The organism is Actinomycetes bacterium (assembly GCA_024222295.1).
Lineage (GTDB): Bacteria > Actinomycetota > Acidimicrobiia > Acidimicrobiales > Microtrichaceae > JAAEPF01.
The window spans coordinates 1-57,671 of sequence record JAAEPF010000095.1 but is presented as its reverse complement, the minus strand read 5'-3'; the positions used below and the strand labels follow the sequence as shown (position 1 = coordinate 57,671).

The following is a 57,671-nucleotide window of genomic DNA, read 5'->3' as shown; positions in this document are numbered from 1 at the left end:
ACCGCTTCCCAGCATCATGGAGCCCGTCAGCCGGCGCGACGCGCGCACGATCTCGGATGGCTCGACGGCCGACGCGGGCACCGGACCCGCAAGCTCGAGCGACAGCTCGCGCTGGTGGCCGTGCTTGGCGGCCACCAGCAGTGCAGACGGGGGAGTCCACCGTGCGAGCGCAGCGATGGCTGCGAGACCCATCGTGCCGGCGCCGATCACCGCCGCCGACTCACCAGGCGAAACGCCTGCTGCGAGAGCGCCGTGAAGCGCGCAGGCCGCAGGTTCGACCATCACAGCGGACTCGTCGTCGAGTTCTGCCGGCACCTCGTGGAGCTGGCTCGGGTGGGCGATCATCTCGGTTGACCAGCCGCCGCCGGTCGACTCACAGAACCCGGTCTGGAGCCCGGGTTCGATGCATCCGTTGGCCAGCCGCTCACAGTTGCCGAGATCGCCTGCTGCGCACGGGTCACAGCGCGGCTCGATCGCGCGTGCGGCACAGCCGAGCACCGGCTCGATCAGGACTCGGGTCCCGTCGTGGTCGGCCACGACTTCATGGCCGGGTACGAACGGTAGCGAGATGATCGGCTCGAACCAGCGCGAGGACTGCCCGTTGACGGCAGCCAGGTCCGAACCACAGATGCCGGACAAGCGCGGCTGGATGCGCACCCATTCGGGGCCGGGCAGCTCGGGCGGATCGAAGTCGTCATCGCGGCGCAGCGGGCCGACCGAGGCTCCTCCTCCCGTGCGCAGCTTCGATGCTGCGAGGGCGGCACCGAAGCGCGCCGGCTCGTCTTCGTAGACGAGGGCGGTGTGCCCGCGGCTCATGACGCCCCTCTCCAGGCCGGTGCAAGCGGTAGCAGTGGTGCCTTGTGCCCCTTCGCCTTGGCGAAGTCCTCGATCAGCCAGCCGCGGGTACGGGCGATGGTCGCGAGCCGCGGCTCCGGATTGACCGCCACCGGGAATCCGACCGCTTCCAGCATCGAGAGGTCCGATGACGAGTCGGCATAGGCCACCGACTCGGCGGGGTCGAGTCCGTGGTCGCCGCAGAGGTCGAGAAGCACCCGTGCCCGCGCCTCTGCGGTCGGAGGTGCATGGCGGAGGTGGCCGGTGAGCACTTCGGTGCCGTCGCGGACCTCGGTCGTGGCCTCGGCACAGACGATGTCGTCGAACAACGGCGCCAGCGGTTCGACCACCACATCGAGCGCGCCGGTTATCAACACCGTGCGGTGTCCGAGCGCACGATGCTCGCGGACCCTGCGGATCGCATCGGGATACGAGCGCGTCAGCAGCAGGCTGCTCATAGCCTCCGCAGCATCCTCACGGAGCTGGCCGGCGGGGGCGCCTTCGTAGCGCCGGTAGAAGGACCGCAGGAAGTCGGAGCGGTCCTGGCGGTCCGCAACCAGCAGCGACGGGGCCTCGGCAAGCAGGCGGGCCACCAGCCGCACGCGGTCGGCGGTGCCGAGTCGCCGCCCGGCCAGCCAGGCGTAGGACGCGACCACGTTGGATGCGATCAGCGTGTTCTCGAGGTCGAAGGCGGCGAGGTGCCGGTCCGCAGACAGCACCTGTGCGCGTAGGCGCTTGGGCCTGCGGTCGGGGTCGCGCTTGGTGGCAGAGGTGGCTGCCCGGCCGTGCTTCACGACAGAAGGCAGGTGCACCTCGATGATGTAGCGGTCCCAGTCGATGCTGTGGGGGTCGATCGGCATGCCGTCACCGAGTCCGTCGCTGCCTCCTACTTCGGCGGCGAGGTCGAGCAGGCGCTCGATGCCGTAGATCGCCTCGCACTCCGTGTAGGCGCCATAGAGCTGTACGTACTCGAGGGCCCGGTCCGCCGCCGCACGCTTTTGCTCGAGGTGCGCACCCCAGCGGGCCGCCTTGCCCCGTACCGGTAGCGCCGACACCACCTTCTCCACCTGACGCAGGGCCGAGGTGGCGGTGCTCAGCTGCCGTTCCACGCGGCCGCGACCGGGAAACGACCAGTCGGGCACGACGATCGGCTGGCCGTGCTCGTCGTGCAGCGGATGCTCCGTGAACCAGTCGCGGATGTTGTCGACCAGCACCTGGTACTGAAGCGGGTTGGCGGAGCCGGAAGCGACCTGAACGATGTCGGGCCTCTCGCCCGCATCGGGCGGGCTGGCCGCAGCAGCGAGGATGGCGGTGACCACGAGGTCGACCGGGATCACGTCGATCACGCCCTCCGGCACCCCGGGGAACTCCTTCAGCAGGCCGCGGGCATAGGAGAGGATGATCGGCTCAGCCATGCGAAAGCCGCGGATCCAGCCGGGCGTTGGTTCGCTCATCGCCGACTCGATGATCGACGGGCGCACGATGCTCACCGGCAGCTCGCCGTGTGTCTCCTCGAGGGCCACCTCGCCGAGGGCCTTGGTGAGGGCATAGGCGTCGGGCCAGCCAAGAGACGCCGCACGGGCCCGGCCCGCCTCGACCATCGAGTCGGCCACCCAGTCCCGGCGGAGTTGCTCGGTGCGTTCCGACAGGGCCGGGCCGCCTGCGGGCCCGAGCACCGAACGCGCCTGTTCGGCGAACTCCGCGAGTCGCTCGGGCTTGCGGCTCTCGGCATCGGCGTCGGCGCGGGTGCGGCGTGCCGCCGATACCTCCTGTCGCCAGTCGATGTCGACGAAGAACGGATTGTCGCGAACCGGCTCCTCGGGCGCTGTGCCCCTGCGGTTGCCGGCCACGTAGCAGGTGCTGACCGTGACGAGGCGGGGGAGCGCGGAACCGGACTCACCGCATACCTCGCGAATCGTCTCGGCCAACCGGTGCGGGCCGAGCAGGTTCACCTCGACCGCGCGGTCGAGTGGCGCATCGAACGCAACTGTGGCCGCGGAGTGGATTACCACATCGGATGCGGCCAGCACCGCGCGGCCGTCGTCGTCGAGGCCGAGTCCGTCGGTACCCACATCGCCGCGCACCACGGTGACGCGGCGCTCGACCATCTCGTCGAATGACATGGTGCCGGCCTGCTCGAGCTCGTGGCGCAGTCGGTCAAAGGCGTTGTTGCGCAGGATCTCCCGGTTCACCCGCCGTTGGGCGCCGGAGCGTCGGCCGTCTCGCACGAGCAGGGCCACCTCGGCGTCGGGCACACACCGCAGGATTCGTTCAACCAGCGCCGTGCCCACGAAGCCTGTGGCCCCGGTGACGAACATGCGGCGCCCCGCGAGGGCGTCGGAGATCACCGCTGCGTTCTATCAGCTCGGGCTCACGTCGCGCGAAGAGCGGCGAGCATGGCGTTCGATGGCAAGCCTGACGAGTTCGTCGATGAGCTGGTCATAGGGCAGGCCGGTGGCCTCCCAGAGCTTCGGGTACATGGAGATGGGCGTGAAACCGGGGATCGTGTTGACCTCGTTGACGAGAAGCTCCTCGCGGTCGGTGCAGAACAGGTCCACGCGGGCCATTCCGTGGCAACGCAGTGCCTCGAACGTATCCACAGCGAGGCGTCTCGCGCGCTCCGCCACCTCCACAGGGAGATCCGCGGGTATCACCGTGCGGGCATTGCCGTCGAAGTACTTGTCGCCGTAGTCATAGAAGTCGGCGCCGGCGAGTACCTCCCCCACCACCGAAGCCGCCGGCTCGTCGTTGCCGAGCACCGCGATCTCGAGCTCGCGGCCGACCGCCTGCTGCTCGAACACCACCACGTCGTCGTACCGGAACGCCTCCTCGGTGGCCTCCACGAGTGAAGCGGGCCCGTCTGTGGTGCTCACCTTTGACACCCCGATGGAGGACCCCATGTTGGCGGGCTTCACGAACACGGTGTCGCCCAGCTCTGCGAATACACCCTCCGCGGCGCCTACATCGAACTTCTCGTGGCGGTGGAGCACCCGCCACGGCACCTGGGCAATGCCGTTGGCCCGCAGCACGACCTTGGCCATTGCCTTGTCCATCGCTAGCGACGAGGCGAGAACCCCGGCGCCCACGTAGGGGATTCCGGCGATCTCGAGCAGACCCTGCACCGTGCCGTCCTCACCGTTGGGGCCATGGAGTATCGGCAGGACCACGGTCGTGGGCCCGGCTCCGGGCAGCGGATCTGGTTGCGTCGCCGCCTCGGGCGCGCCAGTGGTGCTGGGCAGGGAGGGGTCGTTGCCACCTGCAGCCAGCAGGGCGAGCGGGTCGACTTCGCTGCCGACCGCGGCGAGTTCCCGCGCTGCCTCGGTGAGGACGAAGCCGCCCTCGCGCGTGATCCCCACTGGAACGACTTCGTAGCGGTGCGGGTTCACCGCGGCCAGCACATGACTGGCAGAGATGCAGCTGATGTCGTGCTCCGCCGAGCGGCCACCGAAGAGGATCACGAGACGGATCCGGGGGTCGGGGGCTGTCATGGGCCGAGAGTCTACGGTGCGCCGCGCATCTCCCGGGTCTGATGGGCGCGTGCGGCGGACCAGTGGCGTCTGTCACCAGTCCCACCGGAGACCTGCCGAGTGGAGTAGAGTTGCGACCGCAACGACCATGGGACGCGATCGACCGGCGATCGCGGTCGACGAGCGATCGAAGCCCGAGGTGCCAGCGACGACAGGATCCAGTTCCGCAGGTTCGAAGGTGTCGGGTCCGAGGACGCGACACGCAAGCCGGGTGCGGTTCGCCGCGGCCGGTTCCCTGCTCGCCTCGCTGGCACTCGTGGCGGCGGCGTGCAGTGACTCCGGCGATGGGGAACAGGCAGAGGACCAGGGATACCGGGCTACCCCGGCCGGGTTCGTGGTCGAGCCTGCCGCTGAGCCCGGCCCGGACGCATTCACCGCCCCCGTCGACACGGCGGCCGACGGTCGATGCGACAAGGAAGCCCTCAAGGCCGAGCTCGCCAGCCGTCCTGACGCCTACCGGGAGTGGGCTGCCGTGCTCGGCATCGCGGAGAACGAAGTCGACGCCTACATCGACACGCTCCAGCCGGTCGTCTTGTCGAGCGACACGAGCGTCACCAACCGCGGCCTGCGTGACGGACGCGCCTATGCGAGGCAATCGGTGCTCGAGACGGGCACAGCGGTGCTGATGGACACCGACTTCGACCCGGCTTCGCGGTCCCTGCCCGCGTGGAACCCCCCTGAGGACTCGTCCACGACGACAACCACCACGACGACGACCACCACGACGACGACCACCACGACGACGACCACCACGACGACGACCACCACGACGACGACCACCACCACGACTCCCGGCGAGGAGAGCACGACCTCCGCCACGGCCACCACCAGCTCGGTGCCCGGTTCCACGCAGGGCCAGCCGGTCACCCGCTGCAAGTGCGGCAACCCGCTGCTGCCGGCGTACGCGCCCGTGACACCGGCGCCCGCGGACGAGACCACCACGACGACCGAGTCCGGGCCGGGCACGACTGACCGACCGGGAACCACGGCGTCGACCTCGTCGAGTTTGAGCTCGACGTCGTCCTCGTCCAGCTCCAGCTCCTCGTCGAGCAGCAGCTCGAGCAGCTCCTCGTCGAGTTCCTCCATCAAGGACGACGACAACAACGTGGTCACGCCTGATCCATGACGTGAGCGAGGCGGTCCGACCGGCCTGCCGACCCACGGGTACCGCCGGCTCCGCCCCTGGCGTGTGAGAATCCGCTCGATGGACTTCGAGACCGAAGCGCTCGCCGCACGACTCGGCGCACAACTCATCGCCCCCTCCGGTGGCGATGGCCGGCCACCCTCGTTGACGGGGCTCGCCATCGACTCCCGGGCCCTGGTTCCCGGCCAGCTGTTCGCCGCGCTCACCGACGAGCGCGACGGCCACGACTTCGTGGCCGATGCCCGCGTTGCGGGTGCCCCCGTGGTGCTGGTCGACCACCAGGTCGACGACGGGTGGAGCATCGTGGTGGATGACGTGCCACGGGCTTTGGCGGACCTGGCAAGGATCGCCAGGCGGGAACTGGGCGACCTCGTCGTGGGCGTGACCGGCTCGGTCGGCAAGACCACCACCAAGGACCTGCTCGGCTCCGTGCTCTCGAAGCGGTTCTCCACCTCGGTCTCGGTGCGCTCGTTCAACAACGAGCTGGGCGTGCCTCTGACTCTTGCGAATGCCCCGACCGGCACCGAGGCCGTGGTGGTGGAGATGGGAGCCCGTGGTCATGGCCACATCGCACTGTTGTGCGCAATGGCGAGTCCCACGGTCGGAATCGTCACCGCAGTTCACGCCGTGCACACCGAGGTGATGGGAGGCGAGGACTCGATCGCGGTGGCCAAGCGCGAGCTCGTCGAGGCACTGCCGAAGGAGGGGCTGGCAGTGCTCAACGCCGACGATCCGCGTGTCATCGCCATGGCAGGCCACACGGCGGCCGAGGTGCTGAGCTTCGCAGTCGCGGCGCCCGGCGAGGGAGCCGCTGCAGGCGACGTGCGGGCGGTGGATGTGTCGGTGGACGAGGAACTGCGGCCGCGGTTCATGCTCGAGTCGCCATGGGGTCGCGCCGAGGTGCAGATGGGGGCGCGGGGCGTGCACAACGTCGCCAACGCCCTCGCTGCAGCCGCCGCGGGGCTCTGGTCAGGTGTGGCGCCGGCGGATGTGGCGGAGGCGCTGGGTGAGCCGATCGACTCGCCGTGGCGCATGGAGCTCGGGAGGTCGCGCGGTGGCCTCGTAGTGCTCAACGACGCGTACAACGCTGGGCCCGCGTCGATGGCCGCGGCACTGCGTTCGCTCGCCTCGTTGCCGGCGACCCGGCGCATCGCTGTGCTGGGCGTGATGGCCGAGCTCGGTGACCGCGAGGCAGCCGAGCACGGCCGCATCGCAGACCTGGCCGGCCAACTCGGCATCGAAGTGCTCGCGGTCGGCACGGACATGTACCGCACCGAACCGGTCGCGGATGCAGGTGCCGCGCTGGTACGTCTGGCCGAGAGCGCAGACCTCACAGAAGGCACGGCCGTGCTGGTGAAGGGGTCGCGGGTGGCGGGCCTCGAATCCGTCGCCGCGGGACTGCTGCGATAGCGGCGCAGTGGGGCCGGCACCGCAGACCTACACTCGTCGGCCATGAGCAGCATCAGGGTCGGTGTCATCGGAGCAGGCGGACGCATGGGTGCAACCGTCTGCCAGGCGGTCATCGATGACCCCGACCTCGAGTTGGCCGGAGCGGTCGACCCAGCCTTCGGAGGATCCGACCTGGCCGCGGTCGCGGGGGTCGAGTCCGATGTCGTGGTCAGCGGTGACGTGGCCGCCCTCGCGGACGCAGGAGTTCAGGTGGCGGTCGACTTCACCCATCGCGAGGCGAGCTGCGAAGCCCTGCGGGTGCTCGCTTCGTCCGGCATCCACGCCGTGGTGGGCACGACCGGGTTCGGCGACGACGACATCGCCCGGTTCCGCTCGGAGTTCACGTCCTCCAACGCCGTGATCGCGCCCAACTTCGCGATCGGAGCGGTGCTGATGATGCGCTTCGCCGAGCTCGCCGCCCCCTATTTCGACTCGGCGGAGATCATCGAGCTGCACCACGACAACAAGGTGGACGCCCCGTCGGGCACGGCGATGCTCACCCTCGAACGGATGTCGAGCGCATCGGGGGACTGGACCGAGGACCCCACCCGCAGCGAGCTGCTCGAAGGTGCCCGTGGTGGCGACGGCCCTGCGGGCATCAGGGTGCATTCGGTGCGGCTGCGAGGTCTCGTGGCACATCAGGAGGTGCTACTCGGCACCACCGGCCAGACGCTGTCGATCCGCCACGATTCGATCGACCGTACGAGCTTCATGCCCGGCGTGCTGCTCGCCGTGAAGAAGGTCGCCGAGTTCCCCGGGATCACCCTGGGTCTCGACCCCCTTCTCGACCTCTGAGAGGTCAGTCGCCGAGCTCGTCTTCGAGGTCCTCGACGCCGCCGATGAGGCCCTTGTGGCTGCGGACCTGCCACAGCACGTAGCCCACGACCAGCACGACCGAGCCGATCAGCAGCCAGCGCTGGTAGTCGGCCACCCAATCGAGGATGTCCTCGATCTGCTCGGAGAACACCGTGCCGATCGCCCGCATCAAGATGATGCGCCCGATGGTGCCCGTGATCGCGAGGATTGCGAACCGGCGCACGTTCATGCCCACCACCCCTGCGATCAGGCAGACCGGGTTGTTGGGCATGATGAACACCAGCGCATCGAGGATCCGGGCGAACTGGCCCTGGTCGGCCTCCAGGGAGTCGAACAGCGGTCCCGAAGCGGGGAACACCCGGCGCGCCCAGTGCACTGCCCGGTCACGGAACAGGTAGCCGACCATGTAGAAGAGCGGGTCCGGTGCCATCAGGCGCAGGGTCGAGACCACCAGTACCGGAATCCACTCCGTGTTGGGCGTGGTGCCGATCAGGTACTTGTTGGACGAGTTGAGTGCCAACAGGAACAGCGGCCGCTCGTTGATCCAGCTGGCCCATACCGCATTGCCGACGTTGTTGGCGATGACCAGGGCGATGATCGATGCACCGATGAGTGGCAGCAACCACTTCGGATGTGGCGCCGCAGCGGGGAGCTCTTCGCGGGGCGGCTCTCCTCCGTCGTCCTCACCTGTGGCTGTCCGCGCGTGGTCTTCGACGTTGTCGTCGGGGGTGCGCAGCTCGGCAGCTTCGCCCGGTTTGCCCGCGTCGGCCATCGGAGCAGTCTGGCCCATGTGGAGGGGCCGCGGAACTCTGGACCGGTCGCATAGGGTGAGTTCCCGCCCGCCGAGCTTCGGCCCCTCCGCGAATCAGATCCGCCGAGGGTCGGCGCGCCGGGCGCGACGACCAGGATCCACGCACCCCGCGGGTGCAGCCACAAGGGGGACACCGATGTTGGGCACGATGCAGGACAGGCCGCTGGTGCTGCCGCACTTCTTCGAGCGGGCCGAGAAGCTGTTCGCGCACAAGGAGATCGTCACCGCCACCGCCGCAGGTGACAGCCGTCGCCGCAGCTACGGCGAGTGGGCCGACCGCACGCGCAGGCTGGCCGGGGCGCTCGACAAGTTGGGTATATCCGCTGACGGCCGCGTTGCCACGTTCTGCTGGAACACCGACAACCACCTGGAGCTGTACTTCGCGGCGCCTTGCAGCGGCCGCGTGCTGCACACGCTCAACATCCGGCTGTTCCCCGACCAGCTCACCTACATCGTCAACCATGCCGAGGACGAGGTGATCTTCATCGACCGATCGCTGCTCGGGCTGATCGCGCCACTGCTCGGCGAGTTCAGCACGGTCAAGCATCTCGTGCTCATCGACGATGGAGCTCCGACCGAGCTGCCGGACGGGTTCGAGTTCCTCGACTACGAGGAGTTGCTCGCCGCTGCCGAACCCGCCGAGTTCTCCGTCGACGACGAGAACCGGGCCGCTTCGATGTGTTACACGTCGGGCACCACAGGCAACCCGAAGGGCGTTGTGTACACGCACCGGTCCACGTGGCTGCACACGATGGGCGTGATGACCGCCGACAGCCTCGGTGCTTGCGAGCGCGACGTGATCCTGCCGGTCGTGCCGATGTTCCACGCCAACGCCTGGGGTCTCGCCCACGCGGCGGTGGCATCCGGTGCGTCGCTGGTGTTCCCTGGGCCACAGATGGCCCCGGAGCCGATCGCCGACATGATCGTCGAGGAGAAGGTCACCGTCGCAGCCGGGGTGCCCACCATCTGGATGGGTGTGCTCCCGGCGCTGCAGGGCAAGGACACATCGTCGCTTCGGGCCATCCCGTGCGGAGGTTCGGCGGTGCCCACGGTCCTGTCGGAGGGCTACCGCGAGCAGGTCGGCCTGCCGATCCTGCAGGCCTGGGGCATGACCGAGACGTCGCCGGTCGCCTCTGTCGCCAAGCTGACCTCTGAGATGGAGGAATTCGACGAGGAGGCGAAGGTGAAGCTGCGAGCCGCGCAGGGCATGCCGGTGCTCGGAGTTGAACTGCGGATAGCGGACCAGGTGACCGGCGAGGCCCAGCCCTGGGACGGTGAGTCGCAGGGCGAGATCCAGGTGGCCGGGCCGTGGATAACCGCTGACTACTACAACGACGACCGTGCTCCGCAGTCCTTCACCGCAGATGGTTGGCTGCGTACCGGCGACGTGGCGGTGGTGACCCCGGAGGGTTTCGTGCGAATCGTCGACCGCACCAAGGACGTGGTGAAGTCGGGCGGCGAATGGGTGTCGTCGGTGGAACTGGAGAACGAGATCATGGCCCACCCGAAGGTGGCCGAGGCTGCGGTGATCGGCGTGGCGCACCCGAAGTGGTCCGAGCGGCCGCTGGCCTGCGTCGTGGTCGCTGAAGGTGAGGAACTCACCAAGGACGATGTGATCGACTTCCTCGACGGCCGGGTGGCGAAGTGGTGGCTGCCCGACGACGTGGTCTTCATCGACGAGGTGCCCAAGACGTCGGTCGGCAAGTTCTCCAAGAAGGACCTGCGCGAGCGCTTCGCCGACTACGAGCTCCCCACCGCCAACGACTGACGCGTCCAGCACCGGGCCGGTCAACGCCGCCGCGCCCCGCGCAGCGTGACCCCCGCAAGCCTGTGCTCAGCCACTCATCCTGATTTCTTGAGGCCTGTCGCGTTGCAGCGACGCGGAGCCACTCCTGAAACAAGGCTGAGTGGTCCTGCACAGCCTGCAGGGATTGGCGGCAGGGGGGATTGGCGGCAGGGGTCGGCTTGCAGAACTGCGGACGGCCGGTGGGGTGGCGGTACCGTCTGGCCATGTACGAGTTCGCCAAGCGGCCGCTCTGGATCCTCAGCCACGTGCTGGTGATCATCGCCGTGCTGGTGATGGTCCGCCTCGGTTTCTGGCAGTTCAGCCGGTGGCAGGACGAAACCGACGCCCGCGACCGCATAGAGGCGGGCCTCGAGGCGGCGCCGCAGCCTCTGGGTGATGTTGTGGACCCGCAGACGCCGCCCGAGGAAGTCGACGAGTCCGCTCGCTTCGCCCGGGTGAACGTGACGGGGGAGTGGGACACCGACGCAGAGGTCGTGATCCGCAACCGGGCGGTGCAGGGGCGGCCGGGTGGCTGGCTGCTCACCCCGCTGGTACAGCAGGACGGCACGGCGGTGGCTGTTGTGCGCGGATGGATACCCCTCGCTGACGTCAATGCCGGACCCCCATGGAGAGTTGCGAAGCCGCAAGGGGGCGAAGCCACCGTGCAGGGCGTGGTGGAACTCAGCCAGCCCGGTGGCGGACTCGGCCCACAGGACACCGCTGAGGGCACCCTGGACACCCTCGCGAGGGCCGACCTCGAGCGCTATGGGCAGCAGCTCGACTACCCGCTCGAACCCGTGTGGCTGGTACTCCAGTCCTCCGATCCCGCCCAGCCCGCAGCCCGGGGGTCCGAGCAGCTGGGACTCGTGGCGGTCGAGGTGGAGCTCCCGTCGCCGTCGCAGAACTTCTCCTACATGGTCCAGTGGTGGCTGTTCGCGACCATCGCCGCAGTCGGCTACCTGCTGATCCTGCGCAAGGTGGCCCGCAGCAAGGCAGGCCTCGACCCCGACACCGTGGCGCCCGAGGACCCGCCATTCGTGGGTGGCGAGGACGGAGGGTCTTCGTCTCCGAGGGAGCCACAGGATGCCTGACGGCACCGCCACTGTGGGCACCCGCGAGCGGATCATGCGCGGCGCCGTGCGTTGCGTCGAACGGGTGGGCGTCAGCGGGTTCTCGCTGGAGGACGTGGCGGCAGAGGCGGGCGTTTCGCGCACCTCGATCTACCGCTACTTCCCCGGCGGGCGCTCACAGCTGGTGCAGGAGACCGCTACCTGGGAGGTCGGCCGATTCTGGGCCGGGCTGGCTGAAGCGGTCGCTGAGCTCGACTCGCTGGAGGACCGTCTCGTTCGCGGCCTCGCACTGGGCACCCGTCAGATCCGCCGCAGTCCGATCATGGCCAACCTGATGGACCCCGACCTGGACGAGTTGGTGGAGGCCCTCCAGCCGGCGGAGCCCCTGGTGCAGGGTGTGATGCGTGAGTACATGGTCGTGCTGCTGGAGCGCGAGCGCGAGGCCGGGCGACTCCGCGAAGGCGTCTCGGTGGCCGACGGTGCGGACTACCTGACCCGGATGATCCTCTCGGTCATGGGCAGCCCGGCCGGCGTCGACATGGCCGATGAGGCCCAGGCCCGCGCCGTCGTGCGCCGGGAGTTCCTCGCCGGGATCGTGGACCTCGACTGACGCCCCGTGACCCATGTCACCGGCCCAAAGGGCCCGATGGTGTAGCGATGAGACAACTCAGGTCTTATTGTACCAACCGATGACAGACATCGTCGGGGGTGCAGACGTCGAAGGCGCCGTTTACGGCGCAGCCGAAGGTGCTGTGCGCGCCCACGCCCCCGAGCAGTTGGCCGCTTCGGCCGAGATGGGTTTCGCACCCGGATCGTCGGGATCGAAGATTCTCGATGCCGTCGTTGCCTGCGCGGCACGCTGGGGCATCGAGAAGACCACGGTCGACGATGTGGCCCGGGAGGCCGGCGTTTCCAGGGCCACGGTCTACCGGCTCTTCCCGGGCGGCAAGCCCTCGATGGTCGAGATGGCCACCAACCGCGAGGCAGTTGTGCTGCTCGGTGAGGCAATGGAGCGGATCTCGGCCGGCGACACGCTCGAGGACGCCGTGGTGGAGATGATCCGTGGCGGCTACGAGGTCCTCAGCTCGCAGGCGGTGCTCACCTACATGCGCACCAATGAGCCCACGAAGCTGCGCACGTTCTTCTCCTTTGAGCGCATGGACGCCCTTTTGCGCATCGCAGGCGAGGTCGTTTCGCCAAGCCTCGAGGAGTTCCTCGACCCCGACCAGGCCCGCACCGTCGTGGTGTGGGTGACACGACTGGTCGTTTCCCACTTCGTCAATCCTGACCGGGTGGTGGACCTGCTCGAGCCGGCCACGGCCCGACACATGGCCACCACGTTCATCCTGCCGGGGATCGCACTGTCGTCGCCGGCCACTGAAATCGATCCACACCAACCTGAACCAACCCCAGGAGCACTCACATGAGCACCAATGAGGAGATGATCGGCCGAGCCGACGTCGACGACCTCGAGGCCATCCTCGCGGTAAGCAACAGCGACCGCGACGCGACGGTCAGCCACGTGGAGCAGAACTGCGACGTGGTATTCACCTGGGACTACGACAAGGGCTCCAAGCCCAGCCTCGAGAAGCTCTACGAGAAGGCCAAGGTCTCGATGTGGAACGGCGAGACCGACCTGCCATGGGACACCGAGGTGGACCAGGAGAAGGTCGTCATCATGAACGCCGAGCAGAACAACGCCAGCGGCTTCGGGCTCGTCGACTTCGATCCGACCGGCACACCCTTTGAGAAGTGGACCGAAAAGGAGTGGATGAAGCTCGGGATCGAGAGCCAGAACTGGACGCTCAGCCAGTTCATGCACGGCGAGCAGGGAGCGCTCGTGTGCACGGCCAAGGTCGTCGAGACCGTGCCGTGGATCGATGCCAAGTACTACGCCTCCACACAGGTGATGGACGAGGCCCGCCACGTCGAGGTGTTCGCCAAGTACCTCGACGACAAGCTCTCGGGCTACTACCCGGTGAACGCACACCTGAAGATGCTCCTCGACGACATCGTGAAGGACTCCCGCTGGGACATGACCTACCTGGGCATGCAGATCATGGTGGAAGGTCTGGCCCTGGCGGCCTTCGGGTTCATGCACCAGATGACAACCGAGCCGCTGCTCAAGAAGCTGCTGCGCTATGTGATGAGCGATGAGGCCCGCCACGTCGCATTCGGTGTGCTCTCCCTGCAGGACTACTACGCAGAGCTCTCCGACAAGGAGATCTTCGAACGCCAGCAGTTCGCGTTCGAGGCAGGGGTGCGCATGCGTGACCGATTCCTGCAGCAGGAGGTCTGGGAGCGCATGGGTGTGCCGGTCAAGGAGGCCATCGAACTGGTCATGCGCACGCCGACGCGCGAGATGTTCCAGATGATGCTGTTCTCCAAGATCGTGCCCAACTGCAAGAAGTTGGGCCTGCTCGACCGCAACGATGCCTGGCTGCGCCGTCGCTACGAGGAGATCGGCGTGATCCAGTTCGAGGACTGGGTCGACACCGGCGACGACTACGAGAACTTCGCCATCGGCGAGGAACTGGCCGATCCGGCGGGCCAGCCCGCCTGACCCCATTGCACCCCTGTAGTGAGCCGCCGGCTTCGGGGCCGGCGGCTCCGCGCCGCAGGACTGCCCGCGGGCGCATACGTACAATGGTGCTGTGAGTGAGTTGAGTGAGTCCGCTGTGCTGCACACGCTGCGGCTCAAGGGCGTTTGCTCGGTCACCTCGGTCGCGGAGCGCACCGGAGTTGGTGTGGATGCACTCGAGTCGACCCTCGGCCGCTACCGCGAGTCCGGGCTCGTGACTTTGCACCGGGGCGACCTGGCCGGTTGGGCGCTGACCGCCGCGGGCAGGGCCCGCAATGAAGAGCTGTTGACCAGGGAGATCGACTCACACGGCGTACGAAGCGCTGTCGAGTTGGCCTACCGGTCATTCCTGGAGCTCAACCAACCGGTGTTGGCGGTGTGCACCGACTGGCAGGTGGTGCTCGGAAGTGAGCCCCTGGTGCTCAACGACCACACCGACGAGGCCTATGACGCGTCCGTGCTCCAACGCCTCGATTCGCTGCACGCCGCGGCGCTGCGGATGCTGGCGGACCTGCAGCAGGCAGTTGGCCGATTCGCCGATTATGACGAACGCCTCGGCAATGCACTGGCACGTTCGCGCTCCGGTGAGGTGGACTGGGTGACCAGGCCGGTGATCGATTCGTACCACACTGTCTGGTTCGAGCTTCATGAGGACATGCTGGCCACGCTCGGCCTGCGAAGGTCCGACGAACGTCGCCGGACTGCCGGCGCCACAGAACGCACACCACAAGGGGAACTTCGATGACAGCACGTTTCGGAAGGGTGATCACCGCGATGGTGACGCCTTTCGACGAACACGGTGAGCTAGACCTCGATGCCGCCGTGGAGCTCGCTCAGTTCCTCGTGGAAACCGGCAGCGACGGACTCGTTCTCTCCGGCACCACCGGCGAGAGCCCGGCACTGACCCCGTCGGAGGCGAGCGCGCTGTTCCGGCGTGTGCGCGAGGCGGTCTCGGTGCCGATCCTCGCCGGCGCCGGCTCCAACTCGACTCACGAGGCGCTGGAGTTGACACGCCAGGCCGCAGACACCGGTGTCGATGGGATCCTGTCGGTCACGCCGTACTACAACCGACCGTCGCAGGCCGGGCTGATCGAGCACTTCACGACGATCGCACAGTCAACCGAGCTGCCGGTCGTGTTGTACGACATCCCCGTGCGGACCGGCCGCAAGATCGAAACGGAGACACTGCTGCACCTCGCCCGCGGTGTGGACAACATCGTTGCCGTGAAGGACGCTGCGGGTGACCCTGCGCAGAGCGCGGCGCTGCTGGCGGAGGTGCCCGAGGGTTTCGAGCTCTACAGCGGCGACGATTCGATGACGCTGCCGTTGCTTTCGGTCGGTGCCGTGGGCGTGATCTCGGTGGCGTCGCACTGGGCGGCGAATCGGTTCGGCGAGATGATCGACGCCTTCGTGAAGGGCGACGTGGACACGGCGCGGCGGGTCAATGCCTCACTCATCGAGTCATGTCGTTTCGAGAGCATGCCCGATGCGCCCAACCCGATTCCGACCAAGGCGATGCTGCGGGTGCTGGGACTGCGGGTCGGCCATTGCCGCTCACCGATGGGCGGTGAGCCCGACGGACTGGAGGACCGGGCGCGCGCAGTGCTCGAGGGCCTCGGCTGATGGCGGCTGCAAAGAAGAAGTCCACGAAGAAGAAGTCCCAGTCGAACCAGGCGAAGCAGGGCCAGAAAGGTCAGGCTGCCAAGAACCAGGGCCACAAGAAGTCGCGCAATCGATCCGGCCAGAAGCCGGAGAAGCAGTCAGGGCAGAAGGGCCGTCAGAAGTCGACCCAGAAGTCCGGCGGCAGGTCATCTGGTGGTCGCGGCAGCGGCTCCTCCGCGGTGTCGGTCACATTTCTCGGTGGTCTCGGCGAGATCGGGCGCAACTGCGCGGCGATCGAACAGGACAACCAGATCCTGTTGATCGACTGCGGGCTGATGTTCCCCGACAACGACATGCTGGGCATCGACCTCGTGCTGCCGGACTTCTCCTGGCTCATCGAGCGAGCCGACGACATCGTGGGCCTCGTCGCCACCCACGGCCACGAGGACCACGTCGGTGCGCTTTCGTACCTTCTGAGGGAGGCTTCGTTCCCGCTGTACGGAACCGGGCTCACGCTCGGACTGGCCCGGGGCCGCATCGAGGAAGCGGGCCTGGTCAACCGCACCGAATTCAACGTGGTTGCGGATGGCGACCGCGTGAAGGTCGGGCCGTTCGACCTCGAGTTCCTGCCGGTCACCCACTCGGTGCCCGAGGGCGTGGCGACCGTCATTCGAACCGCCCAGGGCGTGGTCATGCACAGCGGTGACCTGAAGATCGACCTGACGCCGGTCGACGGCAGGCTGACCGACCTGACCCGCATGGGTTCGATCGCCCACGAAGAGGGCATCCGCCTCCTGCTGGCGGACTCGACCAACGCGGAAGAGCGTGGCCACTCGCGTTCGGAGTCGTCGATCGGCACCGTGCTCTATGACCTGATGCACGAGCACGAAGGGCGTCGGGTGATCACGGCGTGCTTCGCGAGCCACATCCACCGGGTGCAGCAGATCGCGGACGCCGCGATCAGCTTCGGGCGCAAGGTGGCGCCCCTCGGCCGCTCGATGGTCCGCAACATCTCGATGGCCCGTGAGATGGGGTTGCTCAGCATTCCCGACGCGTCGATCATCGACATCGAAGACGTCGATGACTATGAGCCCAGCGAAGTCTGTGTGATCTGCACCGGCTCCCAGGGCGAGCCGATGTCTGCGCTGACCCGCCTGTCGCAGTCCGAGAACCGGTTCCTGAAGCTCACCCCGCGTGACACGATCATTCTCAGCTCGCATCCGATTCCCGGCAACGAGCACGACGTGAGCCGCGTGATCGGGAACCTCATCCGCCAGGGGGCCGAGGTGGTGCACTCCGGGTTGCACGACGTGCACGCAACGGGCCACGCGAAGTCAGAGGAGCTGAAGCTCCTGCAGTCGGTGCTGCAACCCGAGTGGTTCGTCCCCGTGCACGGCGAGTACCGCCACATGGTGGCCCACGCGAACCTCGCGGTGGCCATGGGCCGCCCACGCGAGCAGGTACTGGTGGCCGAGGACGGCGACCGGCTCGTGCTGGATTCCGACGGCCTGCGCTTCGACGGTCGGGTGCCCTCCGAGTACGTCTACGTTCATGGCACGGTGGGCGACATCGGCCACCGGGTGCTGGCCGACCGCAGGATCCTCGCCGATGAGGGCGTGGTCACCGTGATCGTCGTGGTCAACCGCAAGGCTGGACGCATCATGGCCGGACCCGAAGTGGCCACCCGTGGCTGGGTGGTCGTGGATGACTCCGCCGACATGCTTGCCGAGCTGTCCGAGACGGTTCACGATGCCGTCTCCAACGCACTCGATGATGGCGCTGAGACCCAGAAACTCGAAAAGGCCGTGCGCCGTGCGGCGGGCAGCTTCGTCTCGAAGCGCACCCGGCGTCGGCCGATGATCGTGCCGGTGGTTCTCGAGGCCTGAGTTGCCCGTCCACGCGCTGCGGGCGCGTGGATTGCAGCGGATCCGGCGCCATGCTGGGACGATGAAATTCTTCGAGGACTTCGGCATGGACTTCTCCGTGCGGTGCCTGCTCTCGGGTGTGCGCGACGGCACCGCGGAGGTGGGCGAGGTGTTGGTGACTGTCGAACGGATCACCGACGGCGACCCCGACAGCTGGCTGGAGGAGTTCTGTGGCCTGGGTCGGCGGCTCCTCGCCGAGTCCGACGTGGCCTCGGGTCAGGGTCGGCGGAGAACTGGCTGGGGCCTCGCCCTGCGGGCGGCCAACTACCTGTTCGGCGGCGCATGGTGGGCACCGGTGACACACCGCTCTGGCGAGGTCCTGGCACTCTGGGAACAGCACCGGACGGCGTGGGACAAAGCCGTGGCGCTCTGGCCGACGCCGTCGGCCGCGGTGACCATCCCGACTCCCGCGGGCGGCCTCCCCGGGTATCGGTTCTCGCTTCCGGCGAGTCAGCAACCCAGGGGAGTGGTACTGATGGTCCAGGGCCTCGACACCCCGTTGTCCGACGCCTGCATGACGGGCCTGTCCGAAGGCCTTCGCCGCGGCTGGGAGGTCGTGCTGGTGGAAGGGCCGGGCCAGGGGGCGGCCCTGTTGCGCAACGGCCTCAGTCTGGCCGACGACTGGACCGGAGTGGTCGGCGCGGCCGCCGGGTGGGCGCGTGACGCCGCCGGCGGGGACGCCACGCCCCTCGTGGCGATGGGGGTCAACCACGGTTCGTGGTTCGTCCTCGACGCTCTGGCAGACGGGTCCCTCGACGCCGGCGCCGTGGTGCTGGACCCGGGCGTCGTGGAGCTGCGAACCGATTCGGGTGTGGCGGTCGATGACCCGATTGCGAGCGCGAAGCTCCTGATGGCGACGGGCGCCGACGACCTTCAGGGCGCGCTCGCGGTCATGGACCGCTACAGGATGGGCCCCGAAGCCCTGGGTTCGGTCGCTACGCCGGCCTTCGTGGCCGAGGCCCAGTCGGCGCAGTCCTTCGTCGGCCAGGGAGACGTTGTAGCTGCCGGGCTCGCCGGTACCGTGCATGTGGAGTCGTTCATCGACGCGGCAGGTGCGGGCCTGGACTGTGAGATCGGGGCACCCCAGGTACGCAACGCCGCCGTCTATGACTGGCTCGACTCGTTCGGCACCAAAGGAAGTGACTGATGGCAGCGATCGGATGGTTCAGGGCCCTTGTGGTCGACTGCGACGACCCGGAGAAGACCGGCATGTTCTGGAAGGAGCTGCTGGGGGTGGAGGTGGCGGAGCGCCAGGAGGGCTGGCTCCAGCTGACTCCGGACCCCGGCGGTGTATACCTGGCGTTCCAGCCCTGGGGTGCCAGCCAGGCTCCTGAGGAAGCCGGCCCGGACCGCCTGAGCTGGGTGCGCCCCGACATCGAGGTGGACGACGTCGAGGCGGCGGCTGAGGCGATCGTGCAGCTGGGCGGCCAACGCCGCCGGACGGTGCACGAGCCCGACGGCGACACACACCTGGTGATGGCGGACCCCGAAGGCAACGAGTTCTGCATCCTGCCCCCGCTGCCCCCCGAGCTGGCGCGGCCCCGGTGGGGCGACGGGGGCAAGTGAGGTGACTGCAACCACGGACACAGCCGGTCAGCCCGAGGATGGCGGCGGGTCGGGCCCGGAACTGGGGGCCGCCCTCGAGTTCACCGGCATGCCGGACGCGGAGGCGTCCACGGAGGTCCTCCGCGGCTTGCGTGGTGCGCTCGATGTTGACGGTGAAGGCCTGAGTGAGGTGCAGGTCGCGGTGGTTGATGCGCTGGCGTCGAGGTTCGTGGGCCAGGGTCTGCCGTCGTTGGCCGATGTCGAGCCGATCGGTCCTTCCGAGCTGCTCCAGGCGCTCGAGAGTCCGGATGAGCGTGCGCTCGTGGCGCACCTGTGTGTGTTGCTCGAGCTGCTGGATGACCCCGTGCGCCCGGAGGTGGAGCAACACGTCGAGCAGTACCTCGGCGCGATGCACGTCTCGGTGCCGGAGGTCAACATCGCCCGCGACACTGCGCGTGACCACCTGGTGCGGCTTCACGCGGACCTGATGCGCAACTCCTGGTACACGGAGCAGACCCTGCTCGGGGCGGCCACCGGGAAGCTGTGGGAGTACGCCCGTTCGAAGCTCGCCTACTACGGGGTGGTCGGCGACAAGACCGTGGCCAGGCGTTGGGAGGCGTTGCGCGACTGCGAGCCCGGAAGTTGGGGTCGTGCCGTGGCCGACTTCTACGAGGTGCACAACTTCCCGTTCCCGGGCGAGCACCACGGCATCTATGAGATAGGTGCGCTCCACGACTGGGTACACGTGCTGACCGACTACAGCACTGACCCCGAGGGCGAGATCGATGTGTTCGCGTTCATTGCCGGCACGATGAGCGACCCGCGGGGGTTCGTGCAGTTCATCTTCACGCTGGCTCTGTTCCAGAACGCGAGCGTGGACACCGTCGGCGGCTTGCCGGTGCAGATCGCGCGCGGCGACACGCTGTCCGAACCCGGTTCTCCCGAACGCCTCGCTGATGCCTTGTGGCGGGCCTCGAAGTGCACTGCCGACCCAATGGGAGGCGTGGATCAGTTCCAGCTCAAGGACAAGTCGCTGGAAGGGCTGCGCGAGCGTTGGAGCGTGCTGCCCAAGTCGGTCGAGTCAGCGGGCGCGCATGAGGTCGTGGTGCCCGGCGAGGGCTACGGGAGCTGATGCACGGCCTGGCGCTGGTGCGCCAAGGCGAAACAGGTCACAACCCTGCCATGCGCTCGGCCAGTTCGGGGTAGACCTGGTCGGCGATGCCCACGGCCACCGCCAGTGAGCCGGTCTCGTTGACGATGGCCACGAACACGTCTCCGGTGTCGGTGTTGTAGGCGGCCATTGACTCCCAGCCGATGATCTGGCCGGTGTGTCCGATCCATCCGTCGCCCCAGACCTCGATTCCGAGGCCGTAGTCGGTGCCCTCGGGCAGTGACTTGGTGTCGCTGATCCGCTTGTCGCCCGTGTCCTTGCTGAGCAGCGAAGTGCCGAGGCCGCCACCGGCCCACTGGCCGAGGTCCTCGATGTTGGCGTACATCGCGCCGCCGGCGCCGCCCCACGAGGGCGACCAGTCAGTGACGTCGGTGCCGGCCGCGACAGTTGCTCCGGCGGCTGCCAGCTCCTCGACGCCGGGTTCGGTGACGTAGCCGTTGGAGTAGGGGTCGGGCAGCTCGGCGTCGTCAGGCTGTGGGAGGGCCGTTCGGGTGAGGCCGGCGTTGTCGGCAAGTGAGGTGATGATCGAGCCGATGTCCCCGCCGCCCTGCACCAGGCCTTGCAGCATCTCGCCGAGGATGAGGTAGTTGGTGGTGGAGTAGCCGGCGGTGCCCGGAGCCGAGAGGTCACCGCGCGAGAGCACCTGGTCGATGATCTCGTCCGCTGTCCACACCTTGGTGGGGTCTGCGACCACCTGGGGCAGGAACCAGTCGCTGTTCGCGTAGTCGGGGATGCCGGAGGTCATGCCCACGAGTTGCTCGACGGTGACGGATGCCACGTCGGGGTACTTCTTGGCCAGGTCGGGCAGCAGATCCTCGACGGTGTCGTCGAAGGACGCCCATCCCTCACTCACCTGTTGGAGCATTGCCGTCGCCGTGAAGGTCTTCGTCACCGATCCGATGCGTCCGCTCTGGTCGGACTTCGCCTCCGCTCCGTCGATGACTGCGTTGCCGTAGGCCCCGATGTGCTTGCCCGTGTCGGCATCCCAGATCCCCACCCATGCGCCGGGGGTGGCGCCGCCGGACTGGGCGAGCACCTGCTGGGCGCCCTCATCGATTCTCTGGGCATCCTCGGGTGACATCTCGTCGGTGTTGGGTGCCGGGCCGCTCCACAGGGCGCCCTCGTCGCCGGGCGCGGAGGTGGAGGTGCCATCGCCTGCGGCAGGATCGCCGTCGTTGGAGCACGAAGCAGCTACGAGGCTGACGGACGCGGCGAGCGCGGTGATGCAGAGCAAGGCACGGTTGCGTGACCTCGTGGGGGTTTTCATGCACTCAAGCTACCGACGAACCCACCAAATCCCGCCCCGGTGGGCGGTGCCGCGATCGTGTCACAGCGGATGGTTACCGTGGTACCCAGTGGCGACGTCCCAGTCATCCCGAAAGAAGAAGGCACCCGCTCGTGGCAAGGGCTCGGCGGGCGGCTCCGGGCGCGCCCGCAAGCCCGCCTCGAAGGGCTCGACCCGATCCAAGGGCTCAGGTTCCGGGGGTGGCGGTCCCTTCTCCGGCGACTCGCCGCTGAGGTTGCTGTTCGACGGTCGCGGCCACGACGTGTGGGGCCTGGTGCTCATTGCGCTGGGTGCGATCTCGGCACTCGGGATCTGGTTCTCGTCCGGAGCGGTCGTGGGCCGCCTGGCCGACACCGCAGCAGGATCCCTGGTCGGCCTGGCGAGGGTGCTCGTACCGATCGGGCTGGTCGTTGGTGGCGCCCTGCTGATCCGCGGGCCCCGCCAGCCCCCCCAAGGCCAGGACGAAGACCCCGAAGGGGCGGCCGCGGGCGATCCCACCCTCGAGATGGGCCCCGGCCCGGCACGGATGGCCGCGGTGGTTGCGGGCTCGCTGCTCGCTGCGGTCGTGGTGATGGGCTTCGCCCACCTGTTCGCAGCCAACGGTGCGACCATCGATGCCGACGGCGTCGACGCCTACCGTGATGCCGGTGGCCTCGCAGGTGCCGGCCTGGCTGCCTCCCTCGAAGGGGTGATCGGTGCGTGGGGAACCGGCGTGGTGTTGTTTGCGCTCGCTGTTCTGGCGCTGAGCCTCATCTCGGGTTGGTCGCTGGCGCAGATGGCCCGATGGATCGGCACCCACACCGGCCCCGGGCTCAAGCGCGCAGGCAGGTGGCTGGGCGGCCTCTTCCAACTCGATCCGGGCGACCGGCAGCCGGGCGATGAAGACCTGGGCGACCGGCCGAGCCTCTATGACCAGGACGCCGACATGGCCGCGGTGGCTGACGAGGCGGCCGGGCCCCCCAAGGAGTCACGGAAGCGCTCCCGTAAGCGAAAGGCGAAGCCCACGGAGGCCGAAGAGGTCGGCGAGGCCACCCAGCTCGACCTCGACCTTGCCGCAGGCAACTCTCCCTGGCGCCTGCCATCGGGCGACCTGTTGGGGTTGAGCGGCAAGACGAAGATCGACGAGAAGGCGATCGAGAAACGCGGTCGCGTGCTCGAGTCGGCGCTGGCGGACCATGGCGTCGAGACGCGCCTCATCGGGCAGACCGCCGGACCAACCGTTACCCGCTACGAACTCGAACTCGGCACCGGTGTGAAGGTGTCCAAGGTGACGTCGCTCCACAAGGACATCGCCTACGCGATGGCATCTCCCGACGTGAGGATCCTCGCTCCGATCCCGGGCCGGCAGGCGATCGGCGTGGAGGTGCCGAACTCCGACCGCCAGATCGTGGCCGTGGGCGACATCCTCGCCTCACCCGAGGCAAAGCGTGCCAGCCACCCCTTGGAAGTGGCAGTGGGGCGGGACATCAACGGCAGGGCCGTGATGATGAACCTCGCCACCATGCCGCACCTGCTGATCGCAGGTCAGACCGGCGCGGGCAAGTCGAGCTGCATCAACTCGATCATCACGTCGGTGATGATGAGGTCCACCCCCGAACAGGTCCGCATGATCCTCGTCGATCCGAAGCGGGTGGAGCTCACGCAGTACGACCGGATTCCGCACCTGCTCACCCAGGTCGTGGCCAACCCGAAGAAGGCCGCGAACGCGCTGGCATGGGCGGTGAAGGAGATGGAGCGCCGCTACGACCTGCTCTCCGAGGCCGGCGTCCGAGACATCACGGGCTACAACGGGGCGGTGGACCGAGGCGACCTTAGCCAGGCGCTCGGCGAAGAACGGGAGTTCTCGCGGTTGCCCTTCATCCTGGTGGTGGTCGACGAGTTGTCGGACCTGATGATGGTGGCTCCACGCGACGTCGAGGACGCCATCTGCCGCATCGCGCAGATGGCACGTGCAGTCGGTATCCACCTCGTCATCGCCACCCAGCGGCCGTCGGTGAATGTGATCACCGGTGTCATCAAGGCCAACATCCCGGCCCGCCTCGCGTTCGCTGTGTCGTCCTCGACCGATTCCAAGGTGATCCTCGACCAGCCCGGTGCGGAGCGATTGGTCGGCCAGGGCGACATGCTGCTGCTCGGCCCCGCCTCGTCCGCGCCCCAGCGCATCCAGGGAGCCTGGGTCGAAGAGGCCGAGGTGCGTGATGTGGTGTCGCACTGGCGTGAGCTCGCGCCCGAGGTCGAGGAGCACTACGTCGAGGGCGTCGCCACCGAGTCGGATGCCGGCGGTGGGGGAGCCAACGGCTCAGCCGCGGGTTCCGGCGAGGACGACGAGCTGCTCAGTCAGGCGATGGAGCTCGTGGTGCGCAGTTCGCTCGGGTCCACATCGATGCTCCAGCGCAAGCTCAAGGTCGGCTTCGCCCGGGCGGGCAGATTGATGGACCTGCTCGAACAGAGAGGCGTTGTCGGGCCGTCGGAGGGATCGAAGGCGCGCGAGGTAATGATGACCGTCGAGGAGTTCGAGAACCTCGTGGAGTCCGGGGAGTTGTGAGCGACGCCCGATGAGGACGACGGTGCCTCATCGCGGTCCTCGCGGCGCTCCGGTGGCGGGCGTGACTACCGAGGTCCCGGCATACAGGTTCACTGGGACCCCGGGTTGTGTATTCACTCGGCCAACTGCGTGCGGGAGGCGCCCGGCGTGTTCGACACCGAGGCTCGCCCGTGGGTCGACCCATCGGGCGCGACCGCGGATGAGGTCGCGTCGGCGATCGACGAATGCCCATCGCGTGCGCTCACCTACACCCGCATCGATGGCGGAGCCGAGGGGCCCGGGGCGGCCGGCAATGCGGACGCGGTGAACGGCGCCCCGGTGACGATCACGGCGCGTTCCAATGGGCCGCTGGTGGTCATGGGCCCGCTGGAAGTTCTCGACGATTCCGGAGTGGTGTTGTCGAGCGGTGAGCGGCACTTCCTGTGCCGATGCGGCGAGTCGGCCGCCAAACCCATGTGCGACGGCTCCCACAAGCGCACGGATTTCACGAGCTGAGTCCAGGCCTTCGGGGCCAGCGTGCGCTCAGCTCCCGAGTTGGCCAACCGCGTAGGCCTGTTCTGCGTACTGCACGCTGTGCTGGTCCACCACTGTCTTGCCGAAGGGGAACAGCGCCAGAGGCATGAACTTGAAGTTCTGGATTCCGAAGGGGATCCCGATGATCGTGATGCAGAGGGCCACGCCCGAGATGAAGTGGCTGATGGCCAGGATCAGCCCGGGTATGAACCACAAGATGTTGCCGAGGATGCCGAGGCTCGACGCATTGGGATCCTTGACCACGGTCCGGCCGAACGGCCAGAGCATGAATCCGGCCAGCTTGAAGCACTGGATGCCGAACGGGATCCCGATGATCGTGATGCAGCACAACAGACCCCAGAAGGCCCACGCGATGGCCATCCAGAGACCGCTGAGCAGGAACCAGATGATGTTGCCGATCGTGCGCACCGGGGACTCCTGTCGGTTGGGCAATCGTGACGTCCGCACGCGACGGTATCGCCGGGCTGGTAGGAAGTCGGCCATGGCAGTCGAGACTCCGCTCAAGGTGCGCATCGGGTTCGGACTCGGAACACGCAGCCGGGCAGCGGACGACGGTGCACTCGGCGAGTTGGTCGATGCGCTCGAAGATGGCGGCTGGGACTCGTTGTGGTTCTCCGAGCAGCTCGGTGGACCTGCTCCCGACCCGCTCGTCGCGATGGCCTGGCTGGCCGGCAGGACGCGGCGGCTGAAGTTCGGCACCGCCGTCGGAGTGGTACCGGGCCGCAATCCGGTTGTGCTTGCCAAGCAGATGGCGACCCTCGACCGGTTGTCCGATGGACGCTTCCTGCCGGCGCTGGGGCTCGGCGCGGTGCGACCGATAGAGCAGGCGGCCTTCGGAGTGCAACGCGCGGAGCGCGCCCCGTGGTTCGACGAGGCGCTCGGTCTGATGCGGCGGCTGTGGACCGAGGACGACGTGACCCATGACGGCGAGAGATTCTCGGTCAGCGCCCTGACGGTCGGGCCCAAGCCCGTTCAGGAGCCCCTCGAGGTCTGGCTGGGCGGACGTGCGCCGTCAGAGTTGCGCCGGGTCGGCCGCCTGGGCGACGGCTGGTTGCCGTCGTTCTGCACGCCGAGCGATGTGGCCCGTGGCTGGGAGCTGGTGACCCAGACCGCTGCAGAGCACGAACGCAGGATCGACCCCCAACACCTCGGCGCCCTCGTGCCCTACTCCCATGGTCCTCTCGACGACGCCTACCGCGCCGCCATCGAGAAATTCCGACCCGATGTTGATGTCGATGAAGTGATCCCCGCAGGCGCCGGCGCCCTGCGTGACCTGTTGCAGTCGTTCATTGCTGTGGGGGCCTCGAAGTTCGTGTTGGTGCCCGTTGCGGAGCCGACGGTCGGAGCGTGGTCCGACGAGATCGCGGCGCTCTCGGGAGCTGTCATGGACCTCCAGACCTGAGATCGCCGACCAGCTTGGCCATGTCGGTGAGGCCGATCGACGATTTCGTCTGTCCAGTGGTGATAGAACCCCCGAGATGGACTTCTCCTCAGTCGAGTTCAGTGATGTTGCCGACGGGCTGCGGTTCCCCGAGGGTCCGGTGGCGATGCAGGACGGCTCCGTGCTGGTGGTCGAGATTGACCGGGGCACCCTGTCGCGCGTGCAGCCTGACGGCACCGTCGAGGTGGTTGCCGACTGCGGCGGTGGGCCCAACGCAGCGGCCGTGGGTCCCGACGGTGATGTGTGGATCACCAACAACGGTGGTTGCTTCGAGTTCCACGACCTGGGCGGGATCATCGTGCCCGGCGAGGTGCCCGACAGCTACGAGGGCGGTTCCATCCAGCGCGTGGACCTGTCGAGCGGTGAGGTGAGCACCATCTACACCGAGTGCGACGGCCGTCCGCTGCGCGCCCCCAATGACCTCGTGATGGATGGCCACGGCGGGTTCTGGTTCACCGACCACGGGCTACGCCTCGAGCGCACCACCGACCGCACCGCGGTCTACTACGCCCTGTGTGACGGGTCGGCGATCACCGAGGTCATCTTTCCGTTGGCCTCGCCCAACGGCATCGGCCTGAGCCCGGCCGGCGACCGGGTGTACGTCGCGGAGACCCACACCGGGCGACTGTTTGCATGGGACGTGCCCGAGCCCGGCGTGGCCGTGGGGTCCGGGTTGATGCCGCCCAATGGCGAACTCGTCTACGCCGCACCCGACGAGGACCTGTTCGACAGCCTGGCGGTCGACGGTGATGGCAATGTGTGCGTCGCCACGCTGGGCAACGGTGGCATCTCCGTCGCTGCTGCCGACCACAGCTTCGCCGTGCACATCCCCACTGGTGACCCGGTGACCACCAACATCTGTTTCGGTGGCGACGACCTGCGCGCGGCATTTGTCACGGCATCGGCCACGGGCCGCCTCCTGAAGGCGGTGTGGCCCGTGGCAGGGCTGAGGCTCGCTCACACCGCCTGAGCGGGGTGCCGGGTGTCAGTCGTTGGTCCAGGTGATGCCCATCGACGCCAGGGCGTCATCGATGCAGCCTGAGAACGGACCGTAGTTGGAGGGGTGGATGCCGTCGGTGGACGGACCCGCCACCTGACGGCAGTCGATGGACAGGGTCTTCGCATTGACCCAATCGGCGATGGGGTCCAGTGCTGCCGCGTAGGACCATCCGGGCTGTGCGATCCACACGGTGGCGATGCCCCTCGACGTCATCTCGTCCTCGAGTTCCTGCATACCCGTCGTCACATCGGCCGTGGTTATCCATGGCTTCAGGTCGTTGACGCCGCCGAGCACGAGCACATGGGTCGGGTCGTTGTGTCCTGCGAGCAGCGGGATCGCATGGTCGAGGATCTTCGAGGTGGCAGCAGAAGTGAAACCTGCCGCACCGACCGCGCCCACGGCTGGAAGTGGTTGCATGTGGGCCGCGGTTGCCCAGGCGAGGCTGTCGCCGAGCATCCAGACCGGAGTGTCGTCCAGTGGGGGTGGGGGTGCGGAAGTCCCGGGACTCAACGCGCACGCCGACGCGACGAGGACACATCCGGCCAACGTTGCGGTCAGTCTGCGAACGTGGCCTGCTGCACTGGTCAATTTGTCGCCCACTGGGTTCCCTCCATTGCCTACTGCAACGGTAGCTGACGGGCCGGTGGGAGATCCCACCTCGATGGGGCCCGTGTCGTCGCCAACGGCTTGCCGGCGTCCGAACAGGCGACCGCTACGCTGGATCGGTGCCGCGCACGTTCTGGCTCGAGACACTCGGGTGCCCGAAGAATCAGGTCGACTCCGACAAGATCCGCGCGCACATGGCCGCTGACGGCCTGTCGCCGGCGCAAGACCCTGCGGGCGCGGATGTGGTCGTGGTCAACACGTGCGCCTTCGTGGAAGAGGCCCGCGAGGAGTCGGTGGCGACGATCCTCGAACTGCACGAACAGCGCACCGACGACTCCCAGCTCGTGGTGACGGGTTGCATGGCCCAGCGGTACGGCGATGAGCTGGCCGAGGCGCTGCCGGAGGCCGATGCGGTCGTTGAGTTCGGCCAGCCAGTCTCCTTGCGTGCGTCGAGGGGAGGTCGCGAGCTCGACATCTCCCCGGCAGATGGGGTTCCTGGCTTTGACCTGCTCAACCTCCCCCGGCCGGCGGCGCAGCGGCCCTGGGCATACGTGAAGGCCGCCGAGGGCTGTGACAAGGCGTGCGGGCTCTGTGCGATCCCGAGCTTTCGGGGACCGCAGGTGAGCCGCGGCATCGACTCGATACTCGAGGAGGTGGAGCAGCTGCAGGTGCGCGAGGTGGTGCTGGTGGCACAGGACCTGGGCGCGTTCGGCCGCGACCAGAACACGGGGCAGCGCCGGATCGTCGAGTTGGTCAGCGAGGTGGCTGTCCGGGTCGACTGGGTACGCCTGTTGTACCTGTTCCCCTCGGAGCTCACAGACGAGTTGATCGAGGTGGTCGCCTCGTCGCCCGTGCCCTACTTCGACCTGTCCCTACAGCACGTTTCGGCCCCCCTGGTGAGGGCCATGCGGCGGCCGGGCAACGCCAGTTCGTACCTGGAGCGCATCGAGAGGATCCGCGAGCTCGCCCCCGACGCAGCGCTGCGCTCCAACTTCATCGTCGGCTACCCGGGTGAGACCGAGGCCGACCACGACGCACTGCTCGACTTCGTGCAGCGTGCGCGCCTCGACTGGTGCGGGTTCTTCTCCTACTCCGAGGAGGCCGGCACACACGCAGCCGGCCTGGAGCCGAAGGTCGACGGCGGTCTTGTGGCAGAGCGTCTCGCAGAGGTGCGTGAACTACAGGATCGAATCACCGCGGACGCCCGCGACGCGCTGGTGGGCACCGAGGTGACCGTGTTGGTCGATGAGGCCCGTCGTGCGCGTTCGCACCGCGAGGCCCCCGAGATCGACGGCATCATCTCCGTGCCCGAGTCGCTGGCGGTGGGGGAGTTCCACCGTGTCGTGGTGACTTCGGCTGCGGGTCCTGACCTCGTGGCGGACTCGGTGCAACAGGCTGGGGCGAAGGCGGCGCCATGACCCAGGCGGACTCCGACAAGACCTTCGGACCCTCGGCGGTGCTCACGCCCGCAAACGTGATCACCCTCGTGCGCCTGTTGCTGTCGCCGCTGGTGTTCTGGGCGATCATCGCCAAGGGATCAGGCTGGCTGCTGTTCGCGGGATGGGTCGCCATCACCGCCTCTGACAGCCTCGACGGCTGGCTGGCCCGCAAGCAGGGGACGACCCGTTCGGGCGCGTTCCTCGACCCATTGGCTGACAAGGTGCTGGCCCTCGGTGGCCTGTGGGCGGTGGTGATCGCGGAGTGGACCCAGAGCGGGGCCAACGCCCCGAAGGTGACCTACTGGTTCATTCCGGTGCTCCTGATCACGCTGCGCGAAGCGTTGATATCCGGCTTCCGGTCATTCTGGGCGCGGCGCGGTCTCGCCGTGCAGGCGTCCAACATCGCCAAGGCGAAGACCTTCTTGCAGTTCAGCTCGGTGTCGCTTGTGGTGTGGCCATGGACCAACCCCTATCCGTGGATGGCGACCGTGTGCCTGTGGCTCGCCGTGGCCGTGGCCTGGGTGAGCGCGGCGCAGTACATCCACGCCGGCTCGCGGGCGACGTCGATGGGTGAGGGTGCTCGCTGACGGGGTGCCGGTGAACACGGGGTGAACGGGCGACGAACTGTTCCGAAGGGCGGCCGGTGCGCCGCCGTGTCCCGTGTCCTGCCCAACTAGGTTCACGTATCGATGGCCATCGAACCAGTCCGCTCCCAATCCGACCGCCCAACCGTGCTCTTCCTGTGTGTGCACAACGCCGGTCGGTCCCAGATGGCTGCCGGGTTCACGATCGACATGGGTGCCGACTCGATTGACGTGCTGAGCGCCGGGTCCAACCCCGGAGAGGCCCTGAACCCGATGGCCGTCCAGGCGATGTCAGAGGTCGGAATCGACATCTCGGGGCGCGTACCGCAGCGCTGGACCTCGGACATGCTCCAGATGGTCGACGTGGTGGTGTCCATGGGGTGCGGCGACGACTGCCCGGTGGTGCCCGGCACACGGCGGGTTGACTGGGACCTGGCAGACCCGGCGGGCCAGCCGATCGAGGTGGTCCGCGAAGTGCGCGACGAGATCCGGGACCACGTGGCCGCGCTCCTGGGCGAACTCGGTGTCGAAGTCCCTGCCGGCCGACGATGACAGGCCCAACGCCCCTGCGGTCCCTGGGACGTCCGCTCCTGGCCGAGTTCGTCGGCACGGCGTCGTTGCTCATTGCAGTGGTCGGCTCGGGGATCATGGCCGGGCAGCTCTCCTCCGACGTGGGGTTGCAGCTGCTCGAGAACGCGATCGCGACCGGCGCGGCACTGGCTGCACTGATCCTTGCGTTTGGTTCCGTGTCGGGCGCCCACTTCAACCCGGTCGTGAGCATCGCCGACGCCTGGTTCGGCGGGATCACCCTGAAGGTTGCGGCCCTCTACATCGTGGTGCAGGTAGTCGGCGCCATCGCCGGCGTGGTCGTCGCGAACCTCATGTTCGAACTCGATGCGGTGTCGTGGTCGACGAATGACCGCATCGGCAGCGGAACCTTCCTCGCTGAAGTCGTGGCCACCGTGGGTCTGGTTGTCGTGATCTTCGGCACGGTCCGCTCGGGGCGGGTCGCACTGGTGCCCTTCGCCGTGGCCGCCTACATCACGGGCGCCTACTGGTTCACGGCCTCAACCAGCTTCGCCAACCCGGCGGTGACTCTGGGGCGCATGTTCTCCGACACGTTCGCCGGAATCGCTCCGGCGTCGGTTCCCGGTTTCCTAGTCGCCCAACTCGTTGGTCTGGGAATCGCAATCCTCTTCGTGGGCTATCTGTACCCGGATGCTGCGGATGTGGCCGCCGATGTCATCCAGCCCCACGACGAAGTGGCCTGAGCGCCTGGAGCGGCCGATAGACGCCCAGGTGGCCGTTCGATGGGCAAGACTCGCTGCGTGAACGAATCGGACCTGCCCCACGACGACTCGGAACCCGGACAGCCGGGGATACCGGTCGAGTGGGCTGTCGACACGGCGATAGGAGCCGTGTCGGCCGCAGGCCGCGCCGCCACCGCAGTCAGTCGCAGCGCACCCGGGCGCCTGTTCACCGCGGCGGCACGGCTTGTGTCGGCGCCGCTCACCCAGGAAGGCCAGGAGGTCCGCGAGAAGGCCGGCCCGGCGGCAACCGAGGTGCTGTCGACCGTCACGCCAGAAGTGGTGGGGGCGATCAACCTCGATGACGTGCTCGCCGCGATAGACATCAACGCGCTGCTCGCTGATGTGGACATAGCGGCGATCATCTCGAAGGTGGATGTCGACGAGTTGGTTTCCGGGGTCGACGTCCAGGGCATCGTGGATCGGGTCGACATCGACGGCATCGTGGATCGGGTCGACATCGACCGGATCGTCGCTCGCGTCGACCTGGACGCGCTGATGCAGCGCATCGACATAGATGCCCTGCTCGATCGCATCGACCTGAACGCGCTCGTCAGCCGGATCGACGTCGACAAGCTGATCCAGGAAACCGAGATCGGGTCGATCATCGCGGCGTCCACCACGGGCGTCGCTTCCGAGGCGCTCGACGCGGTGCGTCGCCAGGGAGTGAGCCTCGACAACGTGGTCGCCCGGGTGAGCGCGCGGATAGTTCGCAAGGATCCCGATGAACTGCCGGCGGGTCCACCCCTGCTGGTCGATGACCCGAAGGCGCTGCCGGTGGGTGCGGACCATGGAGGGGAGTCGTGAAACGAGCGGGGCACGGCCAGGCAATCAGCCAGCAGGGGCACTACGCCGGGGCCGTGTCGCGGCTGGCGGCGTTCGTGCTCGACCAGACCGTGGCCACTGCAGCCTTCTCGCTGGGCACAGCAGCGGTGGCCTGGAGCGTCAGCCTGGTGACCAACCACGAGTTCGATGTCGAGCTCACGGGGATCCTGTCGCTGATCGCGTACTCGATCTGGCTGTTCCTGTACTACTCATACCCATGGGCGATGAGTGGCAAGACCCTCGGCATGGCTGTGCTCGGAATCCGCGTGGTCACGGCCGAGGGTGCCTCGATCGGCGGGCGGACCGCTGCCACGCGCACGATCGCACTCCCGCTCACCTTCCTGACCCTCGGAATCGGATTCCTGCCGATCCTGTTCGGCCGCGATCGCCGTGCCATGCACGACCACATTGCGGGCACGGCAGTGGTGTACGCGTGGGACGCCCGGGCGGCGCGGTGGCGCTTCCTCGCCCAGCGCTCCTCGGAGGAGCCGGCCGACGACGCCGTCGCCACCCACTAGCTTCGGCCCATGCGCGTCGAAGTGGTGGCAATAGGCACCGAGTTGTTGCTGGGGCAGATTCAGGACACCAACTCGGCCTGGATCGGTGAGGAGTTGGCCCTCGTGGGTCTCGACTCTCACTTCCAGACCAAGGTCGGTGACAACCAGTACCGGATCGTCGAGGCCCTTACCCAGGCCCTCGATCGCAGCGACGCGGTCATCTGCTGTGGCGGACTCGGCCCCACACAGGACGACCTGACCCGCAGCGCCATTGCCGAGCTGATGGGCGTGGCCCTCGAGACCGACGAGGAGATGGAGGAGCGGATCATCTCCATGTTCATGGGTCGCACGCGGCGTATGCCCGACAACAACCTGCGACAGGCACAGCGGCCGGTCGGGGCCACGTTCATCGCGGAGCAGCCTGGAACGGCTCCCGGTCTCGTGTGTCCGCTCCAGTGGCCCCGCGACGGTGCCGACACCGTCGAGAAGGTCATCTACGCGGTGCCCGGGGTGCCCTGGGAAATGCAGGAGATGATGCTCGGCACCGTGTTGTCGGATCTGCAGCGCCGCGCAGGGATCGAAGCGGTCATCCGCTCCAGGACCCTGCGCACCTGGGGCGAGTCGGAATCCGGCCTCGCAGAGCTGTTGGCCGAGCGGATCTACGAACTCGACCGCGCAGGCAACCCCACGATCGCGTTCCTGGCCTCGGGAATGGAGGGGCTGAAGGTGCGCATCACCGCCAAGTGCGCCACCCAGGCCGAGGCCGATGAGATGCTCGCCGAGGAAGAGGAGCGGCTGCGTGCACTTCTCGGTCCACTTGTGTTCGGCGTTGACGACGACACGATGGAATCCGTCGTGCTCGACATGTTGCGCAGCCACGGGCTCACACTCGCGACGGCGGAGTCGGTCACCGGGGGCATGGTTGGATCGCGCATATGCGATGTGCCGGGTGCGAGCGATGTGTACCTGGGCGGCGTGGTCGCCTATGCGCCGGAGGTCAAGCAGCAGTCGCTCGGCGTGCCGGAGGGACCGGTCATCAGCGAGGATGCAGCGAAGGCCATGGCGCTCGGGGTGCGGGAGCGGCTGGGCGCGGATGTGGCGCTCGCGGCAACGGGCGTCGCCGGCCCCGACGAGTCCGAGGGCCAACCTCCCGGCACGGTGTGCCTGGCCGTCGTGATCGGCGATCCCGACGACAGGGGAGTGGTGGAGACCATGGAGGTGCGCCTGCCGGGCCGCCGCAAGCAGGTGCGGGAGTTCACGGTCATCACCCTGCTGGGTCTGTTGCGGCGAAGGCTCGTGGACTGGGCCGGATGATGCGCCAGTCGTGGGAACGCCGATGAACCACGGAGTGTTCATCCCGCCGTTCGATGAGTTGGCTGACCCGGAGGCCGTGCTGGAAGTTGCTCGTGCCACCGAAGATGCCGGATGGGACGGCCTGTTCCTGTGGGACCACGTGCAGCGCGAGGAGGTGCGCCCGGTAGCCGACCCCTGGATCCTGATGGCCGCGGCGGCTGTGGTGACCGAGCAGATCCGCATCGGACCGATGGTCACCCCGCTCGTGCGCCGCCGACCCCACAAGCTCGCCCGCGAGGTCGCCACCCTCGATCACCTCAGCGGCGGGCGGCTCATCCTGGGCATGGGACTCGGCGTCGACTCGGCCCGGGAGCTGTCGGCCTACGGCGAGGTGGTCGACGCCCGCGAGCGGGGCGACATGCTCGATGAGGGCCTGGCGCTGTTGCGCGGGCTGCTGTCGGGGAAGCCCGTTGATCACGACGGCGAGCACTACAAGGCCGAGCGTGTGCAGCTCCTGCCCACACCACTGCAGGAGCGCGTGCCCATCTGGATGGCTGCGCGGACCACCGCAGCGCGGCCGCTGCGCCGCGCTGCCGGCGAGGACGGTCTGTTCATAATCGAGCAGGGCCCACCCGAGATCGCCTCGATGCTCGAGGTGGTCGCCGCCGAGCGCGGCCACCTTGAGGGTTTCGATGTGGCCGCGGTGGCCGACCCGACGGCCGACGCACTCGACTATGCCCGTGCCGGTGTGACCTGGTGGATGGAGTCGTTCTGGCCCGGTGAATCCCTGCTCGACGTGCTCGACGCAGTACGTGCCGGCCCACCCGAGTGAGCCGCCTGTTCCTCTGCGTGAGACCGTCGACCGAGGTGTTGGCTTCTCTGGCCGGGCGGCTCGAGCAGCTGCACGGTGGTGCCCCACCGCAGTTTCGCTGGTTGTCCGAACAGCAATGGCACGTGACGCTTCGCTTCTTCGGCCAAGCCGACGAGGCCGACGTCTCGGACGCCCTGGAAGGATTCGACCTGCCTGGATGCACCGCCAGGTTGCACCCGGTGCCGCGCGTGCTCGGCCGGGCGTTGGTGTGCGACGTCGACGGCTTGGACGAACTGGCTTCCGCGCTGTGCGAGCGCACGCACAGCGTCGGGGAACCGCCGGATCCCCGGGGGTTCCAGGGGCACCTCACAGTCGGTCGGCCACGTGGCAAGTCGAATCTGCGCTGGTTGCCCGACGTGTCGGGGACTCCAACAGCGGCGCTGGACTGGAATCCGGCGCGGGTTGACCTCGTCTCCTCGGTCACCGACCCCGGGGGAGCGATCCACGAAGTGGTCGCGCACTACCCGATTGGTTGATGGACCGTTCGATCCGTGTGGTGTTCGATCACCGAAATGCTTGAGTCGAACACCCGTTCGTAACTACAGTGCTGTCAACGGCGCAGGGCGCCGGATGCGTGTCACACCCCCTCCATAGGTTCTGGGTCACGCAATCGACCACCCCCACAGGGGGCCAGAGAAGGGATCTGCAGCATGGCACGAGAGGCAAAAGACGACGCAGCCAAGGCACTCGACATGGCGCTCGGCCAGATCGAGAAGCAGTTCGGCAAGGGCTCGGTCATGAAGATGAGCGACAAGGGCACCATGTCGGTGGAGTCGGTCTCCACGGGCGCTCTGGCGCTCGATGTGGCACTGGGCATCGGTGGCCTGCCCCGCGGTCGTGTCACCGAGATCTATGGCCCGGAGTCATCGGGCAAGTCCACCCTCGCCATGCACGTGGTGGCCGAGGCTCAGCGCAACGGCGGCACTTGTGCCTACATCGACGCCGAGCACGCGATGGACCCTGTCTACGCAGCAGCCATCGGCGTCGATGTCGACGAGCTCCTGATCTCCCAGCCCGACACCGGCGAACAGGCGCTCGAGATCTGCGACATGCTCGTGCGTTCCGGTGCGCTCGATGTCGTCGTCATCGACTCGGTGGCGGCGCTCACGCCCCGTGCTGAGATCGAGGGCGAGATGGGCGACAGTCATGTCGGCCTGCAGGCCCGCCTGATGTCCCAGGCGCTGCGAAAGCTCACCGGCAGCCTCAACAAGACCAAGACCATCTGTGTCTTCATCAACCAGCTCCGCGAGAAGATCGGTGTCATGTTCGGCTCACCTGAGACCACGCCGGGTGGGCGGGCGCTCAAGTTCTACAGCTCGGTGCGCCTCGACATCCGCCGCATCGAGGCCATCAAGGACGGCGTCGAAGTTGTCGGCAACCGCACCAGGGTGAAGGTCGTGAAGAACAAGGTGTCGGCGCCGTTCCGCCAGGCCGAGTTCGACATCATGTACGGCAAGGGGATCTCGCGCGAAGGTTCCCTGCTCGACCTGGGCGTCGAGCTCGACATCATCAAGAAGTCGGGTGCCTGGTACACCTACGAGGGCGAACAGCTCGGCCAGGGCCGTGAGAACTCCAAGGCGTTCATCTCGGAGCACATGGAAATCATGGTCGAGGTCCAGGACAAGATCCTCAAGGAAGTCGGCATCGTGCCGAACGATGACGAGGCGCCGGCCACGGTCGATCCAGAGACCGGGGAGGTCGTTGATCCCGACGACCTGCCCATCACTCTCGACTGATCGACCCAGCCGGCCCGGCTTCCCCCGGCTCCACCCGGTACTCCGGTACCGGTTTCCAGCGGCCAGTCGGCCGCTATGGATAGCCATGTGCGGGCGTCGGTGGACCTGAAAGCGGTAGAACGGAGCGGCTCCCGAGGAATCAGTCCTCGTGGGCCGTGACCGTGCCGTGGATGGTCCCCGACGGCCCGGTCGCCACCGGCTCACAACTCGATCCGGCACGGGAGCGCCCTGATCCGTCGGTTCCTGCTGAAACCTCCTGGGCCTTACCCTGTTCGCAGTGACGAAGCGCTATCTCGTGCGCACCTTCGGGTGCCAGATGAACGAACACGACTCCGAGCGGATCGCGGGCCTCATGGAGGCCGACGGCTACGAGCGCGCCTCCAGCGAAGCTGACGCAGACGTGGTGGTGCTCAACACCTGCTGCATCCGCGAGGGCGCCGACACCAAGCTCTACGGCACCCTGGGGCACCTCAAGTCACTCAAGGAGTCCCGGCCGGGCATGGAGATCATGGTCGGCGGCTGCCTGGCCCAAAAGGACCGCGAGTCGCTCGTGGAGCGCGCACCGCACGTGGATGTGGTGTTCGGCACCCACAACGTGGGTCGGGCCGCCGAGCTGCTGGCGGAACACCGTGACAGCGGCAGGGCGTTGGTGGAGATCCTCGAGGAGACAGTGGCGGCCGACAACGAGTCGTTCCCCTCGGCGCTCCCGGTTGTGCGCGAAGACCCCTGGGCGGCATGGGTGACCATCCAGGTGGGCTGTGACAACAACTGCGCATTCTGCATCGTGCCCGCGGTCCGCGGTCCGGAAGTGAGCCGTTCGTTCGAAGACGTGGTTGCCGAGGTGAGGCGCGCTGCCGCTGAAGGTGTCACCGAAGTGACCCTGCTCGGCCAGAACGTCAACTCCTACGGTCGCGACCTCACCCTGGCGCTGCGAACGGCCGGGGCACCTGAGGCCGCGGCTGCCGCCGGCTCTGTCTGGGCCGACGGCGAGCGGCGGGCGCGGCCACTGTTCGCGGACCTCCTCGCTTCGGTCAGCGCCGTCGACGGCATCCGCAGGGTGCGTTTCACGAGCCCGCACCCGAAGGACCTGCGTCCGGAGACGATCACCGCCATGGCGGACAACGAGTCCGTGTGCGAGCACCTGCACCTGCCGTTGCAGTCCGGCAGTGACTCGGTCCTGGCCGCCATGCATCGCGGCTACACCGCCGAGCGCTACCTCGAACGGCTCGCCGCGGCACGCAAGGGCGTGGATGATCTGGCTGTCACGACCGACATCATCGTCGGCTTTCCAGGTGAGACCGAAGCCGACTTCGGGGCCACGCTGGAGGTGGCTGCAGAGGCCCGCTATGACAACGCCTATACGTTCGTGTTCTCAGCGCGACCGGGCACGGAGGCTGCCGAGAGCGATGCCCCGCCCGTTGCTCGCGACGTGGCGGTTGAGCGCATGGCCAGGCTTCGTGCCGTGGTGGAGCGCAGCAGTCGGATGGGCAACGAAGCCCGCGTCGGATTCACAGAAGAGGTGCTGGTCGAAGGGCCCTCGAAGCGGAATCCGTCGAGGCTCACCGGCCGCACGCGCCACAACCGGCTCGTGCACTTCGAGCCGCCTTCGCCGCTTCGGGCCGGGTCGTACGTGTCTGTGGAGATCACCGAGGCCTCCACGACCCACCTGCTCGGTGAGTACCGCGAGCAGCTCTCGGAGCCGGCCCACCGGGTGCGCATCCCGGTGGCATCCGCGTGAGCCCATTGTCGGCCGCTCTCGCGGGGCAGTTGAAGAGCGCCGGTATCGATCCGGAGCCGGATCCGGCGGCGACCCTTCCCGCCGATGACCCTGCCTACCGGATCGACCCGCAGGAAGTTACGGGTCTGGTGGCCGACGGGCTGCAGATCATCCATTCGCTTGATGGTGCAGCCTCGGACCTCGACCGGCTCAGCATGGCCGACACGGTGGCCGCCGCGCATCGCCACCTCGACGCGAATCCGGAGCCGACACTCGATCCCGCCTACGCGCACATGGCCCCCGAGCGCCTGCTCGAGGTCCTGACGGAGGTAGCCGACAACCTCGGCGAGCTGCCCCCGGGCGACGTGGTGGTGACCCACGGATCGCCGGGACCCACCACACTGCGCTGCGCGCAGGGGCGTCCCGTGGGATTCAGCGAGTGGCATGCGGCGCTTGCCGACCCGCACCGCGACCTCGCACATGCGGCGACGGCGGTGGCGTCCACGCTCGGCCCGATGCTGGTGCCGGTGCTGTTCGACCGCTACGGCACCCGCCCCGACCCGCGCCGTCTGGACTGGTGGTCCCTCGCAGGACAGTTGACCGGAACGGCGGCGACAGTGCGGCGGACCACGGCTACGGGGGAGTCTGCGTGACCCGCCAGCCGGGCCGTCATCTCGCACTCGTGGGGCCCACGGCTTCGGGCAAGACCGATGTGGGCCTGGCCCTTGCAGAGATGCGCAACGAGTCGGGCACGGCCACCGAGATCCTGAGCTGTGATTCGATGCAGGTGTACCGGGGCATGGACATCGGCACCGCCAAGCCCACCGCAGAGCAGCAGGCCCGGGTGCGCCACCACATGATTGATGTGGCCGAACCGACCGACGAGTCCAGCCTGGGCATGTTCCTCGGCGCCGCGCGGGAGGCCCTCGAAGGCATCGAGTCGCGCGGGGCATCAGCGCTGCTGCTCGGAGGCACCGGCCTGTATGCGCAGGCGATGGTGGACGAGTTCGACCCGCCGCCGCAGTTCCCCGCCATCGCAGCGCAACTGGATGCCGAACCCGATACGACTGCGCTGCAGGAGCGGCTGGCATCGCTCGACCCCGAGGCGCTGGAACGGATACCGCAGGGCAACCGCCGCCGGATCATCCGTGCCCTAGAGGTGACTCTCGGCAGCGGGAAGCCATTCTCCACCCACGGCAAGCGGCTCGACAGCTACGGCCCGACCCCGTTCGTGCTCACAGGCCTGCGCCCCGATCGCGAGGAGCTGACACAGCGGATCAACCGCCGCTACGACGCCCAGATGGAGGCGGGATTCCTGCAGGAGGCGCGGGTGCTCCACGAACTCGGCGACTCGCTGTCGCGCACGGCCGCAGCCGCGCTCGGCTACCGAGAGCTCCTCTCGTTCCTGCGCGGTGAGGTGAGCGAAGACGAGGCCCTGGGGACCGCCCGCATCCGCACACGGCGCTTCGCGGTGCGCCAGATGCGCTGGTTCGGGCGGGACCCTCGAATCCAGTGGTTCGAGCCGCCGCTCGGGGGCGCGGGTGAGGTGGCTGCCGTGGCCGGCCGGATCGATTCGCTGTGGCGGAAATGCACCGCGGAGCGGCGGGGGTCGGTAGCTACGGTTGCGGGCGGGCCCACCACTGCCGAGCCGAAGGAGGGCGTGTGACCAAGCTCGCCAAACTGCACGGTCTCGGCAACGACTTCCTCGTGGCGCTCGAAGCCGACAACCCCGGTCTGGAACCACAGCCAGACCTGGCACGTCGGCTCTGTGACCGCCATACCGGCATCGGTGCCGACGGCCTGGTCTTCGCGTTGTCGCCATCGGACACGTCCCACGACGCGGCCATGGTTCTGCTCAACTCCGACGGGTCCGAAGCGGAGATCTCCGGCAACGGGATCCGGTGCCTCGGCCAGGCCATCCTTCGCGCCCGCGGCGGCGTGGTGCAGCCCGGTGCCGCGCTCACCATCGAGTCTGCCGGAGGCCTTCGCGAGCTCACCGTCGAGCGGGGCGATCCCGAAAGCGAGATGCGGACCGACGTCGACATGGGCCGACCCGGTGAGGGACCACCGCTCGCCGAGGCAACCCGCGCCTATCCGGCGCGGCGAATGGCGACCATCGACGTCGGAAACCCGCACCTGGTGTTGCTGGTGGATGAACCATCGGCGGTCGACCTGGCGGTGGACGGGCCGTCGCTGGAGTCGGACTATCCAGAGGGGATCAACGTCCACTTCATCAGGCCGCTCGGAGCCGACTCACTCGAACTGGCGGTGTGGGAACGAGGCGCCGGGGTCACCATGGCCTGTGGGTCGGGTGCGACGGCGGCGGCTGTCGCTGCGCTCGACTGGGGCCTGGTGGGCGGCCGGGTGCGAGTCGAGATGCCCGGGGGTGCAGCCGAGGTCGAAGTGATCGACGGCCACGCCCACCTCGTCGGACCGTCGACGTTCGTGGCGGAGGTGAGCGTCCCGTGACCAAACCGCATCCGCCACCAAAGGCCCAGATTCACCACCGCGACGCCAACGGCGACGAATCGCACCGCGGCGCGTTCGGCGAGTTCGGCGGTGAGAGTTCGGCGTTCATCGAGCGGACTTTCCGCGAGCGGATCCTGCTCGTCGGCGTCGACCTGCCGCCGCACGACGGCGACGCCGTTGACGCGTCGCTAGACGAACTGGCACTCCTGGTCGACACGGCCGGTGCTGATGAAGTCGGTCGCGTGGTGCAGCGCCGCGATTCACCTGACCCGGCCACCTACGTCGGCCGCGGCAAGGTCGAGGAGATCCACCGGCTAGCCGAGGCCACGGACTGCGACACGGTGGTGTTCGACGACGAGTTGACCCCGGCCCAGCAGGCCAACCTGGAGCGTGCGCTGGGCCGTTCGGCGATCGACCGCACGGCGGTGATCCTCGACATATTCGCCCAGAACGCCCACAGTCAGGAGGGTCGTGCCCAGGTGCAGTTGGCGCTGTTCCGATACCGGTTGCCCCGCCTGCGCGGCAAGGGGCTGTCGCTCTCACAGCAGGCCGGTGGCATCGGGGCCAGGCGTGGGCCTGGTGAGACACAGTTCGAGATCGACCGGCGGCGCATCGAGCGACAGATCCACAAGCTCGAGGCGGACCTGGTTGGAATCGGCCGCCACCGCGAGACCCAGCGGCGCAGCCGTCAGCGCAGCCAGGTGCCCCATGTGGTGATCGTGGGCTACACCAACGCCGGCAAGTCCACGTTGCTCAACAGGCTCACCCATGCCGATGTACTGGTCGAGGACAGGCTCTTCGCAACTCTCGATGCCACGACCCGGAAGCTCTCCCTGCCCGGCGGTGAGAACATCGTGATGACAGACACAGTCGGCTTCGTGGCGAAGCTTCCCCACCAACTCGTCGAGGCGTTCAAGACCACGCTCGACGTGGTGCTCGAAGCCGATCTGCTCGTGCACGTGGTCGACGGTTCCGGGCCGGACCCGATGGGAAACATCGAAGCGGTCCATGAGGTGGTCTCAGAGATAGGTGGCGCCGAGGTGCCCGAGCTCGTCGTATTCAACAAGGCCGACCAGTCGGATGAGCCCGGACGTCTGGCCGCTGCGAATCCGCCGTCGGTCGCGGTGTCGGCATCGTCGGGCAAGGGAATCGATGCGCTGCTCGGCCGCATCGGCGACCGACTGCGGGCCCGGATGCCCACGGTCGTGCTGGATGTGCCTTGGGACCGTGGCGACGTGTTGGCCGCGGTGCATCGTGGCGGTGAGGTTCTCGATGAGCAACCCGGCGACGAGTCGATGCTGCTGACCGCAAGGCTGCCATCGGAACAGGTGAGCCGCTACGACGACTTCGTGGTCGGCGATGGCGAGGACACGTGACAGGCCAGCCGATCGGTGGCTTCGTGCCCCCTGCCTACCCCTATGACCGCCTCGGTGAGCTTCACGAGGTGGCCGGTCGACTGGATGGCGGAGCGGTCGACCTCTCGATCGGCACCCCGTTCGATGAGCCTGCGCCGGCCGTCGTGACCGCGCTGGCCGAGTCGGATTCGGAGCGCGGTTACCCGCCGTCGATCGGAACGCCGGCACTCCGTGAGGCGGTCTCCGCGTGGTTCATGCGTCGGTTCGGCGTCGAGGTGGGCACTGCACACCTGGCCGCGTGTGTCGGCACCAAGGAGTTCGTGGCGGGCCTGCCCCATTGGTTGCACCTGCGCACCCCGCAGCGCGACACGGTGCTCTACCCGGCGGTCAGCTATCCGTCATACGCGATGGGTGCCACCCTTGCCGGCTGTCGCGCTGTCGCGGTGCCGGTGGACGACCAGTGGCGGATCGACCTCGATGCGATCAGCGCCAACGATGCGGCCCGGGCCTTGTGCCTGTGGGTGAACACTCCCGGCAATCCTGCCGGCGGGCTCGATGACCTTGCGGCCGCTGCCGCATGGGGTCGGGCCAACGGCGTGCCGGTGTTCTCGGACGAGTGCTACGTGGAGTTCACCTGGGCGGGTTCGTCTGCTGTGGAGGGGCAGCCACCCGGCAGGACGATCCTCGAGCACGGCACCGAGGGTGTGGTGGCTGTGCACTCGCTGTCCAAGCGGTCGAATCTGGCCGGCCTGAGAGTCGGCTTCTATGCAGGTGACCCCGACCTCGTGACCTACCTGTCCGAAGTGCGCAAGCACGCCGGGTTCATGGTTCCGGGGCCGGCACAGGCAGCAGGTGTGGCGGCTCTTGGCGACGTCGAGCACGTGGCCTTGCAGCGCGGCCGCTACCTCGCCCGGCTGGAACGGATGTCCGCAATCCTCGACTCGATGGGAATCGATGCCCCGATGCCCGGCGGAGGCTTCTACCTCTGGGTGCCCGCGCCGCACCGTGACGCTTGGGCCCTGGCCCGCCGCCTGGCCACCGAGCTGGGTGTGGTCGCAAGCCCCGGTGAGTTCTACGGCCCCGCAGGCGCCGGCCTGGTGCGCCTTGCGATGGTGCAGCCGCAGAGGGCACTCGACCTCGTGGCACGTCGTGCCGGTGTCCAAACACCCGATATCCGCCCGGATTCGGGCTGACGGGGCGATACTGGAACCACCAACCCAGACCCAGGGAGGCCCACATGGCCGGCGCAAACAAGCCCAAGGGTGCGCTGATCGCAGCGCTGATCTTCTTCGTGCTCGGACTCGGTGGCTGTGCCTTTGCGGCCGCCACCACGATCCCCTTCATCGGTGACCTGGTCGACTGGGTCGACGACATAACCAACGCGGCGCGCTCCATGGGCGAAACTGCCGAGTTCACAGCGACCGATGACCGCGGAATCGTTCTCGTGACGGCCGAAGCCGCCTGCACCGGTGAAGGACCGGCCGGCCCGATTCGTTTCGAGGGCTATGAGTCATTTGGCCCCGGCACCAGCGTGGAGGTCGACGGACTCGACCTTGCCGGCTATCTCCTCTTCGACACCCAGGCAGGCGCCGACTACCGCATCACCTGCGGGACCGCCGGGGGCGGATCGTTCATCGCGGTGACAGCGCCCAGCTTCCTTGCCGACGGAGCGGGCGGCCTTGCCTTCGCAGCGCTGTCAGGCCTGGGCGGTGGGCTGTTCATGCTGATCGCCATCATCTTGTTGATCGTCGGGCTGGTTCAGCGCAGCAGCTGGAAGAAGCGCAATCAGGGTCCCCCTCCGGGTCAGTACGGCGCTCCAGGCGGGTATGTGCCACCGGTGCCGGGTGCCGGCGCTGTGCCCCCGCCGGCACCCCCGCAGCCCGGTCAGGCGCCCCCGCCGCCTCCGCCGCAGCCCGGTCAGGCGCCCCCGCAGGGCCAACCCCCGGCAGCTCCGCCCCCGCCCCCCGGCCAGGGTGGCGGATGGGGCGATCCAGCCCCGGGTGCACCGCCGGCACAGCCCCCGACCGAACCGCCTTCTTTCGGAGGTGGTGGAACTCCACCACCTCCGCAGAGCTGACTGAACTGGGCCCGTGATGCAGGTCGACTTGTTGGCGCGCACCGGCGAACTCGTCGACGTGCGCTCGGAAAGCCACCACGAAGGCGAGCTCGTGGCTCTCATCGAGGCCGAGTTGTCGGCCATGGACCATCTGGTGACCGAGCGGCTGGGCGACAACGTGGTGGCCCGCACGCATCTCGGCCGGTCCTCCCGGGTGGTGCTGGGTGGCCACACCGACACCGTGCCTGCAAACGGCAACCAGACCGCACGCATCGAGGGTGACACGCTGTGGGGTCTCGGTTCAGCCGACATGAAGGGTGGCCTGGCCGTGATGCTGGAACTGGCACGGCTGCACGTCGAGCCGCCGGTCGACTGCACATATGTGTTCTACGCCCGCGAGGAAGTCGCGGCCCACCACAGTGGACTCGGTGAGATCGTGCGCGAACGGCCTGACCTTCTCGAAGGCGATGTCGCGGTCCTGGGGGAGCCCACCGGCGGCGATGTCGAAGCAGGATGCCAGGGCTCTGTGAGGTTGCGCCTGGCATTTCGCGGCGAGCGTGCGCATACGGCGCGTGCATGGATGGGTCGCAATGCCATCCACCGTCTGGGATCGTTGCTGGCCGCCATGGACGCCCACGAGCCCCGCCAACCCGAGATCCTCGGCTGTAGGTACCACGAGGCACTCCAGGCGGTTTCGGTCAGCGGGGGAGTAGCGGGCAACGTGGTACCCGACGAAGTGATCGTCGACGTCGCCTACCGCTTTGCCCCAGACCGCGACGCAGCGGCAGCAGAATTGTCCGTGCGGGAGTTCGTCGGTGAGTTCCTGGAGCCCTCCGACGGCATCGAAGTGCTGGACGTGGCGAATTCCGCGATGCCGGCTGTCGACCACCCGTTCGTGGCACAGATGATCGAGCGAAGTGCCCTCGAGGTCCGCGCCAAGCTGGGATGGACCGACGTGGCGCGCTTTGCAGATCTCGGGGTTCCGGCCATCAACCTCGGGCCGGGCGATGCGACGCTGGCGCACACAGCGGAGGAGCACCTGGAGCGGTCGAGCATCGAGCGAGCCTTCCAGGCGCTCCACAGCGCCATAACGGCCGGATTCTGAGCCTGCAGCCGTGTGGGGCCGCTGCGGGCACTTGCCGTATTGTGCGCCCCGTGACTGAGAATCGACCGACCAACCGCGACGAGTTCATGGAAATGGTGGGCGCGCTGCGCAGCCGTGACGGATACGCCGAGCCGGTGGCCTTCGGCCTTGGGCTGGCCACGGTTGCCGACTCCGACGGTTCCGTGCTCGACACCTGGTATGCCACGGTCAACCATCAGGACAACCTCGGTTCCGCGGCGATACTCGCCGATGCGATCCGCCACGACGGGACGGGCGGCACCGCCCGCCTCTCGCCCGGGGACCTCGCGGAGGTACTGGCGCGCTGCGCTCCGATGATCGATGATGCCGGGGACCACCCCAACCTCGCGGCGCTTCAGGCGTTCACCGCCGGACTTGGGGGCAACGAGTCGATCGACAGCGGGCCGCTGCCCACCCACAAGGTGCCTGTGGTCACCTTCATCGCCGACCTGGGTTCCGCGCCTGTGGACATCCACGACGCCTACCTGCGTCTCCACCTGCTGTCGAGTCGTGCGGTCGCCCCCAACACGATCAACCTCGAGGGGTTGTTCGGCCTGCTGGCCAACGTGGTCTGGACATCCGAGGGACCTTGTGACGTGCCGTCATTCGCCGCAGCTCAGCGCGAGGTGCTCGCAACCGGCTCGACGCTCGTGGTCAACGGTGTCGACAAGTTCCCGCGGATGCTCGACTACGTGATCCCGACCGGGGTGAGGGTCGCCGACGCGTCACGGGTGCGCCTGGGTGCCCATCTCGCAGAGGGGACCACGGTGATGCACGAGGGGTTCGTGAACTTCAACGCAGGCACGCTCGGGGCATCGATGGTGGAGGGTCGTATCAGCGCCGGTGTAGTGGTCGGCGCTGACTCCGATGTGGGCGGCGGTGCCTCGATCATGGGAACCCTGTCCGGCGGGGGCAAGGAAGTCATTCGCGTGGGCGAACAATGCCTCGTGGGGGCCAACGCCGGGATCGGCATCTCGCTGGGAGACGGCTGCATCGTGGAGGCGGGGCTCTACGTCACTGCCGGCACACGGGTTCTCATGGCTGACGGTTCCACCACCAAGGCTGCGGAGTTGAGTGGGCAGGCGGGCTTGTTGTTCAGGCGCAACTCGGCAACGGGCACCGTGGAAGCGCTGCCTCGTGAAGGCACCTGGTCAGAGGGGCTCAACGAGGAACTGCACGCCAACCAGTAGCGGGCGGGCCGGTGAACGCCGGCGCTCAGAGCTTGCGCAAGACCGTGACGACCTTGCCGAACACCTCGACATCGCCCGAAGCGAAGTGCATCGGCTCGAGCTGTGCGTTTGCCGGTTCGAGAATCACATCGCGACCGTCCTTGCGGTAGGTCTTCACCGTGGCTTCCTCGCCCGGGATGCCGGCGACGACCACGTCACCGGTGCGAACGACGTCCTGAACCCTGGCTACCACGAAGTCGCCGTCGAGGATGCCGGCGTCGATCATGGAGTCTCCGCGCACACGCAGCATGAACAGCTCGCCATCGCCGGTGAGGTCGGCAGGTAGCGGCACCAGTTCCTCGACCTGTTCCTGGGCCAGAACACCGGTACCCGCAGCGACGTCACCGACGAGTGGGACGTGGCGGGTGGGGCGGCGTTCGGCCGTGGCACCGCTGTCGGGGTCGGCGGTGACCTCGATCGCTCGGGGCTTGGTCGGGTCGCGTCGCAGGTAGCCGAGGCGCTGCAGCGTGTGCAGGTGGCTGTGCACCGTGGAAGGTGAGGCAAGGCCCACTGCCTCGCCGATCTCGCGCACCGATGGCGGGTAGCCCCGCTCGCGGATCGTTTCATCTATGCAGTTGAGTACGTCGCGCTGGCGTTGGGTGAGGGTGCGGTCGACGGGCTCGTTGCCATCGGAGCTTGCATTCGGAGACATTCGTCCTCCCGGGTCGGTGTTCGGTGGCCGGCGAAAAGGGTTGGAGCAGCCGGTGCGGGTGGGGCATCGAACAGGTGTTTGCGAACATACCACTTCGCGGGCCGGAAGTGGCGGAACATCTGTTCGAAAGAATGCTTGACCTCGAACGGACGTTCGGGCAGGCTTCGTGTCGAACGACTGTTCGCTCCGGTCGCCCGGCCCAGGTCCCGTGGCCCCGGATTCGATGTCACACCCCTCGCGGAGAATGGTCCACATGGCAGCAATCATCGAGATCCCGACACACGACACCCCCGCCAGGGGCACCGGCAGCAGGCCCCGTCGCCTGCAGTCGGCCCCACGGCGGGCGGGGCGCAGCTCTATCAGGCACCAGATCCAGCCAAGGGCCGTGCTGGCCGCCGCAATCTTGACCCTGCTGGCCGGCGTTGGAATCCAGGCTATCGGGGGTGTCGACGCTACAACGGAGCTCCCGGTCGCCTCGGGTGAGCACCATGTGGTCGGCCCGGGCGACACTCTCTGGTCGATCGCCAGCCAGTGGGCCCCCGCCATGCCGGCCCAAGAGGCGATCGAGAGGGTCTCCGCCCTCAACGGCGGCATCACCGACGTCGACCTCGGTGACGTGGTCGCGCTGCCTCTGCTGCAATCGTGAGGTGCGCGGGCGGGGTAGCGTTCCCGCCGTGCAGTGTCCATCGTGTGGTTCCGTCGACAACCGTGTTGTCGACTCGCGTTCTGCCGACGAGGGCGCAGCGATCCGCAGGCGCCGGATGTGTGAGGTGTGTGGCTCCCGCTTCACCACGTTCGAGCGCGTCGAGGAGGCGCCGCTGCTGGTCGTCAAGCGCGATGGCCGCAGGGAGCCGCTCGAGCGTTCCAAGCTGGAACTCGGGGTTCGCGCAGCATGCAAGGGTCGACCGGTCGACTCGGAAGCAATCGCCGAGCTGGTCTCCCAGGTCGAGGACAACATCCGTCTGCTCGGCGGCGAGGTGGAGTCGGCTCGCATCGGAGCGCTCCTGCTCGAGGGCCTGCGGCCCCTCGACAGCGTTGCAGCAGTGCGTTTCGCGTCGGTCTACAAGTCTTTCGAGGGCCCCGAGGACTTCGAAGCAGAGCTGCGCCTGCTCGACGAACGGCGAGGCGAAGCAGGTTGATTCAGGTGCCGGCCGCCCGGCGGTAGCTGAGCATCAGGTAGTCGCCGTCTCGCATGGTCCTGTGCAGTTCGTACGGGCTCTCGGGGCCCTGGGCATGAGACAGCAGGCCGACCCGGTCGCCGCCCACCAGGTGGGGCGACAGTGTGAGCAGGTACTCGTCGATCAGGTCGGCGCCGGCCAGTTGGCCGAGCACGCCGGGGCCGCCCTCGCACACAACGTGGCGAGCCCCCCGCTGGCCGAGCATCTCCAACAGGAGCTCGAAGTCCACGCCGGATTCGCCCGCGGTGAGCAGTTCCACACCCTGCGGGGCGTTGTCCGGATCAGAACTGGCCGGGTGCGCCATGATCGGCGCCGGCGGGTCACCGTGCAACAGCGGTACGTCGTCGGGCAGCTCGAGGCTGCGCGAGGTGATCACGATCCGCGGAACGGGATCCTGGCCACGCAGGGCCCGTATGCGAGCCGCCTCGTCGGTCACGCTCGGGCGGCGGTACATCTCGGCGCGAACCGTGGATGCTCCCACGATGATGTAGTCCGCCAGAGAGCGCTGGGCGATGAAGAGCGCGTGGTCCGTGGGGGAACTGAGTCCACCCGAGGTGCCGTCCAGGCTGTAGGCGCCGTCGAGGCTCATGACCATGTTGGTGCTCACCGATGGCCTGCCCTCCGGTGGCTCCGGCCGGTCGGAATCGAGCATCTCGAGCATGGAAGCGGGCGTTTCGAATGACTCGCCGGAAGGCTGCAGCTGCTGCATTTCGGCCACGGTACCGGAGAATTTCTTGTCCACAGGGTTCTCCCGAGCGTGTGGACGGTGGAACATGCCGAAATGATGCGATGTTCCTTGCTGTTGTGACTGAGAGTGTCAAGTACACCGTACTGATCGGCGGGATTCGCACGCCCAGTGGTCGGACGAGTCGCTTTGGTAGTCCGTCGCGGGCCGGTATCCACAGAAATCCACACACTGTTCCCCTTTCAGCCCACAGGTCTGCTCCCGTAGCGTCATCGTGCAACGGCGCGACGCGGGTGACCGGAATGGTGGTTGGAGCGAGCGACGCGACTGCTTGCTCGTCCCTCCTGGGGGTTGGGCCTCCGACCGGGCTTCCCGCCGCCCGAACGGTCGGCTCCCACCCGGTTGCCCGCGTCCGCTGTTGTTGTTACGAGATGCGCCCACCTGGCGCGGCGAAAAGGAGTGCCCGACGGTGAGTGCAACCGGACATGCCAGCGCGACCGACCTCACCCGGAGGTTCACCTCCGAAGGCCGGTCGCCATACGACGATGTCGTGTGGGAGCTCCGCGATGCCCGCATCGTGGATCACCGTGACGACTCGGTCGCCTTCGAACAGCTCGGCGTCGAGTTTCCGGCGTCGTGGTCGGTGACCGCATCCAACATCGTCGCCCAGAAGTACTTCCGGGGCCCCGACTCCCAGCGCGAGTCCTCCCTGCGTCAGGTCATCGACCGTGTCGTGGGCGCAATCGCAGCCTGGGGCCTCGAGGCCGACAGCCTCACCGAGGCCGATGTCGATGTGTTCGCGGACGAACTCAGGTACCTGCTGGTCAACCAGTTCGCCTCATTCAACTCCCCGGTCTGGTTCAACATCGGTGTGCCTGGAGCACGCCAGCAGGCCGCCGCCTGCTTCATCCTCGATGTGGACGACGACCTCCCCTCGATCCTCAACTGGTACGCCGAGGAAGGACTGATCTTCAAGGGCGGCTCGGGCGCGGGAGCCAACCTCTCGCGGATCCGGTCGTCGCGCGAGCGACTCGCCTCCGGTGGCGTTCCCTCGGGGCCCGTCAGCTTCATGCGCGGCGCCGATGCTTCCGCCGGCACCATCAAGTCGGGAGGGACCACCAGGCGGGCGGCCAAGATGGTGATCCTCGATGCCGACCACCCCGACATCGAGGAGTTCATCTGGTGCAAGGCGGTCGAGGAACGCAAGGCGCGGGTCCTCGCCGATGCCGGCTTCGACATGGACCTCGACGGCGCTGACGCCTATTCGGTGCAATACCAGAACGCCAACAACTCGGTGCGCCTCACCGACGAGTTCATGGAGGCTGTGCTTGCCGACGGCGAGTGGGAACTGACCGCGCGCACCGACTCATCTGTGGTCGACCGGGTGCCGGCGCGTTCGATCCTGTCCCAGATCGCCGGGGCGGCATGGGAGTGTGCTGACCCCGGAGTGCAGTTCGACACCACGATCAACCGCTGGAACACCACCCCGTCGGCGGGTTCGATCGATGCCAGCAACCCCTGCTCGGAACACCTGCGTCTGGCCAACAGCGCGTGCAACCTCGCATCGATCAACCTCCTGAAGTTCATCGACGACGATGGCGCCTTCGACGTCGAGGGATTCGTCCACACCGTTCGCATCATTGTCACCGCGCAGGACATCCTCGTCGGCGCTTCGGAGTACCCGACGCCGGCGATCACCGAGCAGGCCCGACGCGCCCGCGGCGGGGGGATCGGCTAGACGAGCCTGGGCGCATCGCTGGTGGCGCTGGGCCTCGCCTATGACTCCGAGGACGGCCGGGCCTGGGCTGCCACGGTGACCGGAATCCTCACGGGTGCCGCGGCCGTGCGGTCCACCGAACTGGCAGCATCCATCGCGCCGGCTCCGCTGTACCACGATGATTCCCCGGCCTGGCGGGGGGTCTACGGCATGCACCTCGAGGCAGCGCGCAAGGTCGATGCGGTCGAGGGCCAGCCCGACCTCAATCAGTGGTTGGTGGCTCTGTGGGAACAGGCCAACGAGTCGATCAAGGTCAGTGGCGCACGAAACGCGGAGCTCTCCGTGGCGGCACCCACCGGCACCATCTCGTTCATGATGGATGCGGATACCACCGGCATAGAGCCCGAGTTGGCGCTGGTGAAGCACAAGAAGCTGGTCGGCGGGGGCACGATCGAATCCGTCAACGGCACTGTGCCGAGGGCTCTGCGGCGCCTTGGCTATGGCGAGCAGGCTGTCACCGCGATCGAGGCCTTCGTGGCCCGGGAGCACACGATGCTCGGCGCGCCCGACCTGGACCCCGCACACCTGCCCGTCTTCGCCTGTGCCTTCGGCGACGACATCGAGTCGGGTGCCGTGATCAGCCATGGCGGGCACTTGCGGATGATGGCGGCAATCCAGCCGTTCTTCTCCGGGGCGATGTCGAAGACCGTCAACCTCCCCGAGGCCACCACGGCCGAAGAGATCGAGGACCTGCTTGTTGAAGCCTGGCGTTCCGGGCTCAAGTGCGTTGCGCTGTACCGCGACAACTGCAAGGTCTCCCAGCCGCTCAACCTCGGGCGTGCCGCTACCGAATCGCCTGCCGATCAGGCCTCGGCGGTCACCGATGCCTCACCGCACGCCCAGCCGGTGCGCGAGCGGCTTCCGCGGGCGCGGTCATCGCGCACGATGGAGTTCCGCGTCGCCGACTGCAAGGGCTTCGTGACGGTGGGGGAGTACGACGACGGCCGACCCGGCGAGTTGTTCATCAACGTGTCGAAGCAGGGATCCACACTCGCCGGAATCATGGATGCCTTTGCCATATCCGTGAGCCACGGCCTGCAGTACGGAGTGCCGCTCGAGTCCTTCGTGGGGGCGTTCGTCGGGATGCGTTTCGAGCCCGCAGGGATGACCGACGATCCCGATGTGCGGATCGCCAACAGCCTCATCGACTACCTGTTCCGCCGCCTCGCGCTCGACTACCTGCCCTATGAGACCCGCGAGGCGATGGGAGTGCTGGGCACCTCGGAGCGCACCCAACCCACGCTCCCGGGAACTGACACGGCGGGCGTCGAGAACGTGCAGGGCCACGACCTGCCGGCGGACCCGCCCACGCCCACGCCCAAACGCAACAGGGCGCAGAGCGATGCCCCGATGTGCATGTCGTGTGGCGTGGCGATGTCGCGCGCGGGCTCCTGCTACGTGTGCAGAGAGTGCGGCACCACCAGCGGCTGCTCCTGAACCACCACGCCCCCGGCTCAGAGCAGGCGGTCCACCACCACCTTGATGTCGCCGATCGTGGTGTCGGGATTGACGATGCACATGCGTAGCGCTGTCTCGCCCTTCCACTGGGTCGGCAGCACGACGGCAGTGCCTTCCTCCATGACCTCGCGGGCCCACGACACGTAGTTGGCATGTGTCCAGCCCCTGCGGCGGAAGACCAGCACTGTCAGGTCGGGCTCCAGCAACAGTTCCAGGTGGCTTGCCGAACGGATCAGCTCGGCACCCTCGCGGGCCACGGCCAGCGTCGTCTCGATCGCCTCGGCGTATGCAGTGGTGCCGTGCGAGGCGAGGCTGAACCACAGCGGCAGGCCACGGGGGCGCCGCGACAGGTGGTGGGCATAGTCGCTCGGGTTCCATCCCGGGGTGCCTTGGTCGTCGGTGGACTGGAGCACCTCGAGGTAGTCGGCGCGCTGGGTGTGCGCCGCACGTGCGATCGCAGGGTCGCGGTAGAGCAACGCACAGCTGTCGAACGGGCCGAACAGCCACTTGTGCGGATCCACGATGAGGCTGTCGGCGCGCTCCACGCCCGCGAACAGGCCGCGTGACTGCTCGGAGCAGACCGCAGCGAGTCCGTAGGCACCGTCGACGTGCAGCCAGCACCCGAGATCGTCGGCTGCGTCCGCCGCCGCATCGAGGTCATCGATCACACCCGCGTTGGTGGTACCCGCCGTGGCCACCACGGCGAAGACCCGATCGCGGTCGTTGCCGAGCGCTCGCAGCACACGCTGCAGGGTCTCGCGGCACAGCCTTCCCGCGTCGTCCCCGGGCACACAGACCATCTCGCAGTCCATGGCCCGCGCTGCCTGTGGGACCGAGGCATGCACAGAGTCGCTCGAGATGATCACTCCGCGCACGGCGTCGTGGCGGCCGGCCCCGCGCTGTCGCCATGCGTAGCGCGCGGCAATCATCGAACTCAGGTTTCCATTGGTGCCTCCCGGCACGAACACGCCGCCTGCCGCTTCGGGCAGCCCACAGAGGTCCGCTATCCAGCGCAGTACCTGGTTCTCCACGTACACGGCTCCTGCGCCCTCCATCCACGATCCGCCGTAGATCCGTGTGGAGCTCAACAGCAGGTCGGCCAGCAGCGAAGACCGGGTAGGGGCCGCAGGGATGAACGAGAAGAACCGCGGATGGTCCACAGCCAGACAGGACGGTTCGATCACTTCTGCGAACAGACGGAATGCCTCGTCGCCGCCGATCCCCTCCGGACTGATCGAGTTGCCCGCCATGTCGGCGATGTCGGTGGCATCCACGGAGATCCCCAGTTCGGGGTCCGGGTCCGAGAGCCGGTCGAGGGCGTGGCTGACCACCGATTGGGCGAGCCCGTCGATCGCTTGCTCCGGCCAGTGCACCATCTCGAATATGGCAGGGCTGGGGTTCTGTACGGCGGACCCTGCGCGCCCGTCTCAGGGTGTGAGCACCACGGAGCCGTCGACCTTTCCAGCCGCAAGGTCCTCGAGTGCGTCGACCGCCTCCGCGAGAGGGCGTTCGACACGGATCGTCGTGACGGGAATCGACGTCGCCAGCTCGAGGAACTCCCTCGAGTCCCGGCGTGTCACGTTGGCGACACTTCGGATCTGGCGCTCCCACCAGAGGTCGTCGTAGTCCATCCGCGGCACCTCATCGAGGTGGATCGCATTGACCGCCACGATCCCGCCGCGATCGAGCGCCCGAACGGCGTTGGAGATCGACCGGCCGACCGGCGCGGTGGTGATTGCCGCATCCAGCGCCACCGGCGGGGTCTCATCGAAACCGCCCGCCCACACAGCTCCCAGCTCCATGGCCACGGACTGCTCGGCGGGCGAACGGGTGCACACGTAGACCTCGAGGCCCCAGTGCTTCGCGACCTGGATCACGATCGAGGCCGAAGCACCGAAGCCGAACAGCCCGAGCCTTCCGGGTGCGCTGCCGGGGCCGAGGCCGGCGACCCGAAGTGAGCGGTAACCGATGACCCCGGCACAGAGCAGGGGAGCGATCTCGGTCGCGCCCGCTCGCTCGGGCAGCGGATGCACGAATGCCGCATCCGCGCACACGTACTCCGCATAGCCGCCGTCCCGGTCCCAGCCAGTGAACGTCGCGCTCAGACACAGGTTCTCGCGGCCCGTCATGCAGAACCTGCAGTCGCCGCAGGCGCCGGCCAGCCAGGTCACCCCCACGCGCGTGCCGACCGGGGCCATCGGCTCGTCCCCGGCCGGCTCACCCTGCGCTGCGACCCGGCCCACGATCTGGTGGCCGGGCACAACTGGCAGTGCGTGCGCCCCCAGGTCGCCGCTGCACAGCTGCAGGTCGGTGCGGCACACGCCGCAGGCCTCCACGTCGATCAGCAGTTCGCCCCGGGCGGGTTCGGGCCGGGAAACCTCGGCTGCACCCATCGCTGAGCGGAGGTCAGGGCCCGGGTGACGGAGCACGGCGGCCTGCATGGCAGCCATAGTGCCTGACCGGGCCCCATGCAGGCTGCATACTTGCCCGATGGGTATCCGGCGGGTCATGCACACGGCCATCTCGACTGCCGACCTCGATGCGTCGGTGGCTTTCTGGAGCCTGCTGGGCTTCACCGAAACGCGCCGCTGGGAGTGGCCGGAAGGCATCGAGGCGGTCAACAAACTCATCGGGTTGCCCGAGTCGGCCGCCCGGGCGGCGCTCATGGACGGCCACGGGACAGGCCTCGAGCTGTTCGAGTTCTCCACGCCGGATCCCGGCAGGGTTCCCGAGCCCGTCCACCGGCTCGGCTACACCCACATGGCCTTCGAGGTGGATGATTTGGGCGAGGAAGTGCAGCGTCTGGGCGGCGCCGGCATGACGTTCTGGGCCGAACCCGTCACGGATTCGAGTGGCCGGCGCATGGTGTACGGCCGCAGCCCCGAGGGCCTGGTCATGGAGCTGGTGCAGCCGGCAGAACAAACACTCTGAGGGGCTTTCCGGCTCCGGCGCGTGGTCTGCTATCGTGGATCGGTCGGCGGGACGGCAACATGCGGTTCTGGCGACTTCGGTGGACTCGAGGGATGTGAGGAATCGCGGTGGACTACAAGGTCAATGACCGAGTTGTTTATCCCCACCATGGGGCGGCAATCATCGTGAGGCGCGAGAAGCGCGTCGTCAACGGTGAGAAGGACGAGTACCTGGTGCTCGAGATGGCCCACGGAGAGCTGACCCTCTCGGTGCCCGTGTCCAAGGCCGACGACGTGGGCATGCGTCCACCCATCGGCAAGGACGAGGTCGAGGACCTCTTCGAGTTGCTGGCCAAGCGGGACATCCGCGAGCCCGCCAACTGGAGCCGTCGCTTCAAGAACCACCAGGAGAAGCTGAAGTCGGGCGACGTGTACCAGGTCGCTGAAGTCGTACGGAACCTGTCGCTGCGCGACCAGGCCAAGGGCCTTTCGGCCGGTGAGAAGTCGATGTTCGTCAAGGCCCGGTCCGTTCTCGTGTCCGAGCTCAGCTTTGCCCTCGACGTCGAGGAAGACGACGCACTGGGCGAGGTCGAGGCCCGCCTGAGCTGACTTGCGAGTCCTGTTCGTCCTTTCGCACACCGACCGAGACGACCGGGGCCTCTACATGCTCGACCTGCACGACGGGTTGAGTCGACTCGGCGTCGAGGTCCGCACCGTCGCGCTCGGCCCCGGCCGAACCGGGGGTCTTGATGCCGTGGTTCCGACCCTGGCGCCGGCGACCGGTTCGCTGGCGGCGGTCACGCAGCTCCGCCGCGAGCAGCGCTGGGCGGACACGGTCGTCTGTGCCGACGAGCGCGCCGCCGCGGTGCAACGCCGCACCCTCGGGCGTGGCCTCGTGGTGTTGCGTGTCACCGGTGGCGCCAAGGCCGCCGATCCGGTAGCCGGTGACGAGGCACTGGTCGATCGCAGTGGCCACAAGGTGGCTGACAACGCGCTGACGATGGCCCCTGATGCCTGGGAACGGGTGCTGAGAGACCACCCCGGCAACTGATTCGGGCAGCCGGCGGTGCGACGGTACCTTTGAGTGAGTGTTTGGAGTTCGTGTGCCTGTACTGGTCGCCCTCGCTGCCGTTGCAGCGTTGGGTGCCTCCGCGTGCATCCCCCAGAACCGCGACAACTTCGGCGAGGCCTCGGGCGAGGCCGCCCTCGCCGGACCGCCGGTGTTCCCCGAAACCGGCGAGGTGCCTCCGGAGCTTCTGATCGAGGGCCTTGTCTACGATTTCACCAACGCAGATGTGGATCTCGACCTGTGGGTGCCGCCCACGAGCGAGGCCCGTTGCGCAGCCGAGAAGATCGTTGCCAACCACGGCAAACGCCTCTCGGACGTCGGCTACGAACCCGGACGCACCGGCGCAGGCCTCAACGACGTTGCACTCACCCCCGAGGAGCGGTCGTCGGTGTCGTCGCTGTTCATGAGCTGCATCAACTCCACCGAGATGCTCGCGTCGCTGTTCATGGGCGGCGGCCACATGACCCCTGACGAAGCCCTGTGCATGGCGCGCGGGCTCGACGAGATGGGCATGGCCCCCCAGGTGATCGACAACTTGATGCTGGGCTCCGCAACCGATCCGCTGGATGAGGAAGGTGCTCTCGCCCAGTCGCTGCTCGAGTACACCGACGTGTGCCTGCCCGACACCGCGTTCACGTGGTTCGGATTCGACCTGCCAGGCGACCAGGAAGTCCAGGGTCTGGAGGGTGAATCCGATTCTGGTCAGGACCTGCCCGGCGAAGCTGGCAATATCACCACTACAACCGTCGGCCGGCCCACAGGGGGCGAGGGCGGTTGAGGTAACCGTGACTCCTCTTGCTGCCCAGTTGATCGCATCGATTCCGGCGCCGCCGTCGGACTCCCTGGGGCCCTTCAGGCTCTACGGCCTGATGATCGCCCTCGGAGTGCTGGTGGCGGTCTTCGTGACCCAGCGCCGCTGGACAAACTGGGGTGGCGACGAGGACGACGTCATCACCGTCGCCATCTGGGCGGTGCCAGCAGGGCTGATCGGCGCCCGGATCTACCACGTCATAACCGACTGGAACACGCTCTACGCAGACCGCCCACTCGATGCCCTCAAGATCTGGTCGGGCGGCCTCGGCATCCCTGGGGGCGTGCTGCTCGGCGCCGCTGTCGGCATCATCGTTGCCAACAGGCGGGTTCCGTCGTGGCGCCGACTGACCGACGCTGCGGCGCCGGCGCTGCCCCTGGCACAGGCGATCGGCCGTCTCGGCAACTACTTCAACCAGGAGCTCTACGGCCGCCCGAGCGACCTGCCGTGGGCGCTGGAGGTCGACGGTGCCGTCGTCCAGGCCAACACGCCCGATTATGCCGGCCAGGCCACCTTTCACCCGACATTCCTCTACGAAGGCCTCTGGAACCTCGGCCTTGCCGGGTTCATCATCTGGGGTAGCAACCGCTACGTGCTCAAGCCGGGCCGCTGGTTCGCCGTGTACGTCGCGGGCTACGGGCTCGGGCGGCTATGGGTCGAGGCTCTCCGCATCGACTCGGCCACGATGTTGTTCGGCCTGAGGGTCAACATCTGGATGTCGATCGTGATCATCCTCGCCGGGCTGGTGTGGCTGTTCTGGGGTGGCGGTCCGGTCGACAAGGCGGCCAACGATCGACTGCGTCAGGGTGATTCGCTCAGGGAGATCTTCGCCGAGCAGACCGCCCACTCGCCCGTCGCCGAGCCGCAATCGGACGGTGACGCCGAGTCCGACGGTGACGCTGGGTCCGACGGTGACGCTGGGTCCGACGGTGACGCTGGGTCCGACGGTGACGCTGGGT

54 protein-coding genes and 1 pseudogene (1 of these 55 running past the window's edge) are annotated in these 57,671 nt (G+C 67.8%); 44 read left to right on the top strand and 11 right to left on the bottom strand.

Annotation, left to right across the window (positions count from 1 at the left end):
* The 3 genes in view from GY812_17580 to GY812_17570 are tightly spaced (at most 12 nt apart) and all read right to left on the bottom strand, a layout consistent with a single transcriptional unit that may run on beyond the window.
* A protein-coding gene (locus GY812_17580; GenBank protein ID MCP4437292.1) for a zinc-binding dehydrogenase crosses the window boundary here: on the bottom strand, positions 1–816 show its 5' portion. Its footprint begins 387 nt before the window's first position; only the first 816 of its 1,203 coding nucleotides appear in the window; the start codon lies at positions 814–816; its stop codon lies beyond the left edge, outside the window.
* Positions 813–3,182 carry an HAD-IB family phosphatase gene (locus GY812_17575; GenBank protein MCP4437291.1) on the bottom strand — a complete coding sequence of 790 codons (2,370 nt, stop codon included), beginning with the start codon at positions 3,180–3,182 and terminating at the stop codon, positions 813–815. The genes GY812_17580 and GY812_17575 overlap by 4 nt, the downstream gene beginning before the upstream one ends.
* Positions 3,183–3,194: 12 nt before the next feature.
* The gene (locus tag GY812_17570) at positions 3,195–4,322 is read right to left on the bottom strand and encodes a D-alanine--D-alanine ligase (protein ID MCP4437290.1); all 1,128 of its coding nucleotides are present in this window, start codon (positions 4,320–4,322) and stop codon (positions 3,195–3,197) included.
* Between the two features lie 1,243 nt (positions 4,323–5,565).
* Between GY812_17570 and GY812_17565 the strand changes: the two genes are divergently transcribed.
* Positions 5,566–6,915 (top strand): UDP-N-acetylmuramoyl-tripeptide--D-alanyl-D-alanine ligase, encoded by a 1,350-nt coding sequence (locus GY812_17565; protein ID MCP4437289.1) that lies wholly within the window; start codon positions 5,566–5,568, stop codon positions 6,913–6,915.
* A gap of 42 nt (positions 6,916–6,957) precedes the next feature.
* A complete protein-coding gene (locus GY812_17560) occupies positions 6,958–7,749 on the top strand; it encodes a 4-hydroxy-tetrahydrodipicolinate reductase (protein ID MCP4437288.1) in 792 nt (263 codons plus the stop codon).
* A gap of 4 nt (positions 7,750–7,753) precedes the next feature.
* Here the strand turns inward: GY812_17560 and GY812_17555 are convergent, their stop codons facing one another.
* Positions 7,754–8,542: a hypothetical protein gene (locus tag GY812_17555; protein ID MCP4437287.1), complete on the bottom strand. Its 789-nt coding sequence runs from the start codon at positions 8,540–8,542 to the stop codon at positions 7,754–7,756.
* Between the two features lie 175 nt (positions 8,543–8,717).
* On the opposite strand from GY812_17555, the gene GY812_17550 reads away from it, so the two are divergent.
* The 11 genes from GY812_17550 to GY812_17500 all read left to right on the top strand — a co-directional run bounded on the left by GY812_17550 (position 8,718) and on the right by GY812_17500 (position 20,222).
* Positions 8,718–10,349, top strand: a complete 1,632-nt coding sequence (locus GY812_17550; GenBank protein MCP4437286.1) for a long-chain fatty acid--CoA ligase — start codon at positions 8,718–8,720, stop codon at positions 10,347–10,349.
* Between the two features lie 242 nt (positions 10,350–10,591).
* Positions 10,592–11,458, top strand: coding sequence for an SURF1 family protein (locus tag GY812_17545; GenBank protein ID MCP4437285.1), 867 nt, complete (start codon positions 10,592–10,594; stop codon positions 11,456–11,458).
* Positions 11,451–12,047, top strand: a complete 597-nt coding sequence (locus GY812_17540; GenBank protein ID MCP4437284.1) for a TetR/AcrR family transcriptional regulator — start codon at positions 11,451–11,453, stop codon at positions 12,045–12,047. Before GY812_17545 ends, GY812_17540 begins: the two co-directional genes overlap by 8 nt.
* Before the next feature lie 79 nt (positions 12,048–12,126).
* Positions 12,127–12,864 (top strand): TetR/AcrR family transcriptional regulator, encoded by a 738-nt coding sequence (locus tag GY812_17535; GenBank protein MCP4437283.1) that lies wholly within the window; start codon positions 12,127–12,129, stop codon positions 12,862–12,864.
* Positions 12,861–14,000, top strand: a complete 1,140-nt coding sequence (locus GY812_17530; protein ID MCP4437282.1) for a ferritin-like domain-containing protein — start codon at positions 12,861–12,863, stop codon at positions 13,998–14,000. Before GY812_17535 ends, GY812_17530 begins: the two co-directional genes overlap by 4 nt.
* A 91-nt stretch (positions 14,001–14,091) precedes the next feature.
* A complete protein-coding gene (locus GY812_17525; protein ID MCP4437281.1) occupies positions 14,092–14,763 on the top strand; it encodes a transcriptional regulator in 672 nt (223 codons plus the stop codon).
* Positions 14,760–15,641, top strand: coding sequence for a 4-hydroxy-tetrahydrodipicolinate synthase (locus tag GY812_17520; protein MCP4437280.1), 882 nt, complete (start codon positions 14,760–14,762; stop codon positions 15,639–15,641). The genes GY812_17525 and GY812_17520 overlap by 4 nt, the downstream gene beginning before the upstream one ends.
* A complete protein-coding gene (locus tag GY812_17515; protein ID MCP4437279.1) occupies positions 15,641–17,506 on the top strand; it encodes a ribonuclease J in 1,866 nt (621 codons plus the stop codon). Before GY812_17520 ends, GY812_17515 begins: the two co-directional genes overlap by 1 nt.
* 61 nt (positions 17,507–17,567) lie before the next feature.
* The gene (locus GY812_17510) at positions 17,568–18,692 is read left to right on the top strand and encodes a hypothetical protein (GenBank protein MCP4437278.1); all 1,125 of its coding nucleotides are present in this window, start codon (positions 17,568–17,570) and stop codon (positions 18,690–18,692) included.
* Entirely contained in the window at positions 18,692–19,111 is a 420-nt protein-coding gene (locus GY812_17505) for a VOC family protein (GenBank protein ID MCP4437277.1), read from the top strand. The genes GY812_17510 and GY812_17505 overlap by 1 nt, the downstream gene beginning before the upstream one ends.
* 1 nt (position 19,112) lies before the next feature.
* A complete protein-coding gene (locus tag GY812_17500; GenBank protein ID MCP4437276.1) occupies positions 19,113–20,222 on the top strand; it encodes a hypothetical protein in 1,110 nt (369 codons plus the stop codon).
* Between the two features lie 37 nt (positions 20,223–20,259).
* Here GY812_17500 and GY812_17495 read toward each other — a convergent pair whose 3' ends face one another.
* The gene (locus tag GY812_17495; protein MCP4437275.1) at positions 20,260–21,528 is read right to left on the bottom strand and encodes a beta-lactamase family protein; all 1,269 of its coding nucleotides are present in this window, start codon (positions 21,526–21,528) and stop codon (positions 20,260–20,262) included.
* A gap of 88 nt (positions 21,529–21,616) precedes the next feature.
* On the opposite strand from GY812_17495, the gene GY812_17490 reads away from it, so the two are divergent.
* A complete protein-coding gene (locus GY812_17490) occupies positions 21,617–24,091 on the top strand; it encodes a DNA translocase FtsK (GenBank protein MCP4437274.1) in 2,475 nt (824 codons plus the stop codon).
* An 81-nt stretch (positions 24,092–24,172) separates the two neighbouring features.
* Positions 24,173–24,586, top strand: a complete 414-nt coding sequence (locus GY812_17485; protein MCP4437273.1) for a hypothetical protein — start codon at positions 24,173–24,175, stop codon at positions 24,584–24,586.
* Positions 24,587–24,613: 27 nt separating this feature from the next.
* Here the strand turns inward: GY812_17485 and GY812_17480 are convergent, their stop codons facing one another.
* Positions 24,614–25,033 carry a YccF domain-containing protein gene (locus GY812_17480; GenBank protein ID MCP4437272.1) on the bottom strand — a complete coding sequence of 140 codons (420 nt, stop codon included), beginning with the start codon at positions 25,031–25,033 and terminating at the stop codon, positions 24,614–24,616.
* 73 nt (positions 25,034–25,106) lie between these two features.
* On the opposite strand from GY812_17480, the gene GY812_17475 reads away from it, so the two are divergent.
* Both GY812_17475 and GY812_17470 read left to right on the top strand, forming a co-directional pair.
* Entirely contained in the window at positions 25,107–26,027 is a 921-nt protein-coding gene (locus GY812_17475) for a TIGR03619 family F420-dependent LLM class oxidoreductase (GenBank protein ID MCP4437271.1), read from the top strand.
* Positions 26,028–26,103: 76 nt separating this feature from the next.
* The gene (locus GY812_17470) at positions 26,104–27,036 is read left to right on the top strand and encodes an SMP-30/gluconolactonase/LRE family protein (protein MCP4437270.1); all 933 of its coding nucleotides are present in this window, start codon (positions 26,104–26,106) and stop codon (positions 27,034–27,036) included.
* 15 nt (positions 27,037–27,051) lie between these two features.
* Here GY812_17470 and GY812_17465 read toward each other — a convergent pair whose 3' ends face one another.
* Positions 27,052–27,522, bottom strand: coding sequence for a hypothetical protein (locus tag GY812_17465; GenBank protein ID MCP4437269.1), 471 nt, complete (start codon positions 27,520–27,522; stop codon positions 27,052–27,054).
* A 269-nt stretch (positions 27,523–27,791) separates the two neighbouring features.
* Here GY812_17465 and rimO point away from each other — a divergent pair, with 269 nt between their 5' ends.
* The 19 genes from rimO to GY812_17370 all read left to right on the top strand — a co-directional run bounded on the left by rimO (position 27,792) and on the right by GY812_17370 (position 46,134).
* Complete coding sequence (rimO, locus tag GY812_17460; protein MCP4437268.1) at positions 27,792–29,090, top strand: 30S ribosomal protein S12 methylthiotransferase RimO; 1,299 nt, start codon at positions 27,792–27,794, stop codon at positions 29,088–29,090.
* Positions 29,087–29,698, top strand: a complete 612-nt coding sequence (locus tag GY812_17455) for a CDP-alcohol phosphatidyltransferase family protein (GenBank protein MCP4437267.1) — start codon at positions 29,087–29,089, stop codon at positions 29,696–29,698. The genes rimO and GY812_17455 overlap by 4 nt, the downstream gene beginning before the upstream one ends.
* Positions 29,699–29,800: 102 nt before the next feature.
* Entirely contained in the window at positions 29,801–30,247 is a 447-nt protein-coding gene (locus GY812_17450; GenBank protein MCP4437266.1) for an arsenate reductase ArsC, read from the top strand.
* Positions 30,244–30,966, top strand: a complete 723-nt coding sequence (locus tag GY812_17445) for an aquaporin family protein (protein MCP4437265.1) — start codon at positions 30,244–30,246, stop codon at positions 30,964–30,966. The genes GY812_17450 and GY812_17445 overlap by 4 nt, the downstream gene beginning before the upstream one ends.
* Positions 30,967–31,023: 57 nt before the next feature.
* Positions 31,024–31,809 carry a hypothetical protein gene (locus tag GY812_17440; GenBank protein MCP4437264.1) on the top strand — a complete coding sequence of 262 codons (786 nt, stop codon included), beginning with the start codon at positions 31,024–31,026 and terminating at the stop codon, positions 31,807–31,809.
* Positions 31,806–32,345 (top strand): RDD family protein, encoded by a 540-nt coding sequence (locus tag GY812_17435; protein MCP4437263.1) that lies wholly within the window; start codon positions 31,806–31,808, stop codon positions 32,343–32,345. The genes GY812_17440 and GY812_17435 overlap by 4 nt, the downstream gene beginning before the upstream one ends.
* Positions 32,346–32,354: 9 nt before the next feature.
* A complete protein-coding gene (locus GY812_17430) occupies positions 32,355–33,638 on the top strand; it encodes a competence/damage-inducible protein A (protein MCP4437262.1) in 1,284 nt (427 codons plus the stop codon).
* 22 nt (positions 33,639–33,660) lie between these two features.
* Positions 33,661–34,449 carry an LLM class flavin-dependent oxidoreductase gene (locus GY812_17425; GenBank protein MCP4437261.1) on the top strand — a complete coding sequence of 263 codons (789 nt, stop codon included), beginning with the start codon at positions 33,661–33,663 and terminating at the stop codon, positions 34,447–34,449.
* Between the two features lie 35 nt (positions 34,450–34,484).
* Positions 34,485–34,964: a hypothetical protein gene (locus GY812_17420; GenBank protein MCP4437260.1), complete on the top strand. Its 480-nt coding sequence runs from the start codon at positions 34,485–34,487 to the stop codon at positions 34,962–34,964.
* Positions 34,965–35,138: 174 nt separating this feature from the next.
* Positions 35,139–36,224, top strand: coding sequence for a recombinase RecA (gene recA, locus GY812_17415; GenBank protein ID MCP4437259.1), 1,086 nt, complete (start codon positions 35,139–35,141; stop codon positions 36,222–36,224).
* A 277-nt stretch (positions 36,225–36,501) separates the two neighbouring features.
* A complete protein-coding gene (miaB, locus tag GY812_17410; GenBank protein MCP4437258.1) occupies positions 36,502–37,962 on the top strand; it encodes a tRNA (N6-isopentenyl adenosine(37)-C2)-methylthiotransferase MiaB in 1,461 nt (486 codons plus the stop codon).
* A 29-nt stretch (positions 37,963–37,991) separates the two neighbouring features.
* A complete protein-coding gene (locus GY812_17405; protein ID MCP4437257.1) occupies positions 37,992–38,594 on the top strand; it encodes a hypothetical protein in 603 nt (200 codons plus the stop codon).
* Complete coding sequence (miaA, locus tag GY812_17400; GenBank protein MCP4437256.1) at positions 38,591–39,607, top strand: tRNA (adenosine(37)-N6)-dimethylallyltransferase MiaA; 1,017 nt, start codon at positions 38,591–38,593, stop codon at positions 39,605–39,607. Before GY812_17405 ends, miaA begins: the two co-directional genes overlap by 4 nt.
* Entirely contained in the window at positions 39,604–40,410 is an 807-nt protein-coding gene (gene dapF, locus GY812_17395) for a diaminopimelate epimerase (protein ID MCP4437255.1), read from the top strand. Before miaA ends, dapF begins: the two co-directional genes overlap by 4 nt.
* Positions 40,407–41,786, top strand: a complete 1,380-nt coding sequence (gene hflX, locus GY812_17390; protein ID MCP4437254.1) for a GTPase HflX — start codon at positions 40,407–40,409, stop codon at positions 41,784–41,786. The genes dapF and hflX overlap by 4 nt, the downstream gene beginning before the upstream one ends.
* On the top strand, positions 41,783–42,958 hold the full coding sequence (locus GY812_17385; GenBank protein ID MCP4437253.1) for an aminotransferase class I/II-fold pyridoxal phosphate-dependent enzyme: 1,176 nt from the start codon (positions 41,783–41,785) through the stop codon (positions 42,956–42,958). The genes hflX and GY812_17385 overlap by 4 nt, the downstream gene beginning before the upstream one ends.
* 44 nt (positions 42,959–43,002) lie before the next feature.
* Positions 43,003–43,842: a hypothetical protein gene (locus GY812_17380; GenBank protein MCP4437252.1), complete on the top strand. Its 840-nt coding sequence runs from the start codon at positions 43,003–43,005 to the stop codon at positions 43,840–43,842.
* Positions 43,843–43,855: 13 nt separating this feature from the next.
* Positions 43,856–44,926, top strand: coding sequence for a succinyl-diaminopimelate desuccinylase (locus GY812_17375; GenBank protein MCP4437251.1), 1,071 nt, complete (start codon positions 43,856–43,858; stop codon positions 44,924–44,926).
* A 92-nt stretch (positions 44,927–45,018) separates the two neighbouring features.
* The gene (locus tag GY812_17370; protein ID MCP4437250.1) at positions 45,019–46,134 is read left to right on the top strand and encodes a 2,3,4,5-tetrahydropyridine-2,6-dicarboxylate N-succinyltransferase; all 1,116 of its coding nucleotides are present in this window, start codon (positions 45,019–45,021) and stop codon (positions 46,132–46,134) included.
* Between the two features lie 25 nt (positions 46,135–46,159).
* On the opposite strand, the gene lexA is transcribed toward GY812_17370, so the two are convergent.
* A complete protein-coding gene (lexA, locus tag GY812_17365; protein ID MCP4437249.1) occupies positions 46,160–46,825 on the bottom strand; it encodes a transcriptional repressor LexA in 666 nt (221 codons plus the stop codon).
* Positions 46,826–47,078: 253 nt separating this feature from the next.
* Here lexA and GY812_17360 point away from each other — a divergent pair, with 253 nt between their 5' ends.
* The gene (locus GY812_17360) at positions 47,079–47,471 is read left to right on the top strand and encodes a hypothetical protein (protein ID MCP4437248.1); all 393 of its coding nucleotides are present in this window, start codon (positions 47,079–47,081) and stop codon (positions 47,469–47,471) included.
* A 28-nt stretch (positions 47,472–47,499) separates the two neighbouring features.
* Positions 47,500–47,964 (top strand): transcriptional repressor NrdR, encoded by a 465-nt coding sequence (nrdR, locus tag GY812_17355; protein ID MCP4437247.1) that lies wholly within the window; start codon positions 47,500–47,502, stop codon positions 47,962–47,964.
* Position 47,965: 1 nt separating this feature from the next.
* Here the strand turns inward: nrdR and GY812_17350 are convergent, their stop codons facing one another.
* Positions 47,966–48,712, bottom strand: a complete 747-nt coding sequence (locus tag GY812_17350) for a hypothetical protein (GenBank protein MCP4437246.1) — start codon at positions 48,710–48,712, stop codon at positions 47,966–47,968.
* Positions 48,713–49,157: 445 nt separating this feature from the next.
* Here GY812_17350 and GY812_17345 point away from each other — a divergent pair.
* A pseudogene (locus GY812_17345) lies at positions 49,158–51,902 on the top strand (vitamin B12-dependent ribonucleotide reductase).
* Positions 51,903–51,919: 17 nt separating this feature from the next.
* Here GY812_17345 and GY812_17340 read toward each other — a convergent pair.
* Together GY812_17340 and GY812_17335 are read right to left on the bottom strand one after the other, a co-directional pair.
* Positions 51,920–53,299, bottom strand: coding sequence for an aspartate aminotransferase family protein (locus GY812_17340; GenBank protein ID MCP4437245.1), 1,380 nt, complete (start codon positions 53,297–53,299; stop codon positions 51,920–51,922).
* Between the two features lie 51 nt (positions 53,300–53,350).
* Positions 53,351–54,364, bottom strand: a complete 1,014-nt coding sequence (locus GY812_17335) for a zinc-dependent alcohol dehydrogenase family protein (protein ID MCP4437244.1) — start codon at positions 54,362–54,364, stop codon at positions 53,351–53,353.
* Positions 54,365–54,413: 49 nt separating this feature from the next.
* On the opposite strand from GY812_17335, the gene GY812_17330 reads away from it, so the two are divergent.
* The 5 genes from GY812_17330 to GY812_17310 form a co-directional block, all read left to right on the top strand.
* A complete protein-coding gene (locus GY812_17330; GenBank protein ID MCP4437243.1) occupies positions 54,414–54,854 on the top strand; it encodes a hypothetical protein in 441 nt (146 codons plus the stop codon).
* 107 nt (positions 54,855–54,961) lie between these two features.
* A complete protein-coding gene (locus tag GY812_17325) occupies positions 54,962–55,441 on the top strand; it encodes a CarD family transcriptional regulator (protein MCP4437242.1) in 480 nt (159 codons plus the stop codon).
* A 1-nt stretch (position 55,442) separates the two neighbouring features.
* Positions 55,443–55,883: a hypothetical protein gene (locus GY812_17320; protein ID MCP4437241.1), complete on the top strand. Its 441-nt coding sequence runs from the start codon at positions 55,443–55,445 to the stop codon at positions 55,881–55,883.
* 52 nt (positions 55,884–55,935) lie between these two features.
* Positions 55,936–56,679: a hypothetical protein gene (locus tag GY812_17315; GenBank protein MCP4437240.1), complete on the top strand. Its 744-nt coding sequence runs from the start codon at positions 55,936–55,938 to the stop codon at positions 56,677–56,679.
* Between the two features lie 7 nt (positions 56,680–56,686).
* Positions 56,687–57,671: prolipoprotein diacylglyceryl transferase (locus GY812_17310; GenBank protein ID MCP4437239.1), on the top strand; the 985-nt coding region annotated here is incomplete at its 3' end.

Bases quoted from the DNA above. Each gene is read 5' to 3' on its own strand.
- GY812_17570 (MCP4437290.1), bottom strand. From the start codon at position 4,322: ATGACAGCCCCCGACCCCCGGATCCGTCTCGTGATCCTCTTCGGTGGC.
- GY812_17565 (MCP4437289.1), top strand. From the start codon at position 5,566: ATGGACTTCGAGACCGAAGCGCTCGCCGCACGACTCGGCGCACAACTC.
- GY812_17560 (MCP4437288.1), top strand. From the start codon at position 6,958: ATGAGCAGCATCAGGGTCGGTGTCATCGGAGCAGGCGGACGCATGGGT.
- GY812_17555 (MCP4437287.1), bottom strand. From the start codon at position 8,542: ATGGCCGACGCGGGCAAACCGGGCGAAGCTGCCGAGCTGCGCACCCCC.
- GY812_17550 (MCP4437286.1), top strand. From the start codon at position 8,718: ATGTTGGGCACGATGCAGGACAGGCCGCTGGTGCTGCCGCACTTCTTC.
- GY812_17545 (MCP4437285.1), top strand. From the start codon at position 10,592: ATGTACGAGTTCGCCAAGCGGCCGCTCTGGATCCTCAGCCACGTGCTG.
- GY812_17540 (MCP4437284.1), top strand. From the start codon at position 11,451: ATGCCTGACGGCACCGCCACTGTGGGCACCCGCGAGCGGATCATGCGC.
- GY812_17535 (MCP4437283.1), top strand. From the start codon at position 12,127: ATGACAGACATCGTCGGGGGTGCAGACGTCGAAGGCGCCGTTTACGGC.
- GY812_17530 (MCP4437282.1), top strand. From the start codon at position 12,861: ATGAGCACCAATGAGGAGATGATCGGCCGAGCCGACGTCGACGACCTC.
- GY812_17520 (MCP4437280.1), top strand. From the start codon at position 14,760: ATGACAGCACGTTTCGGAAGGGTGATCACCGCGATGGTGACGCCTTTC.
- GY812_17515 (MCP4437279.1), top strand. From the start codon at position 15,641: ATGGCGGCTGCAAAGAAGAAGTCCACGAAGAAGAAGTCCCAGTCGAAC.
- GY812_17510 (MCP4437278.1), top strand. From the start codon at position 17,568: ATGAAATTCTTCGAGGACTTCGGCATGGACTTCTCCGTGCGGTGCCTG.
- GY812_17505 (MCP4437277.1), top strand. From the start codon at position 18,692: ATGGCAGCGATCGGATGGTTCAGGGCCCTTGTGGTCGACTGCGACGAC.
- GY812_17495 (MCP4437275.1), bottom strand. From the start codon at position 21,528: ATGAAAACCCCCACGAGGTCACGCAACCGTGCCTTGCTCTGCATCACC.
- GY812_17475 (MCP4437271.1), top strand. From the start codon at position 25,107: ATGGCAGTCGAGACTCCGCTCAAGGTGCGCATCGGGTTCGGACTCGGA.
- GY812_17470 (MCP4437270.1), top strand. From the start codon at position 26,104: ATGGACTTCTCCTCAGTCGAGTTCAGTGATGTTGCCGACGGGCTGCGG.
- GY812_17465 (MCP4437269.1), bottom strand. From the start codon at position 27,522: ATGCTCGGCGACAGCCTCGCCTGGGCAACCGCGGCCCACATGCAACCA.
- GY812_17455 (MCP4437267.1), top strand. From the start codon at position 29,087: ATGACCCAGGCGGACTCCGACAAGACCTTCGGACCCTCGGCGGTGCTC.
- GY812_17450 (MCP4437266.1), top strand. From the start codon at position 29,801: ATGGCCATCGAACCAGTCCGCTCCCAATCCGACCGCCCAACCGTGCTC.
- GY812_17445 (MCP4437265.1), top strand. From the start codon at position 30,244: ATGACAGGCCCAACGCCCCTGCGGTCCCTGGGACGTCCGCTCCTGGCC.
- GY812_17430 (MCP4437262.1), top strand. From the start codon at position 32,355: ATGCGCGTCGAAGTGGTGGCAATAGGCACCGAGTTGTTGCTGGGGCAG.
- GY812_17425 (MCP4437261.1), top strand. From the start codon at position 33,661: ATGAACCACGGAGTGTTCATCCCGCCGTTCGATGAGTTGGCTGACCCG.
- recA (MCP4437259.1), top strand. From the start codon at position 35,139: ATGGCACGAGAGGCAAAAGACGACGCAGCCAAGGCACTCGACATGGCG.
- GY812_17380 (MCP4437252.1), top strand. From the start codon at position 43,003: ATGGCCGGCGCAAACAAGCCCAAGGGTGCGCTGATCGCAGCGCTGATC.
- GY812_17370 (MCP4437250.1), top strand. From the start codon at position 45,019: ATGGTGGGCGCGCTGCGCAGCCGTGACGGATACGCCGAGCCGGTGGCC.
- lexA (MCP4437249.1), bottom strand. From the start codon at position 46,825: ATGTCTCCGAATGCAAGCTCCGATGGCAACGAGCCCGTCGACCGCACC.
- GY812_17360 (MCP4437248.1), top strand. From the start codon at position 47,079: ATGGCAGCAATCATCGAGATCCCGACACACGACACCCCCGCCAGGGGC.
- GY812_17350 (MCP4437246.1), bottom strand. From the start codon at position 48,712: ATGCAGCAGCTGCAGCCTTCCGGCGAGTCATTCGAAACGCCCGCTTCC.
- GY812_17340 (MCP4437245.1), bottom strand. From the start codon at position 53,299: ATGGTGCACTGGCCGGAGCAAGCGATCGACGGGCTCGCCCAATCGGTG.
- GY812_17335 (MCP4437244.1), bottom strand. From the start codon at position 54,364: ATGCAGGCCGCCGTGCTCCGTCACCCGGGCCCTGACCTCCGCTCAGCG.
- GY812_17330 (MCP4437243.1), top strand. From the start codon at position 54,414: ATGGGTATCCGGCGGGTCATGCACACGGCCATCTCGACTGCCGACCTC.